Here is a 43,784-nt window from a genome sequence, read left to right on the forward strand (position 1 = left end):
ATACCAACCGAATCTAAGGCGGTAGGATTTACCTACAACATAGAATCTCCCACAGAGTTTTGGGTCGCGGCACAAATATTTGTCACACCCGACTCACTGTGGGAGCGAGCCCGCTCGCGAAGGCGTCAGACCAGACAACACAATTTTTCAGGCCTCATCCAACGGCACACGCACAATCAGAGTCGTACCCTCATCCAACGCACTCTCAAGCAACAACTGCCCACCCATGATCAGCACCCGTTCACGCATGCCGACCAATCCAAAGGATGTCGACCTACCCTCTGTAACGACAAATCCTACGCCATCATCGCTAACCGTCAGGCACAACTCGTCGTGTTCAAGGGCCAGCGTCAGTTCCACAGTATGCGCCTGGGCGTGACGCATGACATTGGTCAGCGCTTCCTGAAGGATTCGAAACAGACCAATCGCCTTGGCATCGCTCAGTACCGGCAAATTGTCCGGCACCTGCACCAGGCACGGAATCTGCGTACGCGCCTCGAAGCGGCGGGCCTGCCACTCGATGGCCGATGCAATGCCGGCATCGAGAATCGGCGGACGTAACGCCGTCGCCACATCACGCACCAACTGGAACAGCTGGGCGATCAAGCGCTTCATGCTGTTCAAGCGTTCGTGCAACCCGGGATCGAGTTGCGCGTAGGCCAGTTCGCACATGGACGTTTCCAGCTTGAGCACGGTCAGCATCTGACCCAGCTCGTCGTGAACTTCCCGGGCAATGCGGGCCTTTTCCTCTTCGCGTACGCTTTCCAGGTGCGCGGACAACTCCCGCAGTTGCTCCCGGGAGCTGGCCAGTTCCAGTTCGATGCGTTTGCTTTCGCTGATGTCCCAGACAATTCCGTCCCAGACGTAGGCACCGTCCTCAAGCTGCCGGGTAATGGCCTTGATTTCCGCCCAGCGCTGCTCCCCTTGGCGCGTGAGAATTCGCCCTTGCCACGACCAGTCGCTGTCGGTGTCCAGCGCATGATCCTGAGTCTGGTGATAACTGGCCTTGTCGTCCGGATGCACCAGGCTGCGCAGGCCTTTGTCACGGTGGGCCAAGGTGGCCGGCGAATAACCCACCAGACTTTCACTGCCCTCACTGATGTAGGCAAAGTCGATCTGGCCTGTCACCGGCGCCCGCTCCAGGCGAAAGACCAGTCCGGGAACATTCGCTGCGATCCCTTGCAGCCGAGCTTCACTTTCCTGCAAAGCGGCCAGGGCGCGACGGCGGTCGGTGACGTCGGTGAGGTAGACCACCAGATACTCACCACCGCGAAAACGCAGGAAGCTCAGCGAGACGTCCGTCGGCAGGATGCTGCCATCGGCTCGCAAGCAATTGGTTTCGAAGCTTTGGGGCGACTCGTCGCTGGCCCGGGCGCGTTTCCACAGGTTCAACCAGCGATCCATGTGCAGGCCGGGCTCGAAGTCGATCAAAGGCCGGTCGATGATCCCGCCCGGCGGATACCCCAGCATGGTCTCGGCCGCACGGTTGGCGTAGCGCACGTGACTGTCCCAGTTGACCCAAAGGATGCCGACGGTGCTCTGGTCGATGGAAAACTGCGTGAGTCGTAACGCCTCCTCGCTGGCGGCACGCAAGGCTATGTCTTCCTGCGCCGCCGCCAGTCGCTGCTCCAGACTGTGCTGTTGGCGGCGCTGCCAGAACACGATGGCCATGCAGCTCAGTGCCAGTACCAACAGCAGCAGGCAGAGGTTTTGCCAAAAGCCTGGAGACTCGGTGAGTTTTGGGTACTTGGGTTGCAGCCACTGGTTGTGAAGGTTTTCCAGATCCTTGGCCGGAATAGCCCGCAATGCGCTTTCGACGATACCCGCCAGCTCCGGCTTGTCGCGCCGGGTGGCCACCCTCAGCAATTGCGGCAAGCCGATGTCACCCACTACCACCAATCCGGCGAACTCCGGCTCGATAGAGAGTCGCCCCAACTGCGCCTCATCGACCACCGCGTAACCGGCTTGCTGGCTCAACAAGAGTTGCAACGCCTGACGCTCCATCGGAACGCCCTGGAGGTTGAGGTGTGGATAGTTGCCGCGCAGGTAATCGGCGGTGGCACTGGGCATGCGCACGGCGACACGGGTCTGGCTGTCGAGTTTTTCCAGTTCCACCGTCCCGGTGCTTTTCTGGTCGCTGACCACCAGTTGCGGTACCCGCATATACGGATCGGAGAACTGCCACAGACGTAATCCGCCGGGGGTCTGGGTCAGCCCGGGCGCGATGTCGATTTCACCCGCGCGCGCCGCCGCTTCCAACTGTTCAATGTCGGGAAAGTTGCGCCAGCTCAGCTCGACCTTAAGCGCCTTGGACAGCCATTTCATCAGCTCGACGTTGACCCCTGACAAACGCTGCAGGCGGCGATCGTATTGCGCATAGGGCGCTTGCAATACCAGCCCCACTCGTAGCTCGCTTTGCTGCGCCAGCCACTGCTGTTGTTTGGGCGACAGGACGGCAACATGCGCCGGCGGCGCGGCCGCCGCCCAGCCCATCAAGGGAAACCATAAACAGCCGATAACCCACAGGCAGCGAAAACGCATCATCGAACTCTCACACACTGACAAATACTGACCAACCCATTAGGCTGCCGGAATAACTTCTGGCCTGGAATATCCGATGCCCCCTGTCTACCGCCTGGCACTGCCAGCATTGTGCCTGTCGCTGATTCTGCCATGGGCTTTTTCCGTTAAGGCTGCCGACCCGGCACCTGCCGCCCCGGCTGAAGCCACAGAAAAGGCCGCCGAAGAAAAACCGGTGGAACGTCAGCCGCTGCCTGAGCGTAGTCAGGAAGAAGCAGCAGCACTTGAGCGAAAAATCCCGGCCCAGCAACAGCAACAACTGCAGGCGGGCAGCGACAGCTTCCTGGCCTTGTGGAAGCCGGCCAACACCGCCGAACCCAAAGGCGCGGTCATTATCATCCCGGGCGCTGGCGAAACCGCTGACTGGCCGCAAGCAATCGGTCCGTTGCGGCGCAATTTGCCGAATGCCGAGTGGAGCAGCCTGAGTATCACCTTGCCGGACTTGCAAAGCGATGCCATTGCACCACGCGTTGTCGAGGTGCCGCCAGCGCCTAAAACACCGGATGTCGGCAGCAAGGACTCGACCACCGCGGCCCCCATCGAACAGGCGGCCGGCGGTGAAGCAGACGTAGTCGACAAGCCTGTCGCCGAAACCAGCGAAGAACAGTCGAAGGCCGACGCTGAGCGGATCTTTGCCCGTATCGACGCAGCCATCGCGTTCGCCGAACAGCAAAGCGCTCGCAGCATCGTCGTACTGGGGCATGGCACCGGCGCATATTGGGCCGCGCGCTACCTGAGCGAAAAGCAACCGTCGCAAGTCGAGCGGTTCCTCATGGTCGCCGCGCAGACACCCACTCAGGCAAAACCGGAACTGGACGAACTCGCGCCGAACCTGAAACTGCCAACCGCAGACATTTTCTATATGGACAAACCGCTGGATCGCAACGCGGCGCTGGCCCGGTTGCAAGCGAGCAAACGCTTGAAAACCTCGGCATTCAGCCAGGTATCGCTCAAGGCGTTGCCGGGTGATAACAAGGCACAGCAGGAGCAGTTGGTTCGCCGGGTGCGGGGTTGGCTGAATCCGCAGGGTACGGCGGACTGATAGACCGGGTCGCCCCATTCGCGAGCAGGCTCGCTCACACATTCGATCTTCTGACACTGGAGATCAAATGTGGGAGCGAGCCTGCTCGCGAAAGCGGCATCACGAACGACACAAATCTACCCCGCTAACGGAAATCCCGCCGCTGACGAATCAACGTATAGGCACTATGCAACTCCCGGGTCTTCTCGGTTGCCTCCCGCACCTGGGACGCCGTCGCCCCACTGCCGGCAATCTTGTCCGGATGATGACGGCTGAGCAGACGCCGATAGGCGCGCTTGATCTGCGACGGCTCACTGGTTGCGGACACACCCAACAGGCGCAGTGCGTCCTGATAAGTCACGGCATTGCTGACCTGTGGACGCTTATGCGGCTCATAGTCCGTCGCCAACGCCTGCACCTGATGCGGCGTCCAGCCCAGCCATTTGCCCCACTGAGCGATCAGTTCTCGCTCACTGGTGCCTGCCCGGCCATCGGCCCAAACCATCCGCCAACAGGCACGCAACACCCCTTCGGCCGCATGGGGCTGGGCACTCAGGCGACGCAAGTAGCCGCGTAACCGGTCGTTGCCCGACTTGCCGCGATTGAACGCGGCAATCGCCCGACGCTGAGCCGGCTCGTTCATTTCCAGCGCGCGCATTTCCTGACGCGCCTGCTGGATATGACCATCAACCACTCGCCCGTCGCACTTGGCCAAACGCCCCAGCAAGACGAACAGCAATTCATCGTTGCGCAGTACAGGACGGCCACCGAGTTTTTCACGCAGATGCGCCCAGCTTTGCAAGTGCAGGCGTCGATCCAGCGCCTGCCCCAACAAGGCACCGAGCATGGCCCCCGGAATGCTGGCAATGGCAAAGCCCGCTCCGGCTCCGATCAGAGTCCCTGGCCACAACATGTCAGCGTCTCGCTTCGATCAGGGCTTGCGCTTCAGCCAGGCGCTCGTGAGTGCCGACATCGACCCACTGCCCGTTCAGGCGCTCACCGGACACCTGCCCGTTCGCCATTGCAGTACGCAGCAACGGTGCCAGCTTGAAAGCCCCGGCAGAGCACCCTTCGAACAATTGCGGATGCAGCACGGCGATGCCGCTATACGTCAGGTTGGCGGCTCCGGGCTCACCGTCAGAGACCTGGCCGTCGATCAACTGGAAATCCCCGGTCGGGTGATGGGCCGGGTTGTTGACCAGCACCAGATGAGCAAGGCCGACAATCGGCTGATGCAGCACACTGAAATCGTAATCGGTCCAGATATCGCCATTGACCACGACAAAAGCCTCGTCGCCCAACAACGGCAACGCACGGAAAATCCCGCCACCGGTTTCCAGCGGCTCCCCTTCCGGCGAATACCGGATGCTCACGCCATAGTGCGAACCATCACCCAGATAGTCCTCGATCTGCTGACCGAGCCAGGCATGATTGATCACGATTTCGGTAAACCCGGCATCGGCCAGCGCGCGCAGGTGGTATTCGATCAGCGGAACCCCGCCTGCACGTACCAGCGGTTTTGGCGTGGTCAGGGTCAGCGGGCGCATGCGCTCGCCTTTGCCCGCCGCCAGAATCATCGCCTTCATGCCTTCACCCCGGCCCGCAGACTGGCCAGCAACACATCCAGTTCCGCCAGTTCAGGGCGGCGTGCGATCACGGCTTCTATATAAGCGAAGAAGCGTGGCACATCGCTCAGATAGCGCGGTTTGCCATCGCGATGGCAGATGCGGGCGAAAATGCCGATCACTTTCAGGTGACGCTGCACGCCCATCAGGTCACTGGCGCGCAGGAAGTCTTCGAAATCCGGCTGCACCGGAATATCCAGCGCCGCGGCCTGCTGCCAATAACTTTCCAGCCAGCCGCGTACGCGTTCTTCGGGCCAGCTGAGGAATGCATCCTTGAACAGGCAAGTCACGTCGTAGGTCACCGGGCCATACACCGCATCCTGGAAATCCAGCACACCGGGATTCGGCTGGCTGAGCATCAGATTGCGCGGCATGTAGTCGCGGTGCACCAGGACCTTCGGCTGGGCGAGAGCACTGTCGATCAGCAGATCGCTGACCTGTTGCCAGAGTACTTGCTGCGCCGCATCGAACTCGATGCTCAGCTCACGCTTCACATACCACTCGGGGAACAGTTCCAGTTCCCGGCGCAGCAGTGCCACATCATAGCTCGGCAGCGGAGCCACCATCGGCAACTGCTGAAAAGCCAATAGCGCTTGCAGGGCATCATTGAACAAATCTTCGGCGTTTTCGCTGTCGATCACGTCCAGATACGTCTTGTTGCCCAGGTCATTGAGCAAAAGAAAACCGCGCTCGAGATCTTCGGCATAAATTTTCGGCACATTTATTCCGGATTTCGCCAGCAAAAAAGCGATATCCACGAAAGGTTTGCAGTTTTCCTGCGGGGGCGGCGCATCCATGACGATAAAACTTTTATCCGCGCCCTCCCAACGAAAATAACGCCGAAAACTCGCGTCGCTACTGGCCGCGGTCAATGTGGCCGGGGGTATGGCACCCCAACCCTGTTCTGCAAAAAGGATCGCCAATTGTTCATCGAGCCAAACTTTCAGGTGTTGCAAACGTACATCTTGGTCAGGCATTGCAAGGGTCTCCGACGGCGCTAGCCGTCAAGCGGGTCATGCTTTATTATCCAGCATCTTTTTCAGACCATCGAGAGGCGTGCGGCCCACACCGCGGGCAGATGGCACGCAGGAAGCCCGGACTAATAAGATGGCATTGAAATCCCCCGCGTTTCGTAAAAAATTTCCGTTGTTGGTAACCGGCAGTCTGCTGGCCTTGCAACCACTAGCCACTTCCTTCGTGGTCGCCGCGGAACAGTATGACTGCTCAGTCTCTGCTTCGGGTGCCTGGGACTGTGCGCCTAAAAAACCGGCGGCAGCCTTGCCTCCGCGTCCCGTCCATGACGGTAGTGCAGTCAGCGCTACCGGCGAGGCTGCGGCACAGGATGGCTCCAGTGAAGACACTGGCGCCAAGCCCGTGCTGGTTACCGAGTCCAAGGGCCGCGGCCTGAAGTCCCGTAGCGAAGACTACAGCCACCTCGACTGGGTTCCCCGCGAACAACTCACTGCAGCACAGCTGGCCGAAACCGGTCCTTACTGCTCTGGTTCCTATATCGAACCGATTCGTCCTGGCATGAATGACAAGACGAGTAAAAGTGACGCGCCAACCTTTATCGGCGCAAAAGCCTCTCGCTATAAGCAGGATGAGCAAGTCGCTACCCTGGCCGGTGACGTGGTCATGCGCCAGGGCAGCATGCAGGTCGAAGCCGACGAAGCCAACCTTTACCAGGCCGAGAGCCGTGGCGAACTGGCCGGCAACGTGCGCATCCGCGACAACGGTGCGCTGATCGTCGGCGACCATGCCGACGTGCAACTCGATACCGGTGAAGCCAAGGTCGACAACGCTGAATACGTGATGCACAAATCCCGTATCCGCGGTAACGCGCTGTACGCCAAACGTGCCGAGAACGCGATCATCCGCCTCAAGGACGGTACGTACACCACGTGCGAACCGAACAGCAACGCCTGGCAGCTCAAGGGTAATAACATCACCCTGAACCCGGCCACGGGCTTCGGTACTGCGACCAACGTGACCCTGCGGGTCAAGGACTTCCCGGTCCTGTATACGCCGTACATCTACTTCCCGATCGACGACCGCCGTCAGTCCGGTTTCCTGCCGCCGACCATCGGCAGCGGCAGCGATACTGGCTTCCTGCTCGTCACGCCGTACTACTTCAACCTGGCACCGAACTACGATGCCACGTTGTATCCGCGCTACATGAGCAAGCGCGGCCTGTTGATGGAAGGCGAATTCCGCTACCTGACCAAATCCACGGAAGGTCAGTTCGGCGCCGCGTACCTCAACGACGAAGACAACGAGCGCGAACTGCAGAGCGACTACGACAAAACGCGCTACATGTACAACTGGCAACACAAGGGCGGGCTCGATTCGCGCGTCTTCACGCAAGTCGACTACACCAAGATCAGCGATCCTTACTACTTCCAGGATTTGCAGACCGACCAGATCGGTGTGAAGAGCGCCGACTACGTGAACCAGCAAGGTTCTGTCAGCTATCGCGGCGACAGCTACACCGCTCGTATCAACGCCCAGGCTTATCAACTGGCGACCGTGTCGAACATCACGCCGTATGACCGCTTGCCGCAGATCACTTTCGATGGTGCCCTGCCGTATCATCCAAGCGGCCTGGACTTTACGTACAACACTGAAATCGTACGATTCGACCGGGACCTGAGAAACGGCAGCTTTACCGATGAAGACGGTAACGTCGAGCCACGTCTGGATACCAACGTTCAAGGCCTGGCGCGCGCCAACGGTGATCGCCTCAACCTTGCACCGGCCGTCGCCCTGCCGCTGGAGTGGACTTATGGCTTCCTGAAGCCAAAACTCAAGTACCAGTACACGCAGTATGATCTGGACCTGGACAGCATCGGCAAAGCTCAGATTGACGCGATGACTCCTGAACAGAGAAAGCTCAATGGCGACTTTGGCAGCAGCCAGAGCCGTGGCGTACCGATCGCCAGCATCGACAGTGGCCTGTATTTCGACCGCAATACCCAATGGTTCGGCAAGAACTATCGCCAGACCCTTGAGCCTCGCCTGTTCTATCTCTATGTGCCCGAGAAGGACCAGGAAGACATTCCGGTGTTCGATACCGGCGAATACACCTTCAACTATGCATCGCTGTTCCGCGACAACCGCTTCTCAGGCTCCGACCGTGTCGGCGACGAGAACAAACTGTCGCTGGGCGTGACCAGCCGCTGGATCGAAGACAACGGTTTCGAGCGTCAACGCATCAGTGTCGGTCAGGCTTTGTACTTCAAGGATCGCGAAGTCCAACTGCCGGGTATCGATGCCAAGACCCGCGAAGACGCGCACTCCGACGTATCCCCTTATGCGCTGGAATACGAATACCGCTGGAACCGCGATTGGCGCGCGACCGCCGATTACAACTGGGACCCGGACAGCCGCAGCCCTCGCTCGGGCAGCGCGATGTTCCACTACCAGCCTGAAGACAACCCGAACAAGGTCATCAACGCCGGCTATCGCTATCGTAATGACCAGATCCGCTACGACCAGAACACCGGTCAATGGCAAGTGGGCGGCGGTGACTACGGCGTTCCCGGCCAGCCTGGCTACGTGAAGGATTACTACAAGATCCAACAGCACGACTTCTCGGTGATCTGGCCGATCGTGCCGCAATGGAACGCCATCAGCCGTTGGCAGTACGACTACAACCGCAACCGTACGCTGGAAGCCTTCGGTGGTTTCGAGTACGACAGCTGCTGCTGGAAACTGCGCCTGATCAACCGTTACTGGGTTTCCTATGACGAATTCAGTCAGGAAGCACCGCAAAACGAAAAAGGCGACCATGGCGTCTTCCTCCAAATTGTTCTGAAGGGACTCGGCGGCCTCACCGGCGCCAAGGTAGAGAGCTTCCTCGACAAAGGCATTCAAGGTTATCGTGAACGTGAAGACCAAGCTTTCTGATTGTCTGCGCCCGCTGTTGCTGGGCGCGCTGTTCCTGGGTACCGCGGCCAACGCCGCGGTACAGTCCATCGATAAAGTGGTGGCGATCGTCGACAACGACGTGGTCATGCAGAGCCAACTGGACCAGCGCGTCCATGAAGTTCAGCAAACCATCGCCAAGCGCGGTACTGCCGTGCCGCCGGCCAGCGTACTGGAGCAACAGGTGCTTGAGCGCCTGATCGTCGAGAACCTGCAACTGCAGATCGGCGAACGCTCCGGCATCCGCATTACCGATGAAGAACTGAACCAGGCTGTCGGCACCATCGCCCAGCGCAACAACATGACGGTCGATCAGTTCCGCCAGGCCCTGACTCGTGACGGCCTGTCTTATGACGACGCACGTGACCAGATCCGTCGCGAGATGGTTATCAGCCGTGTGCGCCAGCGCCGAGTGGCCGAGCGCATCCAGGTGTCTGAGCAAGAGGTGAAAAACTTCCTGGCTTCCGACCTTGGCAAGATGCAGCTGTCCGAAGAGTTCCGCCTGGCCAACATCCTGATTCCTACGCCGGAAAGCGCCAACTCCGACGCAATTCAGAATGCCGCCAAGCAGGCTGACGCGGTTTACCAGCAGCTCAAGCAAGGCGCCGACTTCGGTCAGTTGGCCATCGCCAGGTCCGCCAGCGAAACGGCACTGGAAGGTGGCGACATGGGCTGGCGTAAAGCCGCTCAGCTGCCACCCCCATTCGATCGCCTGCTGAGCACCATGGCCATCGGTGATATCACCCAGCCAATGCGTACGCCAGGTGGCTTCATCATCCTGAAGCTCACCGACAAGCGTGGCGGTGAAGCCCAGGTACGTGACGAAGTGCATGTACGGCATATCCTGGTCAAGCCGAGCCCGATCCGCGACGAAGCAAAGACCAAGGCTCTGGCTGAGTCGCTCTACACCCGCATCGAAGCGGGCGAAGACTTCGGTGAGCTGGCGAAAAGCTTCTCGGAAGATCCCGGTTCTGCCCTCAACGGCGGCGACCTGAACTGGATCGATCCGAACGCACTGGTCCCCGAGTTCCGCGAAGTGATGGCCAACACCCCGCAAGGTCAACTGTCCAAGCCGTTCCAGACGCAATATGGCTGGCACGTTCTGGAAGTCCTTGGCCGTCGTGCCACCGACAGCACCAACCAGGCTCGCGAGCAACAAGCGATGACCGTACTGCGCAACCGCAAATACGACGAAGAGCTGCAAACCTGGCTGCGTCAGATCCGTGACGAAGCGTACGTAGAAATCAAACTCCCTGGCGCCGACCAGGCAGCGCAGTGAAACCCCAACGTTTCGCGCTGACACCCGGCGAACCGGCCGGCATAGGTCCCGACCTGTGCCTGCTGCTCGCCTCGCAAGCCCAGCCACATCCCCTGATTGCCATTACCAGCTGCGACCTGCTCCTTGAGCGGGCCGCGCAGCTGGGTGTGGTGGTCGACTTGCTGCCGGTCACACCGGACAGCTGGCCGGACGTACCCGCTCCCGCCAACAGCCTGTATGTCTGGGATACTCCGCTGAACGCCAGCGTCGTCGCCGGGCAACTGGACAAAGCCAATGCCGCTTTTGTTCTGGAAACCCTGACTCGCGCCGGCCAAGGCTGCCTGGACGGGGATTTCGCCGGGATGATCACTGCTCCGGTGCATAAGGGTGTGATCAATGAATCCGGGATCGCCTTCTCCGGGCACACGGAATTTCTCGCCGACCTGACCCATACCGCGCAAGTAGTAATGATGCTCGCCACTCGTGGATTGCGCGTAGCGTTGGTGACCACCCACCTGCCCTTGCGCGAAATTGCCGATGCGATCACGCCAGAGCGCCTGGAGCGGGTCACGCGAATCCTGCACACCGACCTGCAGGAAAAATTCGGCATCGCCCAGCCACGCATCCTGGTGTGCGGGCTCAACCCCCATGCCGGTGAAGGCGGACACCTGGGCCATGAAGAAATCGATATCATCGAACCCACATTAGAGCGCCTGCGCGGCGAAGGCATGGACCTGCGTGGCCCCCTGCCCGCCGACACTCTGTTTACCCCAAAATATCTGGAGCACTGCGATGCAGTGCTGGCGATGTACCACGACCAGGGCCTGCCCGTGCTGAAGTACAAAGGCTTCGGCGCAGCAGTCAACGTGACCCTTGGCTTGCCGATCATCCGCACTTCGGTCGACCACGGCACCGCTCTCGATCTGGCCGGCAGCGGCAAAATCGACACCGGCAGCCTGCAAGTCGCCCTGGAAACCGCCTACCAGATGGCCGAGACCCGTTTATGACCGAGCAATACCAACACCGTGCGCGCAAGCGCTTCGGCCAGAACTTTCTGCACGATGCCGGCGTTATCGACCGCATCCTGCGCTCCATCCACGCCAAACCCGACGATCGGATGCTGGAGATCGGCCCGGGCCAGGGTGCATTGACTCAAGGCCTGCTCAATAGCGGCGCCCAACTCGACGTAGTGGAGCTGGACAAGGACCTGGTCCCGATCCTCAATCAGCAATTCGCCGGCAGGGACAACTTCAACCTGCATCAGGGTGATGCGCTGAAGTTTGACTTCAATAGCCTGAACGCCGCGCCGAACAGCCTGCGCGTGGTCGGCAACCTGCCGTACAACATCTCCACACCGCTGATTTTTCACCTGCTGCACAACGCCCACCTGATTCGCGACATGCACTTCATGCTGCAAAAGGAAGTGGTCGAGCGTCTGGCGGCAGGGCCTGGCGGCGGTGACTGGGGTCGTTTGTCGATCATGGTCCAGTATCATTGCCGGGTTGAGCATCTGTTCAACGTAGGCCCAGGCGCGTTCAACCCGCCGCCGAAAGTCGATTCAGCCATCGTGCGCCTGGTGCCTCACGCCGTGTTGCCGCACCCGGCCAAGGACCACCGGTTGCTGGAGCGCGTCGTACGCGAAGCCTTCAACCAGCGTCGCAAGACCCTGCGCAATACCCTCAAGTTGCTGCTGAGCAACGCCGAAATCGAAGCCGCTGGCGTCGACGGCAGCTTGCGTCCCGAGCAACTCGATCTGGCCGCCTTCGTGCGCCTGGCAGACAAACTCAGCGAACAACCCCTGCACAAGCCTGCGGACGCCTGAGAGGGTCGAAGCGTTATCGGGTAGGACACCAGCGCCCATGTCTGGTTTACTACCCGATACTTGGCCTAGACTGAACTCCATCAGCTACGCCCCGCGTCCCGCTTCGTTTTTAAGGCCTCTTGCATGTCCGATCCTCGTTATCAGGTCGACGTCAGCGTCGTCACCCGCTATCTGGCAGAACAATCGCAACCCGAACACGACCGCTTTGCCTTCGCCTACACCATCACCGTGCAAAACAATGGCCTGATACCGGCCAAACTGTTGTCACGGCACTGGGTGATCACCGATGGCGACGGACATGTCGAAGAGGTTCGCGGTGCGGGCGTGGTTGGCCAGCAACCGCTGATCGAGGCCGGCAAGAGTCACACCTACAGCAGCGGCACGGTCATGACCACCAAGGTGGGTACCATGCAAGGCAGCTATCAGATGATTGCCGACGACGGCAAGCAATTCGACGCCATCATTGCGCCGTTCCGTCTCGCGGTACCTGGAGCCCTGCACTGATGGCGACGTATGCCGTTGGCGATCTGCAGGGCTGCCTGGAAGCCCTGCAATGCCTGCTCAAACGAGTGGCGTTCGATCCCGCAAAAGATCGCCTGTGGCTGGTCGGCGACCTGGTCAACCGTGGTCCGCAATCGCTCGACACCTTGCGCTTCCTCTATAGCATCCGCGAATCGCTGGTTTGCGTACTCGGCAACCACGACCTGCACCTACTGGCCGCCGGGCAGAATATCGAACGCCTGAAGAAAGCCGACACCCTGCGCGAAATCATCGAAGCACCGGATCGCGCGGAGTTATTGGAATGGCTGCGCCAGCAAAAACTCATGCATTACGACGAGCAGCGCAATGTCGCGCTGGTGCATGCCGGGATCCCGCCGCAGTGGTCACTGCGAAAAGCCCTGAAGTGCGCCGCCGAGGTTGAGACCGCCCTGCGCGACGACAACCTGTTTGCGCCCTACCTTGACGGTATGTACGGCAACGATCCGGCAAAGTGGGACAATGACCTTAAAGGCGTGACGCGACTGCGGGTGATCACCAACTATTTCACCCGGATGCGTTTCTGTACGGCCGAAGGCAAGCTTGACCTCAAGAGCAAGGAAGGTCTCGACAGCGCGCCGCCGGGATACAAGCCTTGGTTCCTGCATAAGGAACGCAAGACCAAGGACCTGAAAATCATCTTTGGCCACTGGGCCGCACTGGAAGGCAAAGTCCTTGAACCAGGTATTTCGGCCCTCGATACCGGCTGCGTCTGGGGTGGTGCCCTGACCCTGATGAATGTCGACAACGGCGAACGCCTGTCCTGCAAATGCGACGAGCATGGCCATGCCGCCAAACCTCCAGCCCCTCCACTCAATTCCGAACCATCGTCAGCCAGCGCCCCGCGCTAGACTGCGCTTTCAGCCGAGCCACAGGAGCCCGCCATGAGCGAATTCAAACGTATCCCCCCTGAACAGGCCCATGCCCTGCGCGAACAAGGCGCGGTAGTGGTCGATATCCGTGATCCTGCCACCTATGCCGCCCTGCACATCAGCGGATCGAAGCATCTGGACAATCATTCGATCTCGGATTTCATCCGCGCGGCCGACCTGGATGCACCGACCGTTGTGGTCTGCTACCACGGCAACTCCAGCCAGAGCGCTGCCGCTTACCTGATCAGCCAGGGCTTCTCCGACGTCTACAGCATGGATGGCGGTTTTGAGCTGTGGCGTACGACGTTTCCTTCGGAAACGGCGCAAGGCACTTCCGAATAATTTTTTTGTAACGCGCAAGCCCCCGGCATGCGCGGGCTAGCGCGGTGGCAGACGAACGGTCTGCCACAACTAATTACGTATCTCGCCTTTACCTGCCAAATTCCCAACTATCCTTAAGCGCAGGCCATCCAAAACAGGGGAGAGCCGGTACACCGGCGCGCGGATCATCGGGAGTAGCTTTCGGAGTCGTCAGCTCCGAGAGAGTTCTGGGGGGTAAACAGCAACTGCCTGTTCGGTTGCTGCCAGCATCGACTGAGTGATCCGGCGTCGGCTCCACGTATCGAGCGAGGTGACGTCATGAGTATCTTTAGCCACTTCCAACAACGTTTCGAGTCCACACGCCAGGAAGAACTCACGCTGCAAGAGTATCTGGAACTGTGCAAACAGGACCGTAGCGCCTACGTTTCCGCCGCAGAGCGTCTGCTCCTGGCCATCGGTGAACCGGAGCTACTCGACACCTCGACCAACTCGAGGCTGTCGCGAATCTTTTCCAACAAGGTGATCCGCCGTTATCCGGCCTTTGAAGACTTCCACGGGATGGAAGAATGCATCGACCAGATCGTGTCGTATTTCCGCCACGCCGCCCAGGGTCTGGAAGAGAAGAAACAGATCCTCTATCTGCTTGGCCCCGTCGGTGGTGGTAAATCGTCCCTGGCCGAAAAGCTCAAGCAACTGATGGAAAAAGTGCCCTTCTATGCGATCAAGGGCTCGCCGGTTTTCGAATCGCCTCTGGGGCTGTTCAACGCCACTGAAGATGGCGCAATCCTCGAGGAAGACTTCGGCATTCCACGGCGCTACCTCAATACCATCATGTCGCCCTGGGCAACCAAGCGTCTGGCCGAATTCGGTGGCGACATCAGCCAGTTCCGCGTGGTCAAACTGTATCCGTCGATCCTCAACCAGATCGCCGTGGCCAAAACCGAGCCGGGAGATGAAAACAACCAGGACATCTCGGCACTGGTGGGCAAGGTCGATATCCGCAAACTGGAAGAATTCCCGCAGAACGACGCCGACGCCTACAGCTACTCGGGTGCACTGTGCCGGGCCAACCAGGGCCTGATGGAATTCGTCGAAATGTTCAAGGCGCCCATCAAGGTGCTGCACCCATTGCTGACCGCCACCCAGGAAGGCAACTACAACAGTACCGAAGGCCTGGGTGCGATTCCGTTTACCGGGATCCTGCTGGCCCACTCCAACGAATCGGAATGGCATACCTTCCGTAACAACAAGAACAACGAAGCGTTCATCGACCGGATCTACATCGTCAAGGTGCCTTACTGCCTGCGGGTCAGCGACGAAGTGAAGATCTACGACAAACTGCTGTTCAACAGTTCGCTGGCAAAAGCCCATTGCGCACCCGACACCTTGAAGATGCTCGCTCAGTTCACCGTGCTTTCTCGCCTGAAGGAACCGGAAAACTCCAACATCTACTCCAAGATGCGCGTGTACGACGGCGAAAATCTCAAGGACACTGATCCGAAGGCCAAGTCGATCCAGGAATACCGCGACAATGCCGGGGTCGACGAGGGCATGAATGGCCTGTCGACCCGCTTCGCGTTCAAGATCCTGTCGAAGGTCTTCAACTTCGATCCGCACGAAATCGCCGCCAACCCGGTGCACTTGCTCTACGTGCTGGAACAGCAGATCGAACAGGAACAGTTCCAGGCTGAAACCCGCGAACGCTACTTGCGCTTCCTCAAGGAGTACCTGGCGCCGCGTTATATCGAATTCATCGGCAAGGAAATCCAGACTGCCTACCTCGAGTCTTACAGCGAGTATGGCCAGAACATCTTCGACCGCTATGTGCTGTATGCGGACTTCTGGATCCAGGACCAGGAATATCGCGACCCGGAAACCGGCGAAATCCTCAACCGTGTGGCACTGAACGAGGAACTGGAAAAAATCGAAAAACCAGCGGGCATCAGCAATCCGAAGGACTTCCGCAACGAAATCGTCAACTTCGTATTACGTGCCCGCGCCAACAACAACGGCAAGAACCCGACCTGGCTCAGTTACGAAAAACTGCGGGTGGTCATCGAGAAGAAAATGTTCTCCAACACTGAGGACCTGCTGCCGGTCATCAGCTTCAATGCCAAGGCCAGCAAAGAAGACCAGCAAAAACACAACGACTTCGTCACACGGATGGTCGAGCGGGGCTACACCGACAAACAGGTACGACTGCTGTCCGAGTGGTATCTGCGGGTCAGAAAATCGCAGTAACCCGCCACCGGCAAGACCGGTTGTCGTCAGCCCGAGGCCTGTTTGCACTTTTTCTGCTACACAGGCCTCAGGAAGGTGTTCGAAAGTCGGTAGCGAGGTTCAGGCAGTAACCACGGCGCTTGGGGGAGCGTGTACATCCCTTGGCACTCGGCGTGCTGCTTGATGGCTTGCCCCTTTCAGGACAGCTTCTAAGGAGCAGTCATGAGCTATGTGATCGACCGACGTCTCAATGGCAAGAACAAGAGCACGGTAAACCGTCAGCGGTTTCTGCGGCGTTACCGTGATCACATCAAAAAGGCTGTCGAAGAGGCGGTCAGCCGGCGCTCCATAACCGATATGGAGCACGGCGAGCAAATCAGCATTCCCGGCCGCGACATCGACGAGCCGGTGCTTCACCATGGCCGCGGAGGCAAGCAAACCGTGGTGCACCCCGGCAACAAGGAGTTCACCAGCGGCGAACACATTGCCCGCCCACCGGGAGGTGGCGGCGGCAGAGGGCCTGGCAAGGCCGGTAATTCGGGCGAAGGGATGGACGAATTCGTCTTCCAGATCACTCAGGAAGAATTCCTCGAATTCATGTTCGAAGACCTTGAGCTGCCAAACCTGGTCAAACGCAACCTGACCGGCACCGATACCTTCAAGACTGTACGCGCGGGGATCAGCAACGAGGGCAACCCGTCGCGGATCAATATCATCCGCACCCTGCGTTCAGCCCATGCACGGCGGATCGCCCTGTCAGGCAGCAGTCGCGCGAAACTGCGGGACGCCAAAGAAGAACTTCTGCGATTGAAGCAGGAAGAACCAGACAATTTCGGCGATATCCAGGAACTCGAAGCGGAAATCGAAAAACTCAGCGCGCGAATTCATCGTGTACCGTTTCTTGATACCTTCGATCTCAAATACAACCTGCTCATCAAGCAGCCCAACCCCAGTTCGAAAGCGGTGATGTTCTGCCTGATGGACGTATCCGGCTCCATGACCCAGGCAACCAAGGATATCGCCAAGCGCTTTTTTATCCTGTTGTATCTGTTTCTCAAGCGTAACTACGACAAGATCGACGTCGTGTTCATCCGCCACCACACCAGCGCCCGCGAAGTAGACGAGGAAGAATTCTTCTATTCCCGCGAAACCGGCGGGACCATCGTATCCAGCGCCTTGAAACTGATGCAGGAGATCATGGCCGAGCGCTATCCAGCCAACGAGTGGAACATCTACGCGGCCCAGGCCTCCGACGGCGATAACTGGAACGATGACTCGCCGATTTGCCGCGATATCCTGATCAACCAGATCATGCCGTTTGTGCAGTACTACACTTACGTTGAGATAACCCCACGCGAACATCAGGCCCTGTGGTTCGAATACGAGCGCATCGCCGAAGCCTTTTCTGACACTTTTGCCCAGCAACAACTGGTCTCGGCCGGAGATATCTACCCGGTCTTCCGTGAACTCTTCCAGCGCAGGTTAGTGACATGACCGCCAAAGAGCAGAAGCGCCAACCCATTTCCACCGGCTCCGAATGGACTTTCGAGCTGATCCAGGCCTACGACCGCGAAATCAGTCGTCTCGCGGCCCGCTATGCGCTCGACACTTATCCCAACCAGATTGAAGTGATCACCGCTGAACAGATGATGGATGCTTACGCCTCCGTCGGCATGCCGCTGGGTTATCACCATTGGTCCTATGGCAAACACTTCCTCAGCACAGAGAAATCCTACACTCGCGGCCAGATGGGGCTGGCCTACGAGATCGTCATCAACTCAGACCCGTGCATCGCCTATCTGATGGAAGAAAACACCATCTGCATGCAGGCGCTGGTCGTGGCGCATGCCTGCTATGGGCACAACAGCTTTTTCAAGGGCAATTACCTGTTCCGAACCTGGACCGATGCCAGCTCGATCATCGATTACCTGGTGTTCGCCAAGCAGTACATCATGCAATGTGAAGAGCGCCATGGCATCGACGCGGTCGAGGACCTTCTCGACTCATGCCACGCCCTGATGAACTACGGGGTCGACCGTTACAAACGGCCTTATCCGATTTCCGCCGAAGAGGAACGTCGCCGGCAGAAGGACCGGGAAGAACATCTGCAGAAACAGATCAATGATTTGTGGCGGACCATTCCAAAAGGCGCGGACAAGTACAGCGACAAGGACAATGCACGCTTCCCTGCCGAACCGCAGGAAAACATCCTCTATTTCATCGAAAAACACGCGCCGCTGCTGGAGCCGTGGCAGAGGGAAATCGTGCGGATCGTGCGCAAGATCGCCCAGTATTTTTATCCACAACGCCAAACCCAGGTCATGAACGAAGGCTGGGCAACGTTCTGGCATTACACGTTGATGAACGACCTGTATGACGAAGGCCTCGTCACCGATGGCTTCATGATGGAGTTTCTGACTTCCCATACCAGCGTTGTCTTTCAGCCTGGGTTCGACAGCCCCTATTACAGTGGAATCAACCCTTACACTTTAGGGTTTGCCATGTACCGCGACATCCGTCGCATGTGCGAAGAGCCTACGGAAGAAGATCGCCGCTGGTTCCCGGAAATTGCCGGCACCGATTGGCTATCTACCATCAAGTTCGCCATGAGCAGCTTCAAGGATGAGAGCTTCATCCTGCAGTACCTGTCACCTAAAGTGATCCGCGACCTGAAGTTGTTCAGCATTCTCGACGACGACCAGAAGGACGATCTGCTGGTTCCGGCGATTCATGACGAGGGCGGCTACCGGATCATCCGTGAAACCCTGGCGGCCCAGTACAACCTGGGCAATCGCGAGCCCAACATACAGATCTACAGCATCGACCGCCGCGGCGACCGCTCCCTGACCCTGCGCCATCAGCAACACGACCGCAAACCGCTGGGAGACTCCACCGAGGAAGTACTCAAGCACCTGCACCGCCTGTGGGGCTTCGACATTCATCTGGAGACCCTGCAAGGGGATCAGGTGATGAAAACCCACCATGTTCCCCCCAGGAGCGAACACAGCGAAGGTGATTACGGGCGGCTGGACCTGGCCGTCATCCATCTTTGAACCTGTTTGTGCCTCCGAAAGCCCGACGCAACGGTTATCCTGTCGAGCTAACGGAGGTTTTTTATGCGGATCTATAAAGTCGGCGGTGCGGTACGTGATCGCCTGCTGGGCATACCTGTCACTGACATTGACCGGGTCGTGGTTGGCGCCACCACCGAAGAAATGCTCGCCCGGGGCTTTCGCCCGGTTGGCTCGGATTTCCCGGTGTTTCTTCACCCAAAGACCGGGGAGGAATACGCCCTTGCCCGGACCGAACGCAAAAGCGGACGCGGGTATGGCGGCTTCACTTTTCACACCAGCCCAGAAGTTACACTTGAAGAAGACCTGATCCGCCGCGACCTGACGATCAACGCCATGGCCGAGGACGATCACCAGAACCTGACCGACCCCTATCACGGCCAGCGCGATCTGGAAGCGCGCATACTACGTCACGTTTCCCCTGCATTCGCCGAAGATCCTCTCAGGGTTCTGCGCGTTGCCCGCTTCGCGGCGCGTTATGCCGAACTGGGTTTTACTGTCGCCCCGGAAACACTGGACCTGATGCGCCAACTCAGCGAGTCAGGCGAGCTTGAAGCCCTGACGGCGGAACGCAGCTGGAAAGAAATTTCCCGCGCACTGATGGAAAGCCAGCCACAGGTATTCATCGAAGTGTTGCGCGCGTGCGGGGCACTCAAGGTGTTGATGCCGGAAATCGACGCGCTGTTTGGGGTTCCTCAACCCGAGACTCACCATCCGGAAATCGACACCGGCGCACACACTCTCAGCGTCCTGGAGCAGGCTGCAAAGCACAATCAGCCGCTGACCGTGCGCTGGGCTTGCCTGCTGCATGACCTGGGCAAAGGACTGACGCCCGAGAAAGAGTGGCCACGGCACATTGCCCACGAGTTCAAGGGTCTCAAGCTGACCAAAGCGGTCAATGAGCGCTTCAAGGCACCCAGGGATTGCCAAGAGCTGGCGCTGCTGGTGGGCGAATATCACACCCACGGCCACCGTGCTCTGGAACTGAAGCCATCGACTCTGCTGGAATTGCTGCAAAGCTTCGACGTTTATCGTCGCCCCCAACGCTTCGAGGAGTTCATTGCGGCGTGCGAGATGGACGCCCGTGGACGCAAAGGCCTGGAGCAGAGGAGTTATCCACAGGCGGATTACCTGCGCGGAGCGGCGACGGCAGCTCGTAGCGTTGCGGTTCAGCCTTTGCTGGAGAAGGGATTCAAAGGTCCCGAGCTGGGCGAGGCGATCAAGCGTGAACGACTCAGGGCGTTGAAGGCTTACAAGGAAGCGGCGTCGATTTGAAAGACTTCGCGAGCAGGCTCGCCCCCACAGGGTTAGTGTCAATCTGTGGGAGCGAGCCTGCTCGCGAAGACGTCAGTCAGGTCACAACAAATTCGAAGGCGTCAGCTGCTCCCCACGCCACTCAAACGCCACCGGCGCCAACACCTGATCAATCTGCGCTTCACCCCACAGTGTCGCAAAACTTTTGCCCACCCCCGGATGGACCCGATCCGGCGCAATCAGCGACAGCGGCCACAACACAAAGGCATTTTTGAGAATCTCGGCTCTCGGCAGAATCAAGCCATCGAAATTGCCTGCAAGCTCGCCGAACAGCAGTACATCGATGTCCAGCGGCAAACCCTTGCGATCTGGCGCATAACGACCATTGTCGGCTTCGATGAATTTCAGCCGGCGATCAAGCTCCATCAGTGGCAAATCGGTAAAGGCAGACACCACGAAATTGAAAAACGGTCCGCTCTTGATCCCTACCGCCTGGCTTTCGAAGACCGGCGAACACTGGATATCCACGAGGAAACCCGCCAAGGCGTCCAGACCAGCCCGCAAATGGGATTCGCGCTCGATATTGCTACCGAGCCCGAGATACACCTGAGTCAGCGACATCCGCGCTCGATCTCCACGCCCACGCCGCCGGTAGCGGCAGGAACAGCGCCCGGCTTGGTCAGCTTGAGGCGCACCCAGGTGATTTTGAATTCGCTCATCAGCACTTCAACCAGACGCTCGGCGAAGGTCTCGACCAGCTGGAACTGTGCCTGTTCGGCAAAGGCCTGGATGCGCGACGAAACGCTCGCGTAATCGAGTGCCAGGGTCAGGTCGTCGCCGGCTGCCGCCGGACGATTATCCCAAGCGAAACTCAGATCAAGACGCAAGCATTGTCGGATGCCTCGCTCCCAGTCGTAGGCACCGATCACGGTGTCGACTTCCAGGCCCTCGATAAACACTCTGTCCAAGCACTTTTCTCCGCTACACGACAAGGGCGCATTGCGCCGTTAGAATCAGGGCGTCCTCGCCCCGGAATAGTTAGCATGTTTTGGTTATTGGCGATCCTCGCCTACCTGCTCGGCTCTCTGTCCTTTGCCATTTTGCTCAGCCGCCTGACCGGTAACCCCGATCCGCGAATGAGTGGCTCGGGCAATGCCGGCGCCACCAACATGTTGCGTCTGGCGGGCAAGAAACTTGCCATCCTGACCTTGCTCGGCGACCTCTGCAAAGGCCTGCTACCTGTGCTGATCGCCGGCGTTGCGGGTCTTTCGCTACAAGATCAGGCCTGGATCGGCGTCTGCGCCGTCATCGGTCACCTGTTCCCGCTGTACTTCCGCTTTCGCGGGGGCAAGGGTGTCGCCACCGCTGCCGGAATGTTAATGGGCCTGTATCCACCTGCAGCGCTGCTGGCGGTCTGCGCCTGGTTGCTGACGTTCTACCTGACCCGAACCAGCTCGCTGGCCGCGCTCATCGCCACGCCGTTGACCCTGCCGCTGCTGGCCTGGCAAGAACCGGCGGCGCTGCTACCCATGAGTACGCTCACGGCATTGATCGTCTGGCGCCATCGCGGCAATCTACGCGACCTGTTTGCCGGGCGCGAACGGCATTTTTAGATGCCGGCCATGAGCAACACTCATCACAATGCCGACAGCTGCTCCATCGGCCAGCGTGCCTGCACACTGATCGCCAGGCTTTCCTGCTGACCGGCCTGCAAACGCTGGCAGCCGGCGAACGCAATCATTGCACCGTTATCGGTACAGAACTGCGGACGGGCATAAAAAACATCACCCTTCATGTCGCCGAGCATTTTTTCCAAAGAAGCGCGCAATGCCTTGTTGGCGCTAACGCCGCCTGCGATCACCAGACGCTTCATGCCTGCCGCCTTGAGGGCACGCTTGCACTTTATGGTTAAAGTCTCCACCACGGCCTGCTGGAACGCCAGCGAGATGTCGCAACGGGCTTGCTCGCTGTCGTCCCCGGCGCTCACGCACTGCTGCCAGGTATTCAAGGCGAAGGTTTTCAAGCCGCTGAAGCTGAAATCCAGGCCAGGACGGTCACACATCGGACGCGGGAAAACGAAGCGCCCTGCAATCCCTTGTTCCGCCAGGCGAGCGATTTCCGGGCCACCCGGATAATTGAGCCCCATCATCTTGGCGGTCTTGTCGAAGGCCTCGCCCGCGGCGTCGTCCAGCGTCTCGCCCAGAAGCGTGTATTGACCGATTCCGTCGACCTGCACCAACTGCGTATGACCGCCGGACACCAACAAAGCGACGAACGGAAATTCCGGTGGTTGCGACTCCAGCATAGGTGCCAGCAAGTGGCCTTCCATATGATGCACACCCAGCGCTGGAATGCCCCAGGCAAAGGCCAGCGCCTGCGCGCAGGAAGCACCCACCAGCAATGCCCCTACCAGCCCGGGACCGGCGGTGTAAGCGATGGCGTCGATCTCGGTTGGCACACAGTCGGCTTCAGCCAACACCTGACGAATCAAGGGCAGCATGCGCTTGACGTGGTCGCGCGAGGCCAGCTCCGGCACCACACCGCCGTAGGCGCGGTGCAGGTCGATCTGACTGAACAGCGCGTCGGCCAGTAGGCCCCGCTCACTGTCGTATAGTGCGACGCCGGTTTCGTCGCAGGAGGTTTCTAATCCCAGTACTAGCATGGGTTTGCGCCTTGTTTAGGCTGAATTCGAAGGCGCGCATAATAGTCGCCGCGTGATGCCCCGACCAGCGGTTTTCGATCAGAGGCTTTGCATTCCGAGCGTTGAGGGGTTAACATCCGCAACCCTTAAAAACCGACGTCTTCAAGTGCTCTTTTGCCGCGAGGATGTTGACCCCGGTAATGAATGAAGGTAGCTCTGGATGCCAGCCGTCAAAGTAAAAGAGAACGAACCCTTCGACGTAGCTCTGCGTCGTTTCAAGCGCTCCTGCGAAAAAGCCGGTGTACTGGCTGAAGTTCGTAGCCGCGAATTTTACGAGAAGCCAACTTCTGAGCGTAAGCGCAAAGCAGCAGCCGCTGTTAAGCGTCACGCCAAGAAAGTTCAGCGCGAACAGCGCCGCGCCGTTCGTCTGTACTAATACACAGACGTTCGTAGCAAGCTTCTGCCAAGCCCGGCCCTCAGCCGGGCTTATGGCATTTGCGTAAAACGCTTGATGCTTCACCGTCGAAGCCGCAGACGCGACCGAGACGAATCTGCTTCACCGCGTCAGACCTGGCTTTTTTGCCAGCGGTGCACGTCTTTTCTGACGAGCCTTTCAAGGCTACTGACGAGCACACCCACTGATTCCTCTCACGACGATCAGCCCGAGGCACCGCTTGCGTGCCACATTATGAGCTATCCGAGACCAATGACTGGTCGCAGACGGACTCAGCGCAGTACTTTCAAATAGTCGAATACTGAATGTTATTAACGTCAGTGGATTTTCGGCAGATACACTTCCCGACAGCGATTACGCAGACGACACTGGTCGAGCCGCACACCTTGCGCGCCTCACACAACGACCCGCGTTCGGCAGCACCTCGTTTCGGGTCCCTTTCAGCGCAGATGACGAGAACGCCATGGCCGGGCTAATTCCCCAGAGCTTCATTGACGACCTTCTGAACCGCACCGACATCGTCGATGTGGTCAGCTCTCGCCTGCAACTGAAAAAAGCCGGCAAGAACCACACCGCCTGCTGCCCGTTTCACAAAGAGAAAACCCCATCCTTCAGCGTCAGCCCCGACAAACAGTTTTACTACTGCTTCGGCTGCGGCGCTGGGGGCAATGCTCTCGGCTTCATCATGGACCACGACAACCTGGACTTTCCCCAGGCTGTCGAAGAACTGGCCAAAGCCGCCGGCATGGAAATTCCCCGGGAAGAAAACGGCCGATCGCACAAACCCCGGCAGCCGACTGACTCACCGCTTTACCCGCTGCTCACGGCCGCCGCCGATTTCTACCGCCAGGCGCTCAAAAGCCATCCCCAGCGCAAGGCCGCCGTCGATTACCTCAAGGGCCGCGGCCTTACCGGTGAAATCGCCCGTGATTTCGGCCTCGGCTTTGCGCCACCAGGCTGGGACAATCTGTACAAGCACCTGAGCAGCGACAGCCTTCAACAGAAAGCCATGATCGACGCCGGCCTATTGGTGGAAAACGCCGAGACCGGCAAGCGCTATGACCGCTTCCGTGACCGCGTGATGTTCCCGATCCGCGACAGCCGCGGCCGGATCATCGCCTTCGGTGGCCGGGTATTGGGTGACGACAAGCCCAAATACCTGAACTCTCCGGAAACCCCGGTGTTCCATAAGGGCCAGGAACTCTACGGCTTGTTCGAAGCCCGCAAGAACAACCGCAACCTCGATGAAATCATCGTGGTTGAAGGCTATATGGACGTGATCGCCCTTGCTCAACAAGGCCTGCGTAACGCCGTGGCCACCCTCGGCACCGCCACCAGCGAAGAACACTTGAAGCGCCTGTTCCGCGTGGTGCCTAGCGTCCTGTTCTGTTTCGATGGCGACCAGGCTGGCCGCAACGCCGCGTGGCGAGCCCTGGAAGCAACGCTCTCGAGCTTGCAGGATGGCCGTCGGGCGCGCTTTCTGTTCCTGCCCGAAGGCGAAGACCCGGACACCCTGGTCCGCTCCGAAGGTACCGACGCCTTCCGCGCACGCATCAACCAGCACGCTCAGCCATTGGCGGACTACTTCTTCCAGCAACTGACCGAAGAAGCCGATCCGCGCTCCCTCGAAGGCAAGGCCCATATGGCCACCCTCGCGGCACCGCTGATCGACAAGGTCCCAGGCGCCAATCTGCGCACCCTGATGCGCCAACGCTTGCTGGAAATCACCGGCTTGGGCGGCGAAGCGGTCAGCCAACTGGTTCACAGTGCACCTCAAGACGCGCCGCCAGCCTATGACCCGGGCATGGATTACGACGCCATGCCGGACTATTCAGACTTCCATCAACCCCAGGAGGCCTACGCGCCCCAGCAGGAATGGACGCCAAAGAAGCCCGGTGCCGGCGGCAAGAAATGGGACAAGAAACCCTGGAGCAAAAACGGCAAGCGCGGTGATCGCGATGAGTCCTACGCTCCACGCACGCCAGTGGCGGTAGAGGCCCCGACGCTTATCGCGTTGCGAACGCTTATCCACCACCCACAACTGGCCGGCAAGGTCGAGAGCGCCGATCACTTTGCCAACGAGAGCAACACGTACGCTCAGGTACTAATCGCCTTGATCGAGGCCGTGCAGAAAAATCCTAAGCTAAACTCTATTCAGTTGATGGCCCGTTGGCACGGCACAGAGCAAGGTCGCCTGTTGAGAGCACTCGCAGAAAAGGAGTGGCTAATTGACGGCGATAACCTTGAACAACAGTTTTTAGACACCATTACTAGATTGTCCGCGGGTCAGCACACGCAGACCCTCGACGAACTCATCAAGAAAGCAAGGCAGCCGGGATTGTCGGCTGAAGAGCAAATTCAGATAGCAAAACAGATGCGCGACCTCTTAAAACAGAATGTTTCCGCATCAAACCCGACCTCAACTGGCGCGTGAGGTCATAGCTCAGGTATAATCCTCGGCTTGTTTTTTGCCCGCCAAGACCTTCAGTGGATAGGGTGTTATGTCCGGAAAAGCGCAACAGCAGTCTCGTATTATTGAGTTGATCAAACTGGGCCGTGAGCAGAAGTATCTGACTTACGCCGAGGTCAACGACCACCTGCCTGAGGATATTTCAGATCCAGAGCAGGTGGAAGACATCATCCGCATGATTAACGACATGGGGATCCCCGTACACGAGAGTGCTCCGGATGCGGACGCCCTTATGCTGGCCGACGCCGATACCGACGAGGCCGCTGCGGAAGAAGCAGCCGCTGCGTTGGCGGCGGTGGAGACCGATATCGGTCGCACCACTGACCCGGTGCGCATGTATATGCGCGAAATGGGTACGGTCGAGCTTCTGACTCGTGAAGGCGAAATCGAAATCGCCAAGCGTATCGAAGAAGGCATCCGTGAAGTGATGAGCGCCATCGCGCACTTCCCTGGCACGGTTGACCATATTCTCTCCGAGTACACTCGCGTCACCACCGAAGGTGGTCGCCTGTCCGACGTCCTGAGCGGTTATATCGACCCGGATGACGGCATTGCACCGCCTGCAGCAGAAGTGCCACCGCCGATCGATGCGAAGGCCGCGAAAGCGGATGACGACTCCGACGACGACGACGCCGAAGCCTCGGATGACGAAGAAGAAGCCGAAAGCGGTCCGGATCCGATCATCGCCGCACAGCGTTTTGGCGCTGTGGCCGATCAAATGGAAATCACCCGCAAGGCCCTGAAGAAGCACGGTCGTCACAACAAGGCAGCGATTGCCGAGTTGCTGGCACTGGCCGAGCTGTTCATGCCGATCAAACTGGTGCCGAAGCAATTCGAAGGCCTGGTCGAGCGTGTTCGCAGTGCTTTGGACCGTCTGCGTCAACAAGAGCGTGCAATCATGCAGCTCTGCGTTCGTGATGCGCGCATGCCGCGTGCCGACTTCCTGCGCCAGTTCCCGGGCAATGAAATCGACGAAAGCTGGACCGATGCACTGGCCAAGGGCAAGACCAAATACGCTGAAGCCATTGGTCGCCTGCAACCGGACATCATTCGTTGCCAGCAGAAGCTGACCGCGCTGGAAACCGAGACCGGTTTGACCATCGCCGAGATCAAGGACATCAACCGTCGCATGTCGATTGGTGAGGCCAAGGCCCGCCGCGCGAAGAAAGAGATGGTTGAAGCGAACTTGCGTCTGGTGATCTCCATCGCCAAGAAGTACACCAACCGTGGCCTGCAATTCCTCGACCTGATCCAGGAAGGCAACATTGGCTTGATGAAAGCGGTAGACAAGTTCGAATACCGCCGCGGCTACAAATTCTCGACTTATGCCACCTGGTGGATCCGGCAGGCGATCACTCGCTCGATCGCCGACCAGGCCCGCACCATCCGTATTCCGGTGCACATGATCGAGACGATCAACAAGCTCAACCGTATTTCCCGTCAGATGTTGCAGGAAATGGGTCGCGAACCGACGCCGGAAGAGCTGGGCGAACGCATGGAAATGCCTGAGGACAAGATCCGCAAGGTATTGAAGATCGCTAAAGAGCCGATCTCCATGGAAACCCCGATCGGTGATGACGAAGACTCCCATCTGGGTGACTTCATCGAAGACTCGACCATGCAGTCGCCAATCGATGTTGCTACCGTTGAGAGCCTTAAAGAAGCGACTCGCGAAGTGCTGTCCGGCCTCACTGCCCGTGAAGCCAAGGTACTGCGCATGCGCTTCGGTATCGACATGAATACCGACCACACCCTTGAGGAGGTTGGTAAGCAGTTCGACGTGACCCGTGAGCGGATTCGTCAGATCGAAGCCAAGGCGCTGCGCAAGCTGCGCCACCCGACGAGAAGCGAGCATTTGCGCTCTTTCCTCGACGAGTGATCACAAAACCCCCGGCCCAGGCCGGGGGTTTTGCTTTATGCAGATTAAATCCCCCCGCCATACCCCTCCCGTCGATTTGCCCGTCTACACTCGAATCATTCCCCGAGCCATAACGAGACCGTTATGCCCAGACTGCCGACCGTGCTTTTTTTGCTGTCGCTGATGACCTGGACCGCAACGGCTGGCGCGCTGACTCTGACCGACGAAGAACGTAGCTGGCTTGCGGCCCACCCGGACTTGCGCCTGGGTGTCGATGCGTCCTGGCCGCCCTTTGAGTTTCGTGACGATCAGGGCCGTTACCAGGGACTTGCAGCAGACTATATCGACCTGATTCGCCAGCGATTGGCGGTCAAACTCACGCCCATCGAACCCGTCAGTTGGTCGGTCGTGCTGGAGCAGGCCAAACAAGGCAAGCTGGACCTGCTGCCTGGCATCATGTCGACTCCAGAACGACAGGCTTATCTGTCGTTTACCCGCCCCTATCTGGACTTCCCGATTGTCATCCTGGCCCATGTCGGCGGCCCTCAACCGCGCAAGCTACAGGACCTTTACGGACTGAAAATCGCGGTTGTGGAAAATTATGCGCCCCATGAACTGCTGCGCACCCACCATCCCGACCTGAATCTGGTGGCCATGCCCAACGTCAGTTCGGCCTTGCAGGCGCTGGCAACAGATGAAGTGGATGCTGTGGTGGGTGATCTGGCTTCCAGCGTCTGGAGTTTGCGCCAGCTCAAGCTGGATGGGTTGTATGTCAGCGGCGAAACCCCCTATCGCTATCAGCTGGCCATGGGCGTGCCGCGAGACAACAAAATGCTGGTCAGCATCCTGGATAAAGTCCTGGCGGACATGACTCCGGCCGAAATCAGCACAATCCAGGAACAATGGGTCGGCAACGTCCTCGATCACCGGACTTTCTGGTCCGATCTGCTGGTCTATGGCCTTCCAGGATTGCTGCTGCTGATCGCTGTGCTGGCAGCAGTGATCCGCATCAACCGCCGGCTGAGCTCAGAAATTGCCCGCCGAGTCGATCTGGAGCAGGAACTGCGCAGTAGCGAATACCATTACCGCGGGCTGGTAGAAAGCCTTTCGGCCATCGCCTGGGAAGCGCGGATTAGCGACTTCACTTACAGCTACGTATCACCCCACGCCGAGGATCTGCTCGGTTACCCCCTGTCCCACTGGCTGATTCCAGGCTTCTGGCGCAACATCATTCACCCGGCCGACCTCACCCGCGCGCAGAGTTTCTGCGATCACGAAGTGCTGGCCGGGCGTGATCACAGCCTGGATTATCGGGTCATCACCGCTGATGGGCGCTGTTTGTGGGTCCGCGATATCGTCAGCCTGATCGAACACGGTCATGAACCGGTGATGCGCGGGCTGATGATCGATATCAGCGAAACCAAGCGCACCGAAGAAGCACTTCGTCTGTCGGAACAGAAATTTGCTTCGGTATTCCAGCAATGCCCGGACATTCTGGTCATTGCTCGCCTCTCCGACGGTTGCCTGCTGGAGGTCAACGAAGCATTCGAAGAACAGATCGGCCTCAAGGCCGAGGACGTTATCGGCCAGACCGCCACCGACCTCAACATCTGGGGCATTCCCGGCGTGGGACCCGGCTTGTTGCAGCGTTTGCAGGCCGGCAGCATCCGCAACCTCGAGATGCCCTTTCGCCGCAGCAATGGCCAGGTGTTCACCGGCCTGATCTCGGCCGAACCCTTCGACCTCGATACAACCCCGGCGCTGGTGGTGGTCGTACGCGACATCACCCAGCTCAAGGAAACCCAACAGCAACTGCAAACCTCCGAAGAGAAATTCGCCAAAGCCTTCCACGCCTCCCCGGATGGCTTGCTGCTGTCACGGCAGAGTGATGGCTTGCTGTTGGAAGTCAACGAAGGATTCAGCCGCATCACCGGTTTCAACAGTGCGATGTCCGTGGATCGCTCGGCTCTGGATCTAGGGATCTGGGTCAACCTCAACGAACGCAAACAGATGCTCGACCTGTTGCACCGCGATGGATTCGTCCGCGACTTCAGTTGCCATATCCGCCGCAGCGATGGGCAGATCCGCCTGTGCGAGGTGTCCAGTCGTCCGCTACCGATCGGCGACGAGGACTGCATGCTGACCATCGCCCGGGATATCACTGAGCGGCACCTGATGCAGGAAAAACTGCAACAGGCTGCCACGGTGTTCGAAAGCACCGCCGAAGGCGTATTGATCACCGACACCCAGCAGCACATCAGCGCCGTCAACCGCGCATTTACCGAGATCACCGGGTACAGCGAAAGCGAAGCATTGGGCCATACCCCGCGCTTGCTTGCCTCGGGCCTGCATGACAGCGCGTTCTACGCCGCCATGTGGCATCAATTGACCGCCGAAGGGCACTGGCAAGGCGAGATCTCCAACCGGCGCAAAAATGGCGAGCTTTACCCGAGCTGGCTGACCATCAGCGCAGTGCGTAACCGGGACAAATTCATCACCCACTTCGTGGCGGTGTTCGCCGACATTTCCAGCCTCAAACACGCCCAGGCCAAACTCGACTACCAGGCTCACCACGACCCACTGACCGGCCTGCCCAACCGCACGCTGTTCGAAAGTCGCTTGCAGACCGCACTCAATACCCAGAGAGAAGTCGGTGGCCAGGGCGCAGTGCTGTTCCTCGATCTGGACCGGTTCAAACACATCAACGACAGCCTCGGCCACCCGGTCGGCGACCTGTTGCTCAAGGGCATTGCCGTGCGCCTCAAGGAGCAGTTGCGCGACATCGACACCGTGGCACGCCTGGGCGGCGACGAGTTCATCATCCTGCTGCCCGGTCTGCAGCAACCCAGCGATGCCGACAACATCGCTACCAAGCTGCTCAACTGCTTCACCGCACCGTTCCAGGCTGGAGAGCATGAGTTCTTCATCAGTTCCAGCATCGGCACCAGCCTTTATCCGCAGGATGGTTGCGATGTGGCCACGCTGATCAAGAACGCCGATGCGGCGATGTACCGCTCCAAAGCCAAAGGCCGTAACCGGGTCGAAAGCTATACCTGCGACCTCACCGCGCAAGCCAGTGAACGCATAGCACTGGAGCATGAACTGCGACGCGCCATCGAGCGCAATGAACTCTACCTGTGCTACCAACCGAAGATCAGCCTCGACGACTATCGCCTGGTCGGTGCCGAGGCACTGATTCGCTGGCGTCACCCGACCTTTGGCGACGTACCGCCGGAGCACTTCATTTCCCTGGCCGAAGAAAACGGCATGATCCTGCAGATCGGCGACTGGGTACTGGAGACCGCCTGCCGGCAATTGCACGAGTGGAACAAAACCTACGTAGGTCTCGGCCCGCTATCGGTCAACCTCGCGGGCGCACAACTGCGTCAACCGAACCTGCTCGGGCGCATCGAACAGTTGCTCAAGGACTACCGCCTCAAACCCGGGCTCCTGCAACTGGAAATTACTGAAAACTTCATCATGAGCCAGGCGGAAGAAGCGCTGGCGGTTCTGCATCAACTCAAGCAGCTGGGCGTGCAGCTGGCGATCGACGACTTCGGCACGGGCTACTCGTCTTTGAGCTACCTCAAGCGCCTGCCACTGGACATTCTCAAGATCGACCAGTCGTTCGTTCGCGGATTGCCGGATGATCCACACGACGCCGCCATCGTGCGCGCCATCATCGCGCTCGGCCGCAGCATGCAATTCACCGTGATTGCCGAAGGCGTCGAAACCCAGGCCCAGCAACAATTTCTGGCCTTCGAGGGTTGTGAGCAGATCCAGGGCTACATCGTCAGCCTGCCCTTGCCCCCCGACGAATTCGCCGCGACGTTTCTTCGTACAGCCGTATTGGATTTTTCGGATAGCACAGCCGCGAAACCGTCGCTATAATCCGCGACCTACTGGGGCCTATAGCTCAGTTGGTTAGAGCAGAGGACTCATAATCCTTTGGTCCACGGTTCAAGTCCGTGTGGGCCCACCAAACAAGAAAGCCGCGCAATGCGCGGCTTTTTCGTGTCTGACTGCTCAGTTGGCAAAGTTCTCGATCTTTACCTGTCCCTCGGGAAAGGTCGCGATGATTTCCAGTTCACCGCCCATGGCGCGGATATAGTTGCGCAGCGTGCTGATGTACATGTCGGTGCGTCGCTCCATTTTGGAGATCGCCGCCTGGTTGACATGTAATGTCTTGGCGAGTGTGTCCTGGCTCAACGCCTGAGCCTGGCGCAACTCATGCAGTGGCATTTCTGCTCGTAGCTTCTGGTGCAGAGCGGCGACGCGCGCTTGAGACTCAGGAGAGCGCCGTGCCACCAGATCAGCAAATTTTTTAGCCATTGTCATTGCCCTCTTTTTTCAATGTTTCCAAGTGCTCGTCGTATAGACGCTCAGCCAGCGGTACATGCTCCAGATACCAACGATCCTGTCCGGTTTTGTCACCCCCGATCAGCAGGATCGCGCAGCGTCGCGGATCAAAGGCATACAGAACACGGTAAGGCCTGCCAGCGTGTTGCACCCTCAACTCACGGAGGTTGCCATGCCGTGAGCCCTTGATATCGCTGGTGTAAGGAAATCCCAAGTGCGGCCCCTCATCACCCAGCATCATAACCGTGGCCTGGACCGAGTCCTGCTCAGCGTCGTTGAGGCGATTCCACCAGGCTTCAAACTCATCGGTATATTCAACGTCCCACTTCATACAAATATGCCACCAAAGGAATATAACCTCAAAGGAATAAATGTATGACTCCTGCAGACGTCCGACCACCCTGCTTCCCGCGGCAATTGTTAATGATGATTTCCGATAGTTCGGAGAGCGACAGCCCGGACCTCATGCGTTTGGTTCAACCGCACAGGCCCTACGGCGCCTTGTAAAATCGCTCGCCGCGTTTAGTTTTGTTTACTTAATGTCGCGCAATATCGGATGACGTCGTAGGACGCTGTAGGCAAACTCCGAATCTTGCTTTTGGGCACTTTGCCGCCTTGTTGCGCTTTTCTTCGACGGGATAGTCTCCAGACGTCGCTGCCAATCAGCGATCGGGCTTGGAAACCCGTCAAGTCAAACGCAACAGCCCCATCACAACTGCGTACATTTTTTTTGCAGCCCTGTGTTATGGCCGCTGTGCGTGGGACGTCTTCGGACGTGCCGGTTTCCTTGACTTCCGGTTTTCCAACCTGCGCACAGCTGCCACCCATTCGCTTGGAAACGAACGTGGCAGCTCCTCAAGTTAAGGAGCTACACCATGACCAAAGCAAATACGTCCGAACCCTCAGAGTTAAAAACCGTCGGCTTCACCCCCTTCCTGTATCTCTCTGACCAGCCTTTGTTCCACGTCTGCCGCGACGTCCCCATCACCGATGCCCTGGCCCAAGCCTCTGACCTGCTGTTCCTCGCCAAATCCCTGACCGTGGATGCCGCCTACGCCCAGAACTCCGACCGGCACGCCTGGGCCGCGCACTATCTGACGACGATGAGCAAAGCGGTGATTGATGATGTGGTGAAGGTGCTGACGCGTCGGCCGATCGGTTGAAGAACCTGTAGGAGCGAGCTTGGTCCGGGCGGCGTTCCGACGAGAAAACCCGAGGACACCGCGGGGCATCTGGTTTTACGCGTTTTCGTTCACGACCTTCGCGAGCGAGCTCGCTCCTACAGAGGTTCCAACTGCTCAAGCATTTCCCGCGTCAACAGGACCTCATAGGTATCCGCGGGCCTTCCCCACTGTTCGACCAGGGCCATGCGCTCTGCCAATGCCTCTCCGAGCTCGGTAATGGTGCCTGCCAACGCTTCGACGATCTCTTGAGTGCGCAACCACAGGCGATCGTTGATCGCCTTCAGTTCGGCCGTGATGCTGTCGCACGCCGCCGGATCGGTATCGGGATAGGTGATGTTGCGCAGTAACTGCCGCAATTCCCTGATTTTTGCGTCATCCCGTTCCGCGCCGAATGCACCATTGAGGATGGCGACCGCTTGCGACTTATCAACACGTTTCGCGCGCACATGTGCCGAAGGCAATGTCTGCGCCATGGCGCCCGCGAAGAGGATCATCATCCGGGCTTCCAGGTATTCCTTCATGGCTTCCATTGACGAAATGGGTCGCACCAGGCTGATGGAGGCGCCCCCTTTGTGCCTCAGGTCCATGGTCACTGTGAGGGTCACGCCTCCTGTTTCAAACCCCAACGCCCGGGCCACGACATAGTGGCCCATTTCGTGATGGGCGATCTGCAAGGCATGTTCGCGCACTGCTGCCGGCATCTTCTTCATTGCCATCGCGTCGGCTCTCCCGTTCGACTACGCGTGACTGTAGCTTCGCTGAAGTTTCACACAGAAAAAAGCCGCGCAATCGCGCGGCTTTTTCATACCTGCCTCTCAGCCCTTAATTGGGCAAAGCGTAGGCAATCACATAGTCCCCGCGATCCGTCGATTGACGCGCACCGCCCACTGTCAGCAGGATGTACTGCTTGCCGGTTTTCGGCGATACGTAGGTCATCGGCCCGGACTGGCTGCCCACCGGCAAACGCGACTTCCAGATTTCGTTGCCGTTGCCGGTATCGAAGGCGCGCAGGTAGAAGTCCTGGGTGCCGGCGAAGAACAGCAGGCCGGACTGGGTGGCCAGGGAGGCGCCGAGGGTCGGCATGCCGATCGGGATCGGCAGGTGCATGCGGATGCCCAGCGGGCCGGTGTCCTGTACCGTGCCGACCGGGACTTGCCACATCAGTTTGTGGGTCTTGAGGTCGATGGCGGACATGGTGCCGAACGGTGGTTTCTGGCACGGAATGCCGACCGCCGAGAGGAAGCGCTCGCGCATGGCGCCGAACGGCGTGCCTTCCTGCGGCACCACGCCCATTTCAATACCGCTGGCACCGGCACCGATCTTGTCGCGCGGGATCATGTAGTTGGCCAGGCCCAGGCGCATGTCGTTGACGAACATGTAATTCGTGTTCGGATCAACCGAGACGCTGCCCCAGTTCATGCCCCCCAGAGAGCCCGGGAATTGCAGGGCGCGGTCCATGCCCGGCGGGGTGTAGACGCCTTCGTGACGCATGCCCTTGAACTGGATGCGGCACATTAACTGGTCGAATGGCGTGGCGCCCCACATGTCGGCTTCAGTCAGGGTTTTATTGCCGATTGACGGCATGTCCACCGAGAACGGCTGGGTTGGCGCGTAACGTTCGCCGGGCACATGGCCTTGCGGCACCGGACGCTCTTCGACGCGGGCGATGGGCACGCCGGTTTCGCGGTTGAGCAGGAAAATCTCGCCTTGCTTGGTGACTTGCGCCAAGGCCGGCTGCATGCCGCCCTTGTCGTCCGGCACGTCGTACAGCAGCGGTTGGGCTGGCAGGTCGAAGTCCCACAGGTCGTGGTGAGTGGTCTGGAAGTGCCAGCGCACCTGACCGGTCTTCACATCGAGGGCGACGATGGACGAACTCCATTTGTCATCGAACTCGGTGCGCTGACCGCCGAAGAAGTCCGGTGTGGCATTGCCGGTCGGCAAGTAGACCAGACCGAGGTTGGCGTCGTAGGACATGGCCGACCATACGTTCGGTGTACCACGGGTATACGTCTCGCCCGCCGGAGGGCGTTTGGTGGTGTTCGGGTTGCCCGGATCCCACGCCCACACCAGTTCACCACTACGCACGTCATAGGCGCGCACCACACCTGGCGGCTCGCCGGTGGAGTAGTTGTCTGCCACGCGACCGCCGACGATCACCACATCCCCAGCGACCAATGGGGTCGAGGTTTGCTGGTAGTAACCGGGCTTCACTTCGCCCATGTCGGTGGTCAGATCGACGGTGCCTTGGTTGCCGAACTCTTCACACGGTTTGCCGGTTTCGGCATTGATGGCGATCAGGCGCGCATCGCCGGTCGGCAGAAACAGACGTTTCGTACAGGCTGCGGGCTGATTGTCCGAAGATGCCGGGGTTTCGGAATAACCCAGGCCGCGGCAACGCTGCCAATTAGGCGCGGTGCCTTGCGGGTCGAACTTCCAGCGCTGGGCGCCGGTGTCGGCGTCCAGGGCAAAGACTTTGCCGTAGGCAGTGCAGGTGTAGACCGTGTCGCCGATTTGCAGCGGGGTGTTCTGGTCTTCGGCGCCGGCGCCGGTGCTTTGCGGGATGTCGCCGGTACGAAAGGTCCAGGCCACCTGCAGCTTGTCGATATTGCCCTTGTTTATCTGGTCCAGCGCGGCAAAGCGATTGCCGGCCGTGGTGTTGCCCCAGTGCGCCCAGTCTTTCTGCTCATTGCCCGGTGCAACCGGCGTTACCGTGGGTTCAGTGGCGGCCGTGACCACGTGGGTTGGTACGAACATGTAGGCCATCGTTGCGACGACACCGACGCCCAGAATGCCTGCAAGACCGTAGGCGCCACGGCCCGCCGTCGCGCCCGAAGCGCGGACCAGTGTCGGGTAGATCAATGCGACGACCAGACCGATCACGGCGAACGTCAGCACACGCGAAACCAGCGGCCAGTATTCAAAACCGGCATCCCATACCGCCCAGATCGCCGTCAGAATGAGTGCCAGGCCATACAGCCAGGCGCCCTGTGGTTTGCGGCGGGCGATCATCAGCCCGGAAACCAGCATCGCCAAGCCCATCAGCAGGAAATACCAACTGCCGCCCAACACGATCAGATAACCACCGCCGCCGACCAGGCCGAGCCCGATCAGTGCGATCAGGACACCCAGCCCCGCCAGCAACCCTTTGCTGCCGGCGGCAGCCCCAGAAGTATTCATGTCGGAAATTTTCCCCATTTGTGACAAGGGGCGGAATAATGTACTACCTAGTTACTTATGGCAATTTGTCGCAGTCAAAAATGGCACGAACGGTCGTGAAGCCAGATCACACATCCGTTGCGCGGGATGTGCCTGTAACATGCTCATCCACCGATCCATACCGCTGGAGATGCCCCATTGCCTGACACTCGCCCGCCCGTTCTTGACGAAATCGACCGCCAGTTGATTGCCGCCCTGCAGATCAATGCCCGCGAAAGCGTGGCCATGCTCGCCCGGCAACTGGGCATCGCCCGCACCACGGTGACTTCACGCCTGGCGCGACTGGAAAAGGCCAAAGTGATCACCGGTTACGGCGTGCGTCTTGGCCAGCGAGTGGTGGATGGTGGATTGCAGGCGTACGTGGGGATCACGGTGCAGCCGCGCTCCGGGAAGGAAGTGCTGCGCCGGCTCAGTGCCATGGCCCAGGTGCAACAGCTGTGTGCCGTGAGTGGCGAATTTGATTATGTGGCGTGGTTGCGTACCGATTCGCCGGAGCAACTGGATCAGTTGCTGGATCAGATTGGCAGTGTGGATGGGGTGGAGAAGACGACGACTTCGATCATCTTGAGCAGCAAGATTGATCGGGGGCAGCCGGTTTGAGCTTTCAGTCTTGAATGGGTGGTGTCTGGGCTGGCGCTTTCGCGAGCAGGCTCGCTCCCACAAGGGTCAGTATTGTCAATTCGATTAATACCTTCGTCATATCGATATATTATTTAGCAAAACGACGACACTTTGCGTCTTATTAACGTGTTCCACGCTCTCTAGAATGGCTGCCATCTTTTCCTATACTCAGACGCGCACTCCCCGTCGGGTCGCCAGCAAGGTCAGCCATGAACAAGAACAATCGCCATCCTGCAGACGGTAAAAAACCAGTCACCATTTTTGGTCCGGACTTTCCTTTCGCCTTCGACGACTGGATCGAGCACCCGGCCGGCCTGGGCAGCATTCCCGAGCACAATCACGGTGCCGAAGTGGCGATTGTCGGCGCCGGTATCGCTGGGCTGGTGGCCGCATACGAACTGATGAAGCTCGGCCTCAAGCCGGTGGTCTATGAAGCTTCGAAGCTGGGCGGTCGTCTTCGCTCCCAAGCGTTCAACGGCACCGATGGCATCGTCGCCGAGTTGGGCGGCATGCGTTTTCCGGTGTCGTCCACCGCGTTCTATCACTATGTCGACAAGCTGGGTCTTGAGACTAAACCTTTCCCCAACCCGCTGACGCCAGCCTCCGGCAGCACCGTCATCGATCTGGAAGGTAAAACCCATTACGCGCAGAAACTGGCGGATCTTCCTGCATTGTTCCAGGAAGTGGCTGACGCCTGGGCCGACGCCCTGGAAGCCGGCTCGCAGTTCTCCGATATCCAGCAAGCGATCCGCGACCGCGACGTACCGCGCCTCAAAGAGTTGTGGAACACCCTCGTGCCACTGTGGGACGACCGCACCTTCTACGACTTCGTCGCCACCTCCAAAGCCTTCGCCAAATTGTCGTTCCATCACCGCGAAGTGTTCGGCCAGGTCGGTTTCGGCACCGGTGGCTGGGACTCCGACTTCCCCAATTCGATGCTGGAAATTTTCCGCGTGGTGATGACCAACTGCGACGATCACCAGCACCTGGTGGTCGGTGGCGTGGAACAAGTCCCGCAAGGCATCTGGCGCCATGCACCGGAACGTTGCGTACACTGGCCACAAGGCACCAGCCTCAAGTCGTTGCACAGCGGCGCTCCACGCTCCGGCGTGAAAAAAATCGCCCACGCGCCGGGTGGCCGCTTTGCGGTCACCGACAACAACGGCGATACCCGCGAATACGCCGCGGTGCTGACCACTTGCCAGAGCTGGCTGCTGACCACCCAGATCGAATGCGAAGAAACCCTGTTCTCGCAAAAGATGTGGATGGCCCTGGACCGTACCCGCTACATGCAGTCGTCGAAAACCTTCGTGATGGTCGACCGCCCGTTCTGGAAGGACAAGGATCCGGAAACCGGCCGTGACCTGATGAGCATGACCCTCACCGATCGCCTGACCCGTGGCACTTACCTGTTCGATAACGGCGACGACAAGCCTGGGGTGATTTGCCTGTCGTATTCGTGGATGAGCGATGCGTTGAAAATGCTCCCGCACCCGGTGGAAAAACGCGTGAAACTGGCGCTGGATGCGTTGAAGAAGATCTACCCGAAAGTCGACATCGCCGCGCGGATCATCGGCGATCCGATCACCGTTTCATGGGAAGCCGACCCGCATTTCCTGGGTGCCTTCAAAGGCGCCTTGCCTGGTCACTACCGCTACAACCAGCGCATGTACGCGCACTTCATGCAGGACGAGATGCCTGCGGAACAACGCGGGATATTCATTGCCGGCGACGACGTTTCGTGGACGCCCGCCTGGGTCGAAGGCGCGGTGCAAACATCGCTCAACGCAGTGTGGGGCATCATGAAACATTTCGGCGGAGCCACACATAAAGAGAACCCGGGCCCGGGTGATGTGTTCAAAGACATAGGCCCTATCGCCCTTCCCGAGTAAGAGGAATCCCCGATGCGTGTAGCCCTTTACCAATGTCCACCGCTGCCTCTGGATGTCGCCGGCAACCTGCAACGTCTGCAGCAGCTGGCGCAGGAAGCCAAAGGTGCCGATTTGCTGGTGCTGCCGGAGATGTTCCTGACCGGTTACAACATCGGCGTCGATGCCGTCAGTGTGTTGGCGGAGGTACACAATGGTGAGTCGGCACAGCAAGTTGCGCGCATCGCCCGAACCGCCGGGATCGCCATTTTGTATGGCTATCCCGAACGCACCGAGGACGGCCAGATCTACAACGCCGTGCAGTTGATCGACGCCCAGGGCGAGCGCGTCTGCAACTACCGCAAGACCCACCTGTTCGGTGATCTTGACCGTTCGATGTTCAGCCCCGGCAGCGACGAATTCCCCGTGGTTGAACTCAACGGCTGGAAACTCGGCTTCCTGATTTGCTACGACCTGGAGTTTCCGGAGAATGCCCGACGCCTGGCCCTCGAGGGCGCCGAGCTGATTCTGGCACCGACGGCCAACATGATTCCCTTTGATTTCGTCGCTGACGTCACCGTCCGCTCCCGCGCCTTCGAAAACCAGTGCTACGTGGCCTACGCCAACTACTGCGGACACGAAGGCGATATCCACTATTGCGGCCAGAGCAGCATCGCCGCGCCGGATGGCAGTCGCATCGCCCAGGCCGGCCTCGATGAAGCCTTGATTGTCGGCGAGCTGGATCGTCAATTGATGGTCGATTCCCGCGCCGCCAATCGCTACCTCATCGATCGCCGTCCCGAGCTTTACGGCGCGCTTAACAAGCGCTGATCCGCTAGCATTGGCACTTCACTGTTCCGGAAGTGCCCATGCCTGCGCTGAATCTCCCTCGCCCCCACACTGAAACCCTGGCCAACGGTCTGCGGGTAACGCTGCGTCATGTGCCCGATCTGAAACGCGCCGCTGCTGCGTTGCGGGTCGCCGTCGGCAGTCATGATGTTCCGTTGGCGTGGCCTGGCCTGGCGCACTTTCTGGAGCATCTGCTGTTTTTGGGGACCCAACGTTTTCCTGCGGACCAAGGGCTGATGGCCTACGTCCAGGGTCATGGCGGGCAGGTGAATGCACGCACCTGCGAGCGCACTACCGATTACTTTTTCGAATTACCGCCTCAGGCTTTCAGCGGCGGGCTGGAGCGTCTGTCAGACATGCTCGCCCATCCGCGTATGAATGTGGATGATCAGCAGCGGGAACGGGAAGTTCTGCAGGCGGAGTTTGTTGCCTGGTCCCAGGATGCGACGGCTCAACAGCAGTTTTCGCTGTTCGATGGACTTTCTGAAATTCATCCTCTGCGGGGTTTTCACGCTGGCAATCGCGACAGCCTGCCGGTTGCGCAACCTGAGTTTCAGCAAGCGCTGAAGGATTTCTATCAACGGTTTTATCAGGCCGGGCAGATGACGTTGAGCCTGGCGGGTCCTCAACCGCTCGAAGAACTGAAAACGCTGGCCCAAGTGTTCGCCGATGCCATTCCCGAGGGCAAAAGAGCTCCGCAACAAGCACCTGCACCGCTGATGAATGCTACGAACAGAAGTTATCAACAGATGAACCAACGGCGCCTGGACCTGCTGTTTACGTTTGAAGCGCTGCCCGAATCATCCCCTGAAGCCCTGGCGTTCCTGTGCCATTGGCTGAATGTAGCGAAACCCGGTGGGCTGCTGGCTGAACTGCAACTACGCGGGCTGGCCCAACAGTTGAAAGCAGCCCCGCTGTATCAATTCGCCGGGCAAGCCCTGCTGCACATCGAACTCACGCTGAACAGCAATGCGCAGCCAACTGCGATCCGCGAACAGCTATTGGATTGGCTGGGCTTTTTCGCTCGGCAAGACTGGAGTGAGTTGCGCAACGAATACTCCGTTCTGCTCCAGCGCCAGCAGCAAATCAGCGGCGCCTTGCAACTGGCGCGACTGGACAGCGAACAGCGTGAAGCCGGGTTATCCGAAAACGGCGTGAAGGCGCTCAAGGAAATCCTCCGACAAATCGGTGCTGTGGATAACTTCACCGGCCAATGGCAACTGCCGGCGCCCAACCCGTTTTTGCGCTGCGAAACGCCAACGCCCAACGCCGGATTGATTCGCGGACAGACCAGCGCCCACCGTGGCCTGCGCACGTTTGCCCAGGATCGCTCGCGCAGTCGCCGCGAGCGTTCGCCAATGCAATTCAGCCAGGCGTTGCCGGATAACAGTGCTGAAGGTGCGCTGTATCTGCGTTGGCGCCTGGACGCGGCACCTTGCAGCAGTCTCCAGTCCCGCCTGGAAAACAACTTGCAACCGTTGCGCGAAGAAGCCCGGCAGGCGGGCGTGGATTTTTCGTTCAGCGCATCGGGCAATGAATGGCTGCTGAAGATGACCGGACTCCAGGAGCCGATGCCCACTGTCCTGGAACATGTGCTGAAAACGCTGGCAAACCCTGATGAGGTTTTCCCACAGGACGAACCGACGACCGTTGCGTTGATGCCGATTCGGCAACTGCTCAAGGCATTGCCCGCTCAATGCCTTGAGCCCACCGCGGAATCGGATGACTTGCAGCAACTCTGGTCGACTGCCCGCTGGGACGGTCTGGCGATGGGCTTCGGCGCCCAGACCCAAGCGGCAATGGGCTTGTCACTGAGCCGCATACCCGGCACACCGGACAACCAACTGACACCTCCGCCAACGATTCGCTCGCAACACCTCTGGAACCAGATCGACACCGGCTCCAGCGAACACGCGGTATTGCTGTTTTGCCCGACTGCATCCACGGACATCGCCGACGACGCAGCGTGGCGCTTGCTCGCTCACCTCACGCAGACGCCTTTCTACCAGCGCCTGCGCGTGGAGTTGCAGCTCGGCTACGCGGTGTTCAGCGCACTGCGTCAGATGCACGGACAAACCGGGCTGCTGTTCGGCGTGCAATCACCCAACGTCGCACCGTCGGATCTATTGCAACACATCGAGCAGTTCCTCAATGAGTTGCCAAAAATGATCCATGGCATCGATGACGCCAGTTTCGTCACTCTTCGCCAAGCGCTGGTCGATCAATTCTGCGCTGACGCATTACCCAACGCCCAAGCCGCCGATCTGCTCTGGCAGGGCAAGCTGGCCAACCGCTCGTCGGAATATTTGGTTCAACTCTCCGACGCGATTCTTGTGTTGGATCAACCTGCGCTCATCGCCGCCACACGACGCCTGATTCAAGCCGAAGGCGGTTGGCGTTGCCTGTCCAGCGGGCCGCGTCCTGGCTCGCCTTGGCAAGTGGCAAAATGATCATTACCGAGGCTGCAATTAACTTTCTCGAACATTTGCAGCCAATTCCATTGAAATTTTAAGTAACATAGCTGCCTAACTATCTGACACCTCTTGCCGGAGGTGGACTATATGTATAGATGCCACCAGTCCCATCACTTGAAGGAACGCCCCCATGTCTTGGACAAAACCTGCTTACACCGACCTGCGTATCGGCTTTGAAGTCACCATGTACTTCGCCAGCCGCTAATCTCTGCCTTGGCAGACATGCAGTACGACGCCTCGGTTATGCCGAGGCGTTTTATTTTCAGCGTTACTTTTAATTTCAACGTTGCAATGATGGAGCATCCATGCTTGTCCAGATTCTAGGTTCCGCCGCCGGCGGCGGTTTCCCCCAGTGGAACTGCAACTGCGTGAACTGCGCCGGTTTTCGCAACGGCAACCTGCGGGCCAAGGCGCGAACCCAGTCGTCTATCGCGATCTCCGATGACGGCGTGAATTGGGTGCTGTGCAATACCTCACCGGACATCCGTGCCCAACTCCAGAGCTTCGCCCCGATGCAGCCGGGCCGCGCGCTGCGCGATACCGGCATCGGCGCAATCATCCTGATGGACAGCCAGATCGACCACACTACCGGCCTGCTCATGCTGCGTGAAGGTTGCCCGCATCAGGTCTGGTGCACCGACATGGTCCACGAAGACCTGAGCACCGGGTTCCCGTTGTTCAACATGCTGACTCACTGGAACGGCGGCCTGATCTGGAACCGCATCGAACTGGACCAGAGCTTCAATATCCCGGCCTGCCCTAACCTGCTTTTCACTCCGCTGCCACTGCGTAGCGCCGCACCGCCCTACTCGCCGCACCGCTTCGACCCACATCCGGGCGACAACATCGGCCTGATCGTCGAAGACCTGAACACCGGCGGTAAACTGTTCTACGCGCCAGGCTTGGGCAAGGTCGATGCATCGTTGCTGGAGATCATGGCCAGCAGCGATTGCCTGCTGGTGGACGGTACGCTGTGGGACGACGACGAAATGCAGCGACGCGGCGTCGGCACCCGCACCGGTCGGGAAATGGGCCACCTGGCGCAGAACGGCCCGGGCGGCATGCTCGAAGTGCTGGAGCAATTGCCCGATCAGCGCAAGGTGCTCATCCACATCAACAACACCAACCCGATTCTTGATGAGGATTCGCCGGAACGCGCGGAGCTGGATCGACGCAATGTTGAAGTGGCGTATGACGGCATGAGTATTGTGCTGTAGGGATTAAGACCGCTGCGCGGTCATTCGCGAGCAGGCTCGCTCCCACAGGAGAATTCGATCAACTGTGG

At 59.1% G+C, this 43,784-nt stretch carries 35 protein-coding genes and 1 tRNA gene; 25 read left to right on the forward strand and 11 right to left on the reverse strand.

Translation table 11 applies throughout. The features are described from left to right. Positions 1-147: 147 nt before the first annotated feature. Entirely contained in the window at positions 148-2,544 is a 2,397-nt protein-coding gene (locus tag ACW9HW_RS10265; RefSeq protein WP_457399701.1) for a PAS domain-containing sensor histidine kinase, read from the reverse strand. Positions 2,545-2,617: 73 nt separating this feature from the next. On the opposite strand from ACW9HW_RS10265, the gene ACW9HW_RS10270 reads away from it, so the two are divergent. Further along, positions 2,618-3,622: an alpha/beta hydrolase family protein gene (locus tag ACW9HW_RS10270; protein WP_095195841.1), complete on the forward strand. Its 1,005-nt coding sequence runs from the start codon at positions 2,618-2,620 to the stop codon at positions 3,620-3,622. A 124-nt stretch (positions 3,623-3,746) separates the two neighbouring features. Here ACW9HW_RS10270 and ACW9HW_RS10275 read toward each other — a convergent pair whose 3' ends face one another. The 3 genes from ACW9HW_RS10275 to ACW9HW_RS10285 are packed head-to-tail and all read right to left on the reverse strand — an operon-like array spanning position 3,747 to position 6,203. Beyond that, positions 3,747-4,514, reverse strand: a complete 768-nt coding sequence (locus tag ACW9HW_RS10275; protein WP_137805059.1) for a TerB family tellurite resistance protein — start codon at positions 4,512-4,514, stop codon at positions 3,747-3,749. Position 4,515: 1 nt separating this feature from the next. Continuing rightward, on the reverse strand, positions 4,516-5,187 hold the full coding sequence (gene murU / locus ACW9HW_RS10280; RefSeq protein WP_457399704.1) for an N-acetylmuramate alpha-1-phosphate uridylyltransferase MurU: 672 nt from the start codon (positions 5,185-5,187) through the stop codon (positions 4,516-4,518). Then, positions 5,184-6,203, reverse strand: coding sequence for an aminoglycoside phosphotransferase family protein (locus ACW9HW_RS10285; protein WP_457399705.1), 1,020 nt, complete (start codon positions 6,201-6,203; stop codon positions 5,184-5,186). Before ACW9HW_RS10285 ends, murU begins: the two co-directional genes overlap by 4 nt. A 130-nt stretch (positions 6,204-6,333) precedes the next feature. Here ACW9HW_RS10285 and ACW9HW_RS10290 point away from each other — a divergent pair, with 130 nt between their 5' ends. The 11 genes from ACW9HW_RS10290 (at position 6,334) to ACW9HW_RS10340 (ending at position 20,526) form a co-directional block, all read left to right on the forward strand. Continuing rightward, the gene (locus ACW9HW_RS10290; RefSeq protein WP_457399707.1) at positions 6,334-9,132 is read left to right on the forward strand and encodes an LPS-assembly protein LptD; all 2,799 of its coding nucleotides are present in this window, start codon (positions 6,334-6,336) and stop codon (positions 9,130-9,132) included. Continuing rightward, on the forward strand, positions 9,113-10,429 hold the full coding sequence (gene surA / locus ACW9HW_RS10295) for a peptidylprolyl isomerase SurA (RefSeq protein WP_457399709.1): 1,317 nt from the start codon (positions 9,113-9,115) through the stop codon (positions 10,427-10,429). The genes ACW9HW_RS10290 and surA overlap by 20 nt, the downstream gene beginning before the upstream one ends. After that, the gene (pdxA, locus tag ACW9HW_RS10300) at positions 10,426-11,415 is read left to right on the forward strand and encodes a 4-hydroxythreonine-4-phosphate dehydrogenase PdxA (protein ID WP_457399711.1); all 990 of its coding nucleotides are present in this window, start codon (positions 10,426-10,428) and stop codon (positions 11,413-11,415) included. The genes surA and pdxA overlap by 4 nt, the downstream gene beginning before the upstream one ends. Beyond that, a complete protein-coding gene (gene rsmA / locus ACW9HW_RS10305) occupies positions 11,412-12,230 on the forward strand; it encodes a 16S rRNA (adenine(1518)-N(6)/adenine(1519)-N(6))-dimethyltransferase RsmA (protein ID WP_095195848.1) in 819 nt (272 codons plus the stop codon). The genes pdxA and rsmA overlap by 4 nt, the downstream gene beginning before the upstream one ends. A 123-nt stretch (positions 12,231-12,353) precedes the next feature. Further along, entirely contained in the window at positions 12,354-12,734 is a 381-nt protein-coding gene (gene apaG, locus ACW9HW_RS10310) for a Co2+/Mg2+ efflux protein ApaG (protein WP_095195849.1), read from the forward strand. Continuing rightward, entirely contained in the window at positions 12,734-13,618 is an 885-nt protein-coding gene (locus tag ACW9HW_RS10315; protein ID WP_095195850.1) for a symmetrical bis(5'-nucleosyl)-tetraphosphatase, read from the forward strand. Before apaG ends, ACW9HW_RS10315 begins: the two co-directional genes overlap by 1 nt. Positions 13,619-13,651: 33 nt before the next feature. After that, complete coding sequence (gene glpE, locus ACW9HW_RS10320; RefSeq protein WP_095195851.1) at positions 13,652-13,981, forward strand: thiosulfate sulfurtransferase GlpE; 330 nt, start codon at positions 13,652-13,654, stop codon at positions 13,979-13,981. A 297-nt stretch (positions 13,982-14,278) separates the two neighbouring features. Beyond that, entirely contained in the window at positions 14,279-16,201 is a 1,923-nt protein-coding gene (locus ACW9HW_RS10325; protein ID WP_095195852.1) for a PrkA family serine protein kinase, read from the forward strand. 201 nt (positions 16,202-16,402) lie between these two features. Further along, complete coding sequence (locus tag ACW9HW_RS10330) at positions 16,403-17,674, forward strand: YeaH/YhbH family protein (RefSeq protein ID WP_095195853.1); 1,272 nt, start codon at positions 16,403-16,405, stop codon at positions 17,672-17,674. Next, positions 17,671-19,233, forward strand: coding sequence for a SpoVR family protein (locus tag ACW9HW_RS10335; protein ID WP_095195854.1), 1,563 nt, complete (start codon positions 17,671-17,673; stop codon positions 19,231-19,233). The genes ACW9HW_RS10330 and ACW9HW_RS10335 overlap by 4 nt, the downstream gene beginning before the upstream one ends. A gap of 63 nt (positions 19,234-19,296) precedes the next feature. Continuing rightward, positions 19,297-20,526, forward strand: coding sequence for a multifunctional CCA addition/repair protein (locus ACW9HW_RS10340; RefSeq protein WP_457399715.1), 1,230 nt, complete (start codon positions 19,297-19,299; stop codon positions 20,524-20,526). A gap of 81 nt (positions 20,527-20,607) precedes the next feature. Here the strand turns inward: ACW9HW_RS10340 and folK are convergent, their stop codons facing one another. Together folK and folB are read right to left on the reverse strand one after the other, a co-directional pair. Then, positions 20,608-21,126: a 2-amino-4-hydroxy-6-hydroxymethyldihydropteridine diphosphokinase gene (gene folK / locus ACW9HW_RS10345; RefSeq protein ID WP_457399716.1), complete on the reverse strand. Its 519-nt coding sequence runs from the start codon at positions 21,124-21,126 to the stop codon at positions 20,608-20,610. Next, positions 21,117-21,473 carry a dihydroneopterin aldolase gene (gene folB, locus ACW9HW_RS10350; protein ID WP_007993198.1) on the reverse strand — a complete coding sequence of 119 codons (357 nt, stop codon included), beginning with the start codon at positions 21,471-21,473 and terminating at the stop codon, positions 21,117-21,119. The genes folK and folB overlap by 10 nt, the downstream gene beginning before the upstream one ends. A 75-nt stretch (positions 21,474-21,548) precedes the next feature. Between folB and plsY the strand changes: the two genes are divergently transcribed. Next, positions 21,549-22,118, forward strand: a complete 570-nt coding sequence (gene plsY / locus ACW9HW_RS10355; protein WP_095195857.1) for a glycerol-3-phosphate 1-O-acyltransferase PlsY — start codon at positions 21,549-21,551, stop codon at positions 22,116-22,118. Between the two features lie 23 nt (positions 22,119-22,141). Here the strand turns inward: plsY and tsaD are convergent, their stop codons facing one another. Further along, a complete protein-coding gene (tsaD, locus tag ACW9HW_RS10360) occupies positions 22,142-23,167 on the reverse strand; it encodes a tRNA (adenosine(37)-N6)-threonylcarbamoyltransferase complex transferase subunit TsaD (RefSeq protein WP_457399719.1) in 1,026 nt (341 codons plus the stop codon). A 199-nt stretch (positions 23,168-23,366) separates the two neighbouring features. On the opposite strand from tsaD, the gene rpsU reads away from it, so the two are divergent. The 5 genes from rpsU (at position 23,367) to ACW9HW_RS10385 (ending at position 31,910) form a co-directional block, all read left to right on the forward strand. Continuing rightward, on the forward strand, positions 23,367-23,582 hold the full coding sequence (gene rpsU / locus ACW9HW_RS10365) for a 30S ribosomal protein S21 (protein WP_002551877.1): 216 nt from the start codon (positions 23,367-23,369) through the stop codon (positions 23,580-23,582). 481 nt (positions 23,583-24,063) lie between these two features. Then, positions 24,064-26,034: a DNA primase gene (gene dnaG / locus ACW9HW_RS10370; RefSeq protein ID WP_457399722.1), complete on the forward strand. Its 1,971-nt coding sequence runs from the start codon at positions 24,064-24,066 to the stop codon at positions 26,032-26,034. Between the two features lie 67 nt (positions 26,035-26,101). Then, the gene (gene rpoD / locus ACW9HW_RS10375) at positions 26,102-27,949 is read left to right on the forward strand and encodes an RNA polymerase sigma factor RpoD (RefSeq protein ID WP_095195860.1); all 1,848 of its coding nucleotides are present in this window, start codon (positions 26,102-26,104) and stop codon (positions 27,947-27,949) included. Between the two features lie 123 nt (positions 27,950-28,072). Next, positions 28,073-31,819, forward strand: coding sequence for a bifunctional diguanylate cyclase/phosphodiesterase (locus tag ACW9HW_RS10380; protein WP_095195861.1), 3,747 nt, complete (start codon positions 28,073-28,075; stop codon positions 31,817-31,819). A gap of 14 nt (positions 31,820-31,833) precedes the next feature. Next, positions 31,834-31,910, forward strand: a tRNA-Ile gene (locus tag ACW9HW_RS10385). A gap of 44 nt (positions 31,911-31,954) precedes the next feature. Here the strand turns inward: ACW9HW_RS10385 and ACW9HW_RS10390 are convergent. Together ACW9HW_RS10390 and ACW9HW_RS10395 are read right to left on the reverse strand one after the other, a co-directional pair. Beyond that, complete coding sequence (locus ACW9HW_RS10390; protein WP_095195878.1) at positions 31,955-32,260, reverse strand: XRE family transcriptional regulator; 306 nt, start codon at positions 32,258-32,260, stop codon at positions 31,955-31,957. After that, positions 32,253-32,618: a type II toxin-antitoxin system RelE/ParE family toxin gene (locus ACW9HW_RS10395; protein ID WP_095195879.1), complete on the reverse strand. Its 366-nt coding sequence runs from the start codon at positions 32,616-32,618 to the stop codon at positions 32,253-32,255. Before ACW9HW_RS10395 ends, ACW9HW_RS10390 begins: the two co-directional genes overlap by 8 nt. Before the next feature lie 544 nt (positions 32,619-33,162). On the opposite strand from ACW9HW_RS10395, the gene ACW9HW_RS10400 reads away from it, so the two are divergent. Further along, on the forward strand, positions 33,163-33,450 hold the full coding sequence (locus ACW9HW_RS10400; protein WP_457399724.1) for a DUF3077 domain-containing protein: 288 nt from the start codon (positions 33,163-33,165) through the stop codon (positions 33,448-33,450). A gap of 116 nt (positions 33,451-33,566) precedes the next feature. Here the strand turns inward: ACW9HW_RS10400 and ACW9HW_RS10405 are convergent, their stop codons facing one another. Together ACW9HW_RS10405 and ACW9HW_RS10410 are read right to left on the reverse strand one after the other, a co-directional pair. After that, entirely contained in the window at positions 33,567-34,181 is a 615-nt protein-coding gene (locus tag ACW9HW_RS10405) for a peptidase M41 (RefSeq protein ID WP_457399728.1), read from the reverse strand. Positions 34,182-34,293: 112 nt separating this feature from the next. Beyond that, positions 34,294-36,648: a glucose/quinate/shikimate family membrane-bound PQQ-dependent dehydrogenase gene (locus ACW9HW_RS10410; protein WP_457399726.1), complete on the reverse strand. Its 2,355-nt coding sequence runs from the start codon at positions 36,646-36,648 to the stop codon at positions 34,294-34,296. 177 nt (positions 36,649-36,825) lie between these two features. On the opposite strand from ACW9HW_RS10410, the gene ACW9HW_RS10415 reads away from it, so the two are divergent. The 6 genes from ACW9HW_RS10415 (at position 36,826) to pqqB (ending at position 43,716) form a co-directional block, all read left to right on the forward strand. Then, positions 36,826-37,287, forward strand: coding sequence for an Lrp/AsnC family transcriptional regulator (locus ACW9HW_RS10415; protein ID WP_007980298.1), 462 nt, complete (start codon positions 36,826-36,828; stop codon positions 37,285-37,287). Positions 37,288-37,517: 230 nt separating this feature from the next. Beyond that, positions 37,518-39,200 carry a flavin monoamine oxidase family protein gene (locus ACW9HW_RS10420; protein ID WP_095195882.1) on the forward strand — a complete coding sequence of 561 codons (1,683 nt, stop codon included), beginning with the start codon at positions 37,518-37,520 and terminating at the stop codon, positions 39,198-39,200. A gap of 12 nt (positions 39,201-39,212) precedes the next feature. Continuing rightward, on the forward strand, positions 39,213-40,007 hold the full coding sequence (locus ACW9HW_RS10425; protein ID WP_095195883.1) for a carbon-nitrogen hydrolase family protein: 795 nt from the start codon (positions 39,213-39,215) through the stop codon (positions 40,005-40,007). A 38-nt stretch (positions 40,008-40,045) separates the two neighbouring features. Next, positions 40,046-42,475, forward strand: a complete 2,430-nt coding sequence (gene pqqF, locus ACW9HW_RS10430) for a pyrroloquinoline quinone biosynthesis protein PqqF (RefSeq protein WP_095195884.1) — start codon at positions 40,046-40,048, stop codon at positions 42,473-42,475. Positions 42,476-42,629: 154 nt separating this feature from the next. After that, entirely contained in the window at positions 42,630-42,704 is a 75-nt protein-coding gene (gene pqqA, locus ACW9HW_RS10435) for a pyrroloquinoline quinone precursor peptide PqqA (RefSeq protein WP_003422658.1), read from the forward strand. Positions 42,705-42,804: 100 nt separating this feature from the next. Then, complete coding sequence (gene pqqB / locus ACW9HW_RS10440; RefSeq protein ID WP_095195885.1) at positions 42,805-43,716, forward strand: pyrroloquinoline quinone biosynthesis protein PqqB; 912 nt, start codon at positions 42,805-42,807, stop codon at positions 43,714-43,716. Positions 43,717-43,784 lie beyond the last annotated feature (68 nt).

The organism is Pseudomonas sp. SDO5532_S415 (assembly GCF_054071155.1).

Coding starts and splice junctions, on each gene's coding strand:
- ACW9HW_RS10265 (WP_457399701.1), bottom strand. CDS start 2,544: ATGATGCGTTTTCGCTGCCTGTGGGTTATCGGCTGTTTATGGTTTCCC.
- ACW9HW_RS10270 (WP_095195841.1), top strand. CDS start 2,618: ATGCCCCCTGTCTACCGCCTGGCACTGCCAGCATTGTGCCTGTCGCTG.
- ACW9HW_RS10275 (WP_137805059.1), bottom strand. CDS start 4,514: ATGTTGTGGCCAGGGACTCTGATCGGAGCCGGAGCGGGCTTTGCCATT.
- murU (WP_457399704.1), bottom strand. CDS start 5,187: ATGAAGGCGATGATTCTGGCGGCGGGCAAAGGCGAGCGCATGCGCCCG.
- ACW9HW_RS10285 (WP_457399705.1), bottom strand. CDS start 6,203: ATGCCTGACCAAGATGTACGTTTGCAACACCTGAAAGTTTGGCTCGAT.
- ACW9HW_RS10290 (WP_457399707.1), top strand. CDS start 6,334: ATGGCATTGAAATCCCCCGCGTTTCGTAAAAAATTTCCGTTGTTGGTA.
- rsmA (WP_095195848.1), top strand. CDS start 11,412: ATGACCGAGCAATACCAACACCGTGCGCGCAAGCGCTTCGGCCAGAAC.
- apaG (WP_095195849.1), top strand. CDS start 12,354: ATGTCCGATCCTCGTTATCAGGTCGACGTCAGCGTCGTCACCCGCTAT.
- ACW9HW_RS10315 (WP_095195850.1), top strand. CDS start 12,734: ATGGCGACGTATGCCGTTGGCGATCTGCAGGGCTGCCTGGAAGCCCTG.
- glpE (WP_095195851.1), top strand. CDS start 13,652: ATGAGCGAATTCAAACGTATCCCCCCTGAACAGGCCCATGCCCTGCGC.
- ACW9HW_RS10325 (WP_095195852.1), top strand. CDS start 14,279: ATGAGTATCTTTAGCCACTTCCAACAACGTTTCGAGTCCACACGCCAG.
- ACW9HW_RS10330 (WP_095195853.1), top strand. CDS start 16,403: ATGAGCTATGTGATCGACCGACGTCTCAATGGCAAGAACAAGAGCACG.
- ACW9HW_RS10335 (WP_095195854.1), top strand. CDS start 17,671: ATGACCGCCAAAGAGCAGAAGCGCCAACCCATTTCCACCGGCTCCGAA.
- ACW9HW_RS10340 (WP_457399715.1), top strand. CDS start 19,297: ATGCGGATCTATAAAGTCGGCGGTGCGGTACGTGATCGCCTGCTGGGC.
- folK (WP_457399716.1), bottom strand. CDS start 21,126: ATGTCGCTGACTCAGGTGTATCTCGGGCTCGGTAGCAATATCGAGCGC.
- plsY (WP_095195857.1), top strand. CDS start 21,549: ATGTTTTGGTTATTGGCGATCCTCGCCTACCTGCTCGGCTCTCTGTCC.
- tsaD (WP_457399719.1), bottom strand. CDS start 23,167: ATGCTAGTACTGGGATTAGAAACCTCCTGCGACGAAACCGGCGTCGCA.
- rpsU (WP_002551877.1), top strand. CDS start 23,367: ATGCCAGCCGTCAAAGTAAAAGAGAACGAACCCTTCGACGTAGCTCTG.
- dnaG (WP_457399722.1), top strand. CDS start 24,064: ATGGCCGGGCTAATTCCCCAGAGCTTCATTGACGACCTTCTGAACCGC.
- rpoD (WP_095195860.1), top strand. CDS start 26,102: ATGTCCGGAAAAGCGCAACAGCAGTCTCGTATTATTGAGTTGATCAAA.
- ACW9HW_RS10380 (WP_095195861.1), top strand. CDS start 28,073: ATGCCCAGACTGCCGACCGTGCTTTTTTTGCTGTCGCTGATGACCTGG.
- ACW9HW_RS10390 (WP_095195878.1), bottom strand. CDS start 32,260: ATGGCTAAAAAATTTGCTGATCTGGTGGCACGGCGCTCTCCTGAGTCT.
- ACW9HW_RS10395 (WP_095195879.1), bottom strand. CDS start 32,618: ATGAAGTGGGACGTTGAATATACCGATGAGTTTGAAGCCTGGTGGAAT.
- ACW9HW_RS10400 (WP_457399724.1), top strand. CDS start 33,163: ATGACCAAAGCAAATACGTCCGAACCCTCAGAGTTAAAAACCGTCGGC.
- ACW9HW_RS10405 (WP_457399728.1), bottom strand. CDS start 34,181: ATGAAGAAGATGCCGGCAGCAGTGCGCGAACATGCCTTGCAGATCGCC.
- ACW9HW_RS10410 (WP_457399726.1), bottom strand. CDS start 36,648: ATGAATACTTCTGGGGCTGCCGCCGGCAGCAAAGGGTTGCTGGCGGGG.
- ACW9HW_RS10420 (WP_095195882.1), top strand. CDS start 37,518: ATGAACAAGAACAATCGCCATCCTGCAGACGGTAAAAAACCAGTCACC.
- ACW9HW_RS10425 (WP_095195883.1), top strand. CDS start 39,213: ATGCGTGTAGCCCTTTACCAATGTCCACCGCTGCCTCTGGATGTCGCC.
- pqqF (WP_095195884.1), top strand. CDS start 40,046: ATGCCTGCGCTGAATCTCCCTCGCCCCCACACTGAAACCCTGGCCAAC.
- pqqB (WP_095195885.1), top strand. CDS start 42,805: ATGCTTGTCCAGATTCTAGGTTCCGCCGCCGGCGGCGGTTTCCCCCAG.